Genomic DNA, 55246 nt, shown 5'->3' with positions numbered 1-55246 from the left:
GCAGATGGCGGTCGTAACGGCCCGATTCGATCAGCCGGGCCAGGGCCAGCTGATCGAGGGTGGGTGTGCCCCGGTCCGCGCTGCGCTTCGCCTCGGTGAGCGACGCGGTGAGCGCCGGAGGGCTCAGCAGCCAGCCGATGCGCAGGGCAGGGGCCAGGGACTTGCTGACGGTGCCGATCGAGACCACCCGGTCGGCAGCGAGGCCCTGGAGGGAGCCGACCGGCTCGCGGTCGTAGCGGAACTCGGCGTCGTAATCGTCCTCGATGACATACGCGTCGCGGCGCCGCGCCCAGGCGAGCAGGGCGTGACGGCGTTCCGGGGCGAGGACGACACCGGTGGGCCACTGGTGCGCAGGGGTGACGATCACCGCGCGAGCGCCGCTCGCCTCCAGAGCCGCCACGTCGACGCCGCGCGCGTCGACCGGGACGGGGACCGGGGTGAGGCCCGCCGCACGGACGGCCGCGCTCGTCGATGCGGGACTGCCGGGATCCTCATGTGCGACGGCTCGGACGCCGTCGCGGGCCAGCACCTGGAGGGCGAGGGCCAGCCCCTGGGCGTAGCCGGAGCAGATGAGAGTGCGGTCCGGTTCGGCGGCGGCCGCGCGGATCCGGCGCAGGTAGGCGGCGACGACCCCGCGCAGGTCCAGACTGCCGCGCGGATCTCCGTAGTCGAGGTCGGAGGTCGGCATCCGGCGGGCCGCCTCCCTGACCGCCCACAGCCAGTCGGCACGCGGGAACGAGGCCAGGTCGGGCACGCCGTGCCGGAAGTCGGCTATCAGGCGCGGGGGTTGCGCGGTGCGCTCGGCCGACGGCTCGACGGGGGCGGCGAGGGGTGCGCAGGCGGCGACACGGGTGGCCGAGCCGACCCGGGTGACCAGGTAGCCCTCGGCCTGCAGTTGCGCGTAGCAGTCCTGGACCAGACCGCGGGACAGGCCCAGCGAACGGGCCAGTTCACGAGAGGAGGGGAGGCGTTCGTTCGCGGCGAGGCGGCCACCGCGGATCGCGTCCCGGAGCTGCCGTTCCACCTGGACGCGCAGCTGCTCCCCACTGCTCCGGTCGAGGCCCAGCAGCAGCTCGGGCGACAAACCGGCCCACTGCACAGTCATGGAATTGGAGCTTACCGGCGATCCGGTCACTCCCTAGTGTCGGAGGCATGACTCCTGCCGCCGACCCGACCCCCGTCCCGGAATCCACCGCCGCGACGGCTCCCGCACCGGCGCGACCACCCCTGCTCAGCCGCGCCGTATTGCTGCGGCTCGTGAGCGTGGTGGCCGTGATGGTGAGCTTCTTCCTGCTGTTGTCGGCGGTGCCCACGCACGCCGGCCGCGGTGCGGCGGGCCTCGCGACGAGCGCCCTCATGCTGTCCACGGTGCTCGGCGAGCTGGCCGGTCCCCGCATCCTCGGCCGGTACGGCCCTCGGTGGCCGCTGGCGGCCGGGTTGTTCCTGCTGGGCGCCCCCGCCCTCGCACTGCCCCTCGACGACGGCACGGCGTGGACCGCGTCGATGTGTCTGGTACGCGGCCTGGGATTCGGCCTCACGATGGTGGCCGGCGGCGCCCTGACCGCGGCCCTGATCCCCGCCGAGCGCCGGGGCGAAGGGCTGGCCCTCGTCGGCGTGGTGGGCGGTGTGCCGTCGCTCGTCAGCCTGCCCTTGGGGGTCTGGATGTCCGAACACCTCGGCTACGTCCCGCTCACCACGACCGGGGGCCTGGCGGCCCTGGCGGCGATCCCGACCGTGGCGGCGCTTCGGGAGGTCCAGCCGCCGAGCACGCCCGAGCCCCGAGCCGTGAGCGCCGAGACGCGAGCGCTCGGCATGGTGGCCGCCGTGCGCGCGGTCGGGCTGCGGCGTCCCACGGCGGTCTTCTTCGCCACCGCACTCGCCGCCGGCATCCTGGTGACGTTCCTGCCACTGGCCGTCCCGCGCGCGTCGGCGGGCATCGCCACCACGGCCCTGTTGGTGCAGAGCACCGCGTCCACCGCGGCCCGCTACGCGGCGGGCTGGTACGGCGACCGCCGGGGCGCCACGCGGCTCGTCACCCCCGGTCTGCTCGCGTCGGCGGCAGGGCTGTCGATGCTGGCGGCGGCCACGGCCAATCCGGTCGCCGTACTGACAGGCACGGCCGTCTTCGGCACCGGCTTCGGCGTCGTCCAGAACGCCACCCTCACCCTCATGTACAGCCGCGTCTCCCACCCGTCGTACGGCACCGTCTCCGCACTGTGGAACCTCGCCTACGACGGCGGGATGGGCATCGGAGCCGCGGGCTTCGGCCTGCTCACGGCGCACACGGGGTACGCCTGGGGGTTCGCGCTGACGGCGCTGCTGATGACGACCGCACTGGGCCCGGCGCTGCGTGATCGGCGGGCGGCAGCGTGAACGGCCCGGCTTACGAGGCGCACCCCGCCCACCTCCGGGTGGGGGCCGGGGTCGCGGTCGGACGAGTGCAACAGCCACATCGCGGTCCCCACCCAGGCGGTAGAGGAGTTCCGGTGAGCCGGCACCCGGCCTTCGCGGAGGACGCCATCGACTACGTCGTCGGCTCCGGTGCCCGCCTCCTACGCACCGCGTCGCGCCTCTCCGACACGGCGGTGCGTGAACCGTCGGCGTTGCCGGGGTGGACGCGCGGCCACGTCCTGGCGCATGTCGCACACGCCGTCGACGCGTACGTGTGGCTGCTGGGACTCGCGCACACCGGCTGTGAACCGGGGCCGCGCACGGACGCGGCGGCGCTCGCGTCGGCGGTCGAGCGGGACGCCCTGCTGTCCGCCGACGGCATCGCGACCCGGTTGCGGCACGACCTGGACCGGTTCTCCGTCCGGGCCCGCGCGATGCCCGCCCCCGCCTGGAAGCGGCTGGTGCCGGCGCTGGCCGGCTGGCGGCACCCCGCCTGGTACGTCCTGCTGCGCTGTCTGCGTGAGTTGGAGACCCATCACCTCGACCTGGGCACGGGCCACGGCACCGAGCAGTGGCCCGACGCCTACGTCGCCTGGGCACTGGACGACACCCTCGCGACCCTGCGCGCCCAGGGCTTCCCGCTCGCCTCGGTGGAGGCCGTGGACCTCGGCCGGAGCTGGTCCCTGGCGCCGGAAGGGGCCTCGGTCGCCGGGGCCGGGCACCAGGTGCTCGGCTGGCTCACCGGGCGGACTCCGGCCGGCGCGCTGACGGCCGACCGCCCGGCGCGTCTCCTGTCGCGCCCGCCGGCGTGGCCCCAGCCGCCGCTGCCCGGCTGGGGCCATGCGGGCGACGAGCCGTGAGTTCGGGCGCCGATCTTGCGATCACTCGGTGCGCAGCGGTGTGGCTCCCGACTTCTCCACCGCCCTCGAGCGGGCCGCGTGAAACGCCTCAGCCGGGTCGCCGGCCGGCCGTCCTCGACGCCCCCTGGCTCGGCAGCGAGAGGAGACCACGGCCGCGCAGCGACCTCGTCGGGAGCATGGGCGCTGACCTCGTCCGCGTACAAGGTCATCATTGTCTTGACGTTGCGGGCACTGGCGTGTTCAGGACGCCCCGCTCGACCGCCTCCGAGAGCCCGAACTCGGCCCGGCCTCAGGGATCGCAGGCCCCTGCTCGACCGGTCCGGGGCACCGACGACGCTGCCGCGGCTGCCGGCCCGCTTCGCGGCCGGCAGCCGCGGTACCAGCGCGAGCATGATGGCGATGACCGGCGGGTTGATCAGGGCGGTGAGCCGCTCGCGGCGTGCCGAGGCGTGGCGTCATTCTTCGGGTGGTCTGCCATGGGCGAATCCCCTGTGCTGGCGGTGTTCCTTACTGGTTCGTCGGCGTCAACCACGCCCGTCGGAACTTCGATGGCGGTCCGGCGGCAGCGCGCACAGATACACTGCATCTGTCTGGCAGATGGAATTGTCCAGATATGCTGCAATTCAGGCCTAGGGCGGTGGCCGATGGAACTCAGACAGCTACGTCACTTCCTGGCGTTGGTCGAGGAACGCAGCGTCACTCGCGCCGCCAAGCGCGAACTCATTGTGCAGTCAGGCCTGTCGAACTCGCTCCAGGCCCTCGAACGCGAACTCGGTACGGCCCTCTACGTCCGCGGGACCAGGCCCGTCCGGCTCACTGCGGCCGGCGAGGCTCTGGTGGGCCCGGCCCGCCGGACCGTGACCAGCGCCGCGCAGGCGGAAGAGGCCGTACATCACACCCGTGACGTGCTCATCGGCACACTGTGCCTCGGCGTCTCGCTCTCCGCTCAGCATCTGGTGCCGTTCGCCTCCTATCTCGGCGAGTTCACTCGCGATCATCCCGGCATCGACCTGCGCCTGCACTACGCGCCCGCGCTGACGATGATCTCGATGCTCGAGGCCGGAGAACTGGATTGCGTGATCGGACCCGCGGTCGGCCAGGTCCCGGGCGTCCGGATGACCCGCCTGGCGCGAGAGCCGCTGTACCTCGTCTGCCGCGCCGATCATCGCCTGGCGGAGCGCACCGAGGTCAGCATCGGACAACTGGCCGACGAGCGGTTCGTCGAGGTACCCCCGGGGTGGACGGCACGCCTGTTGAGTGACGCCGCGTTCACCGGCGAGGGAATACAGCGCCGCGTCGTCTGTGAGGTCGGCGACTGGGAACTGTTCCTCGAACTGGTCAGCGCAGGCGTCGGTATCGGCTTCGCTCCAGTCGGCCTGCAGTACCCGGTGCTGACCGCACCGGACAGCGTTCTGCGGCTGATCGCGATCGAGGGCGTGCATCTGGAAAGGCACATCTACCTGATGCTGCCCTCGGCGGGCGAGACCAGCCCGGCAGCCCGGCAGTTCGCCGATCAGCTGCTGCGTATTCACCCCGCGGGCAGCTGACCCGGCGCCTGTTGGCCGACGCAGCCCTGTCGACCCAGAAGTGGCGCGGCCGCCGGTGCGCCCATGCCGCGACCATCTGATCGTCAGATGGGCTCCATCTGAGACAGGTGCGACGCAGGCGACATCAGCGGCGACGAAGGCGCGGTTGTACCGGGTGAAACTTCCACACCGACCGTGGACGCCGGGCCAACGGCAGAACAGAGATACCGCCCCGGAAGATCCACCGCTCGGTCGGCGCCCGCACGGCCGAAGACAAGAAGGAAGTCGCCGACATGAACCTCACTGACCACGCCGGAGTCCGGCTCACACACGGAAAGCCCAAGGTCAACGGTGTGGAGATCCACTACGCGATCGGCGGCGCCGGCGAGCCGGTGTTCCTGGTGCACGGCGTACCGAAGACCATGTCGTACTGGCGCCACGTCGTGCCCCTGCTGACCCCGCACTACACCGTCATCGCGGTCGACAACCGAGGCGCCGGCGGCTCCCAGCGTCCCCTGACCGGCTACGACACCGCCACCATGGCCGGCGACGTCGCCGAACTGGCCACCCACCTGGGCTTCGACCAGTTCCGCGTCGTCGGCGAGGACTGGGGGGCGGCCATCGCCTACGCCGTCGCCGCCTTCCACCGGTCCCGGGTGCAGCAACTGGTCTTCCAGGAAACGCTCCTGCCGGGATTGCCGGCCGGCCCTGGACTGCCGGGCGGCGAGCAAGACCCCTCACTCGCCGCCGACGACGGCCGCACCGGCTGGCACTTCAGCTTCTTCAGCCTGCCGCACGTGCCCGAACTGCTGCTGGCCGGACGGGAACGGCCTTTCTGGACGTACTACGCCAGACGTCAGATGTGGGACCCCAGCGCGCTGACCGAGGAGGACATCGACGACATCGTGCACTCGGCCGAGCAGCCGGGCGGCACCAAGGCCATCCTGGAGATGTACCGAGCCCGCCAGACCGACGCCGAACAGAACCGCCCGCATTACGCCGACCCGATCAGCTGCCCGGTCCTGGCCGTCGGCGCTCAGAACTATCTCGGCGACGAGGTATCCAGACAGCTTGCGCAAGTGGCCCGCGACGTCCGCGGCGTCGTCATCCCCGCATCCGGACACAACATCGCGCTCGAGAACCCGACCACCCTGGCCCAGGCCTACCTCGACTTCTTCGCAGGCGACTGAGGTTCGGCAAGGCCTCGTGCGGCAACCCCGGGCGCGGGCAGGCCCAGGATGACCAGCACCGGTCGATGAGGCCCTGTTCACTGCGCACGTCCAGACCGGTACGCGGACTGCCGCAAGCGGGCAGGAGGCGTGTACGGCAACCGCCAACGCACCCTGAACGAGCGGTCGTCGGATCCTCGCCGGGGCATTGAAGGAGGTACGGAAGGCGCTGGAGAGCGGCCGTCCCGGGATCAGGTGCAGGCCTTCGGGCCTGCAGAACTCCAACCACGATCCTGGCGTCACGGAATGGATGCTGTGGCGGGAAAGCTGATCCGACACCGTCCCTGCTCAGGGGCCGCAGCGGGGATGCGTTCAGGAAGAATGCCGCCGCTGACACGACATCAGGGTCGCCACCAACCCCCTGCACGGTGGACGGATGGCCCCATTCACCGTGGATTCGGGGCGCATACGTGTGGGTCGAATCGCGAACTGGGCCGAGGTACTGCGACTCGCTGCCCGGGCAGGCGATTGGGTGCTCCAACCTGTCGCCGGACGCCGCCCTCCGCGCCCTGCGGGCATGGCCGAGCTACTGTCCGGCATCTACGCCGTCGGCGAGCAGGGCGAAATCTGGATGAAGCGCTGCCTGAGGGGCGAGATGCCACCAGAAGCCGAACTGACAAGAGCCGAGCACTTTATGACCGGGCCAGGATCCATTGAGGATCTTGAGCTCTTCTTCTACGACTGACGCCACTCGTCAACGACGTTTCCCTATGAGGATGGCGGCAAGGTGGAGGGCGGCCTCATAGGCCATGGCAAGCTTGTCTGTGCGCTTGGCGAGGCCCCGCCACTGCTTGAGTCGGGCGATGCACCGGCCGACATCACGAAGAGTTCCTGGAGCTCACGGAGCCGGGCGCGCTGGACGCGGGCCCGGTCCTGACGGCGTCGCGCGCCCGCTGGAGGGCAAGGCGGCCGGAGCCGGTGGCGGTCGACGGGCCTGGTCAGCGTCCCGGAATCGCGGTTGTCGACCAGATCACTCCGTTACGGTCAGGCACTCGGCGAGCAGGTTGACGACGTCGTGCCAGGCTCGCTGCGCGTGCTGTGGGTGGTAGCCGACGCCGGGGACCACGGGGTGGTCGACCGGCGGGTGGTGGAAGGCGTGCAAGGCGCCGCCATAGACCGTGAGGCGCCAGTCGACGCCCGCGGCCTGCATCTCGGCGGTGAACGCGTTTCGTTGCGCGGGCGGCATGATCGGGTCTTCCGATCCGACCCCGGCCCACACCGGGCAGCGGATGCGCGCCGTCTCGCCCGGCCGGCCCGTGGTGGTTGCGTTGACCGTCCCGATCGCGCGCAGGTCGACGCCGTCGCGCCCGAGTTCCAGCGCGATGGCGCCCCCGGTGCCGTAGCCGATGGCGGCGATCTGGTCGGGGTCGGTCCGCGGCTCGGCGCGGAGCACGTCGAGCGCCGCATGACCGATGCCCCGCATCCGGTCGGGATCAGCGAGCAGTGGCATGCAGCGGGCCAGCATCTCCTCGGGGTCACCCAAATAGCGCCCGCCGTGAAGGTCGAAGGCCAGCGCTACGTATCCCAGCTCGGCGAGAGCATCGGCCCGACGGCGCTCGACGTCGCTGAGCCCCATGCCCTCGGGCCCGAGCAGCACCGCGGGCCGGCGATCGACTCCGGCCGGGAGTGCGAGGTGCCCGATCATCGTCAGACCGTCGGCCGGGTACTCGACCGTGCGCGTTGTGATCGTCGTCATGCGACTGGACTGTAGTGATCGTCGAGTCCGGTCGGGCCGCTGTTCTGTCGCTGGCAGAACAGCGGTGCTGCACGCTGGACGAGGCGACGTTGTCGTAGCAGTAGCTGCCGAGGCCCCAGCCCTCGTGTGCGGTGACGTTGTCGCCGACCCTGTAGGCCGCGTAGCCCTTGCCGGAACCGTTCTGGACGGCGGCCCGGTTCGGGGCGTCGTACGGGCGTTGGTCCGCTTCACCTACAACAACTGTTATGTCAGGGTGGGAAGTTGTGTGCCACACGCAGTCACCTCCGGTCATTGCCGGCCGGTGTGTCCGCCTTCGCTCCGCGCTGCCACCCACAGGGCGATCTGCGTGCGCGAGCGGAGCCCCAGTTTGTCGCGGACCTTGTCCAGATGCGTGGCGACCGTATGGACCGACAGCCCGAGCCGGTCCGCGATCTCCCGGTTCGTCAGTCCTTCGCCGACGAGTTCGACCACCATGAACTCCCGTGCCGTGAGCCGGTACGGGCCGCCGGCGACCTGTGCGGAGTCCGCCGTGGGCCGTTGGCCGCCGGTGCCGCTCGTGCGCAGCGCGTACGCGACGAGCCGGTCCCCGCGCAGCCCGCGGGCACCGGCGACGACCGCGTCCCGTGCGGCGGCCGACAGCCGCGTCCTTGCCCGAGCCGCCACCTGCTCCATCTTGCGCCGCCACGGCCCCTCGGGCTCGGTGTCCAGCCGCCGCCGCGCCTGCATGCTCGCCTCGTACAGCCGCAGGGCGCGCCGCATGTCACCGCTCTCGGCGGCCACGAGGGCCAGGCCCTCCACGGGATACAGGGCGTGGAAACTCGCGCCCGGCGCGATTCGCAGCACCTCGGCGAACAACGCCTCGGCGCTTTCCAGCTGTCCCAGTGCCAGCCGTACGGCGCCCGCGGTGTGCAGCGCGGCCGCGCTCCGGGGCCAGGGGGCGTGCTCTCTGAGCACGGGGAGGCACCGGGACATGAGCGCGTCTGCTTCGAGCTCCCCGCCCGCCTGGAGCAGCGCCCAGGCCAGGTGGTGGGTGCACCACGCCGTGTCCTGAGGTGTGCCCGGCGAGGCGACCACCTCCAGGCACTCGCGCAGATCCGCCACGGCCTCGGTAAATTCGCCCCGGCACAGCCGCGCCGCCGCCCGGGCGTCGAGGGCGTTGGCGAGCCCGGCCGGGTCGTGGCGCGTGCGCTCGAGTGCCACGGCCTGTTCGCCGAGGCGTAGCGCCTCTTCCAGGTCGGCCCGCTGGCAGGCGACCCGTGCGCCGAGCGCCGGCACCTCCCCGCCGAGCGCCCGGGCGCCCGTGGTGCGTAAGAGCCCGTTCAGCAGCGCACGGGCTGCCGACGGTTGTTCCTGCTGGTAGTGCACACGGGCCAGTTCCAAGGTCAGCCGCGGCAGTTGCGCGGCGTCGTCATGGCCCGTGGCGCAGGCCAGGACCGAGGCGAGATTGTCCCGTTCCGCCGCAAGCGGGCTGCTGGCCTGGTCGGCGAACACGTCCCCGTGGCCCCGCTCGGCCAACTCGGTCAGCCAGGCGAGCGCCCGTCGCAGGGTGGCACGCAACTCGCCCGACCCGGCCAGACGCTCCATGGCGAAGACGCGGATGGCGTTCAACTGCCTGAAGCGTGCCGGTGCCGCCTCCCCCGGCAGCCGTACGATCAGTGACTTCGCCTCCAGGGCGCACAGGATGCGGAAGACCTGCCCCGGCCCGATGCCGCCGCCGACGCAGACCGTCCGCGCCGCGGACAGATCGAATCCGCCGACGAGGACCGCGAGGCGCCGGAACACCGCCTGTTCCGCCGGATCCAGCAGACGATGGCTCCAGTCGACGGCGGCGGCCAGCCCGCTGTGGCGGCGGGGCCCGGTCCTGCTTCCGCCGGTGAGGACGTCCAGCTGGGACAACCGGTCGTCCAGCCCCGCCAGGATGTCGCCCGGGGCGAGGGCACCGGCGTGGCGGGCCGCGAGTTCGATCGCGAGGCTCAGACCGTCCAGCCGACGGCAGATGTCGGCAACCACCCGCCCGTTGCCGCGATCCAGCGTGAATCCCGGTGAGCGGCTCGAGGCCCGGTCGACGAACAACCGCACGGCATCCGCCCGCAGGAGGGCGGCCACGTCGTCCTCGGCATCGGCGGGTGGCAAGGACAGCTCGCCGACCCGGAACACCGTTTCTCCGGGTACTCGCAGGGCCTCCCGGCCGGTGGCAAGGATCCGCAGCCTCGGGCAGCCGCCCAGCAGGGTCCCGACCAGCCGGGCGCACGGCTCGGCCAGGTGTTCGCAGTTGTCCAGGATCAGCACGCGGGAGGCGTCGCCGATCGCGCGGACCAGAACGTCGACACCGGTCCGGCCCGCTCGTTCGCCCACGCCAAGCGCGGCGGCCACGGACTGGGTGAGCAGAGTGCCGTCCTGGAGCGAATCGAGTTCCACCAGGTCCACTCGTCCGTATCGGCTGGGCAGCGCCCTGGCGAACTCCAGCACCAGCCGCGTCTTGCCCGCACCGCCCGCACCGGTCAGTGTGAGCAGGCGCGAAGTCCTCAGCAGGGTGCGCAGGAGCGACAGTTCTCGCTGCCGGCCGACGAAGGAGTCGAGGGCCAGGGGCAGCGAGGCACCGGTGGCCGTGGCGGACGGGGGAGCGGGCGAGCCCGCCGACGCCCTCTGCTGCCGGTTCCGGGAGGCATCCCGGTCCGCCGTGCGTTGCCGGAGCGCACGTTGCCGGCAGGCGTTGGAACAGTATCGAGCCGGGCGGCCGCCGTGCGGTCTCACGGTCAGCGCAGCGCCGCACACCTCGCACGCTCGACTCCGGCTCATCCCCGATTCCTGGCCGCACATCCCTGGGACGAAACCATCGCCTCTCGCCACTTGTCCAGGGAGGCGCACGACAGCCCGGAGCCCGGGCGCCGGCCGCGGTCGAGCGGCAGCCGGACCCGACGCAGGGGGCCGGGCTGCCGCTGGTGGACGTGCGTCAGGGTGTGGCGGCGGGGTCGATGCCCAGCACGACGGTGCCGGTCACTCCCTTGCCGAGGTCGCTGCCCGCCTGGGTGACGGTCAGCAGGCTCGCCGACCCGCCGTTGCGGTAGATGCCGTCCCTGGAGTTGAGCGTGCGGGCGGCCGTGTTGTTCCGGTACGGAGACAGGGCGGCGACCTTGCTGTTGTACGTCTCCGGGAAGTAGAGCTGGCCCGTGTGGGACACATGGCCTCCGTGGTAGGTCCCGTTGGACACGGTGCCGCCCGCGTGGGTCTTGACGTGGATGTGGAGGGCCCGGCCGACGTACCAGCCCGGGTAGATGGTGGTGAACTCCGCGACGCCGGTGGAGTCGGTCAGCTGCACTCCGCGCAGGAAGGTCGTGTCCGGGGTGGAACCGCCCGCAACGTAACCGGAGTAGACCCCGAGCGCGTCACAGTGCCATATGTCGACCGCCGCGTTGGGCAGCGGGACGCAGCTCGTGGCGTTCACCACGGTCACGCGCAGGGTCAGGGGAACGCCGGCCCTGCCCTCGGTGATGTTCTTCCGGACCGTCTCCAGGTCCAGGTAGTAGGGCCCCTCGGTCTGCTCGGGCGTGAGGACGCAGGCGGTGGCCTGCCGGGCAGCGGTCCGTGGCACGGCGTCGGCCTCTGCGGTGGCGGTCGCCCGCGTGGCGGCGAAACCGAGGGCGGCCACGCCGAGGGTGGCGCCGCCCAGCGAGGCGATGACGTGTCGCCGGGTGGCGCCGGCCGGAGCGCCGGACGCCTCGGGGCCGCGCTGTGGGTCCGCAGCGTTGTGGTGGGGGGTGTCAGTCATGCCGCGACTCTGGCGCCTGCGAGGGTCCCTGGGATCGGTCGGATGGGCGATGAGCCGGAGGCGTTACGAAACCCATGGCTCCGCCGGGCGACCACGAGGCCGCTCGCGCAGTCCGAGAGCGGACCCTGTTCGGCACCTTCCGGGTGACCGTGCACGGGGGGGAAGGTGGTGCGCGCGGCGGGGCTGGACGAGGAGAGCCGGAGCGTGGTTCGGCGCTCGCCCGGGGTCGTACCGACCATCGGCCAACTGTTGAAGGAGTTGGCGCAGGCCCGGCGCGAGGGCGCGGACAAGGCGGCGGCGGACTACTCGGCCGTCGGGCATCCCACGCGGATCACCGTGGACTGGGCGGCGGCGAACGCCGTTGACGACGACGCCGAGTACGTGATCAGCGACTACACGCACGACGGCGGGCCGCGCTGACGGCGGCGTCGCGCGAGCGGCAGGCCGGCCGCGCGACGCCGGCCGCTGGGCGGAGAGGGCAGGATTCGAACCTGCGTGGGCCCCTGGGGGCCCGACCTCGAGGCGTGCTCGCTGGTCCCCGATCAACCACTCCGGGCACCTCTCCCTGTTCCCGGCTCCGGTTCCCCGTGCCGTTCACATGCATCAGAGTGGCAGGGAACGCTGACGCGCCCCTGACACGGCTGAGGGTATGCCTGAGATGTCGCCAGGTCCTGCGCCGATACCTCACTCGAAGTGGACGAGGATGCGCCCGGTGTTGCCGGAGTCGACCTCTCGGCGGACGTAGAGCTTCCTGATGTGCTTCTGGTCGAGGAAGGCGAGGACGCGGGCTCTGAGCCGTCCCGAGCCCTTGCCCGGAATGATCTCCGCTACCGGATCGCCGGAGTGGTTGGCCCGGAAGAGGAACTGACGCAGCGCGAGTTCGATGTCGCGGTTGTTGCGGAAGATCGGATGGAGATCGAGCGACATCATCCGGAACCCCTTCGTGGTGTGCTGCGGGTGTGCGTCGTGCCGCGGCCGGCGGGCGTGCCCGTCGGTGCGCGGCCGCGGGCCGGGCCTGCTTCTTGCGGGCCCGGTAGGCGGCCGCCTTGATCTTGTTGCCGCAGGATTCCATGCCGCACCACTGGTGCCCGGTCTTCGGCCCGGACCAGTCCCACTTCAACGCCGAATACGCGATGCCGACCGAGTTCGACAAGCCGGTGCTCATCGCCACGATGCAGTTCGACGGCGATCCGGCTCTGCTCCTGATCACCGGCGTCCACCGTATGTACGTGGCGATGGTCGAAGGCCGGTCGACGCTGCCCGCATACATGCTGACCGTCGCCGAGACCACAAGAGTTCGTAACCGTTGACGCCGTCCCGTCTGGCGGTGTCCTGACCACCGCCACCCCGGCCCCGTTCCGCGCCTGCCCGCGGGGCGGGGCCTTCCCATGCCCGGGCCGTATCCGGGGATCGTGGCCGTGTTCGTGCAGACGCCGATCTCCACGCCGCCTCATCTGTTGACCCGTCCGCGCTGTGGCAGCACCGGCCGCACGCCACCGTCTGTCGCACCCGTACCGGACGCCGCCGCAAGAAGAGCGCCGCCTGACATCCACCCCCAATCCGCATGGCACGCCCATGACCTGAAATTGCCCGAGTCGACGCTCACTATGCGGCCGTCAACAGCCCTGCCGCAGCGGTGGGCGACCGAGCCGCTGCACGCGGATAACGCCTCACGACTTCGACTACCTGCGCGGATGGCTACGGCGCCAGCAGATCGTTGCCGCGTATCGCCCGGCGAGGCATCGAGCCACCGCGACGGGCGATCGCAGAGACGATCCACCTCCGACATGGCCGCCGACCGCGCCCGTGCATGGACGGACGCCGTGACCCTCGAGCACCGCACCTAGCTCCAGGGTGCATGACGGCGGGGCAAGGAAGAGGTTTCCTGACGCGGCGCTACCGTCATGAGGGTGACAGGAATCAATGCCGATCAGCAATGGTCCGAATCCATGCCGGCGGCCTATGAGCAGTACCTAGTGCCGGTGGTCTTCCGGCCGTTCGCCGAGGACCTGACCGCCCGGGCGGCGGCACTCCACCCTCGGCGAGTCCTCGAACTCGCTGCAGGAACTGGCGTGTTGACAGCGGACCTACTCGCAGCGGCACCCTCGGCCGAGGTGACGGCCACCGACCTGAACGAGGCCATGGTCGCCTTCGGGTCGACTCGGGCTCCGGGCGCGGTGTGGCGGCAGGCCGGCGCGCAGCAACTGCCCTTCCCGGACGGAGGCTTCGACCTGGTGGTCTGCCAGTTCGGTGTGATGTTCTTCCCCGACCGCATCGAGGCCTTCACCGAGATCCACCGGGTGCTGGCCCCGGGCGGCCGATTCCTGTTCAACACCTGGGGCCCGCTCGGGACGCACGCCTTCGAAGTCGCGCTGCAGGCTGGGCTGGAGCGGGCCTTTCCGGTCGACCCGCCACGGTTTTTCCAGACGGTTCCGCACGGCTATGCCGACCCCGCTGTCGTGGCCGCTGATCTGGCGGCCGCCGGGTTCGCCGTCGAGGACGAGCAGGAGCTGACGCTTCAGGGCCAGGCCGCGTCGACCGCCGACCTTGCCACCGGGTACCTCACGGGGACACCGGTGCGCGCGGCCGTTGAGGAGCGCGGCGACGGACCGGCTGTCCGGGCCACCGTCATCGAGGAGATGACGGCACGGCTGGGCCCGGGTCCGGTCACCGCCCCGATGACGGCGTACGTCTTCCGTGCCGCGGCCTGAACACAGGACGTGGCTGCGCAGAGGATGGGCGTGGGTAGGTCCGCGACGACGCCGTGGGCCGGGTGGAGTGGACCGTTTCCATCGACTCCACGATCAACCGGGCCCACCAGCACGCGGTCGGCGCCCGCAAAAAGGGGGCCGCAGACGGGGATGAACTGGAACGCTCGCAGGAGTGTCAGGCCCTCGGCTGGTCCCGGGGCGGGCTGACCACCAAGGTCCACCTAGCCGTCGACCGCCGCGGCCCCCCCCGCTGTCCATCGTTCTCACGCCCGGCAACGTCAACGATGCCACCGCCTTCGGCCAGGCCCTCGACAACATCCGCATTCCGCGCGCCGTTGCGGGCCGACCACGTACGACACCGGCGCGGGTACTGGGCGACCAAGCGTATTCCAGCTGGGCGACACGCCACCTGCTGGGGCGCCGGGGCATCGTTGCCACGATCCCCGAACGCCGCGACCAGATGGCCAAACGCCGGCGACGTGGAACCCACGGCGGTCGCCCACCGGCCTTCGACAAGGACATCTACCGCGCCCGCAATGTGGTCGAACGATGTTTCGCCCGTCTCAAGCAGCTCGCCGATCGCTGCCGGGCCGGAATCGTCGTGGCAGCTCTGATCCTGTGGCTCCGCGAACCCGCCGGTTGATCATTTGTCGGACGCGGGCCCTAGGCGATCGTGCGTCCTCGCGGAAGGAGCTGGACGTACACACCGCCGAAAGCGATCGACCATGGTTGACTTCGCTCCGCAGCCGCGCGCCCCTCATCGAGCATTCGAGCCGCTACGTGATGTGCCGCTTCTCTCAGCTTCTCCCAGGCCGAGGCATCGGTGCCAAACGCCCGACGCGACCGCTCCACGGAGGCGTCCAAGGCCCTGACGGCCGCCGTGACGTCGTCCACCATCTGGCCGGCGCTTCCTACGTCGTCCAGTGTCCACGACATCCACAGCCCCATGTGCCTACAGTGGCACGGCCAATGGGATCCTTCAGCAGCCGCAGCCTGGACGGCGGAGCGGCGCTTCCGCTTGTCACTCGGTCGGCCGACGGAACAGCAGCGGAGCCCTGTCGCAGCCGGGGGCGGCAGTGGCGTGGGTACGGTGGCTCGCAGGAAATGCCGACCATGCAAGATCTTGATCCGGCGCGATGCCGACCGTGGGGGATGAGAACGCCGCGGCCATAACCGGGGGTGAGTGGCGCATGCTCCATGCCAGCGCTACGTGGACAGCCAGTTGGTCCGGCCTACGCCGAACCCCAGCGCGGGGCCGTCCTCGTCGCCGATTTGGAACTGGTGGTACCGCACCGGCACGAGCCCGCGTCCGTACTCGGAATAGTACCATACGCTGTATGGAAACTCGGTAAAACCCCGGCCCCCAGGGCGGCCGCCGTGATCGACGCCCTTTCCGTACGATGTACGAAACTGGTATCGTACGAGGTGTGGAAAAGAAGGTGAGGCGTCCCCCGCGGGGGACCAGAAAGAGGGACGTGCCGCTCACCGAGGCAGGCATCTACGACGCTGCCCTGCGGCTCATCGACGAGGACGGGGTCGAGGCGCTCACCATGCGCAAGCTCGCCACCGTGCTCGACGCGAACCCGATGTCGCTGTACCACCATGTACCGAACAAGGAAGCGGTGCTGCGCGGCGTCGCGAGGATGGTCGGCGCCCAGTTCCGCACCGTGACCCTGGAAGACGCTCCGTGGCAAGAGCGCATCCGTCTGCTCGCCATGGACTTCCGGACGCTGGCGCACCGTCATTCCAACCTGATGGTCTACTCGTTCAGCCACCAGCCCGACTTCATCCAGCCCGACGACCCGTTCTGGACCGCGCTCACCGCGATCGTGGCCGCTGCGGGGGTGCCCAGGGCAGAGGTCTCGGAGGCCGCCGGTCTGATGGTCGCCGTCGTCGTCGGAGTCCTAACCGCCGAACTCAACGGCTCTCTTCATCAGTGGGCGAGCCTCATGGCGCCCGGTCTCGCTGAGGGGGAAGAGGGACCCACGGACGCGGTTCCGCCGGAGCCGGTCCGGGACCGCAGGTTCCGCCTGGTGATGGACACGCTCATCGCCGGCCTGGAAAGCCGGCTCGCCGCCGAACGCGACGGCCGGGGCACCGGCCAGTGAGTCCGCGGTGTCGAGGCGTCGCGGCCGTGGCCGACCGTGAGCGGGCGGGGCCAGTCTGCGAACGCACTCGGAGCAGTCCGTCACGTCCGGGAAGACCGTCCCTGGGCAGCCGCCGCCGGTGCACGGTGTGTGGTTGATCCGGCTGCGCGGGGGCGAAACAGCGGGGGAGGGCCACCTGCCTTCTCCGCACCGGAGGCGGGCCGCGCTCGCGCGGCCGACGCCTCCCCCTCGGCGCAGCTCCAGTCATGTCCGGCTGCCTCCTGGCGGCTGAAAGCCCTAAGCAGCCCCGCTCGCCGCCGATGAGGCTTCCCGGCTTGGGCGGCCGGCGCTGCTCACCCACCGAAGATGGTCCCCAAGGGCCACCGACACCCCGGTCAGCGGCCCTTGGGCGTCAGTGCGTTGGGTGGTCGACAGTTGAGCAGTGATGAGCTGGTCTGCGTGGGGCGGCGTCGAAGGAGGACGGGGCGAGACCGGCCTCGGTCAGGATGTCGGCGGCCGCGCCCCGGCCGAGCCGGACAAGGCCGACCAGCAGGTCGTCACAGTCGATGCGGTCGTGGCCGTCGTGCTCGGATCGCATCTCGGCGAGGGCGATGGCCTTGCGGGCGTAGGGCGTCCAGGCGATGCGCTCATCTGCTTGGGCAACACCCGTGCTCAGCCGGATGTCGACCAACCCGTGGACCGCTGTCGGTGAGACGCCGACGGCCTGCAGGAGCCGCGTGGCGCTGTTGTCCTCGGCCGTGAGACCCCAGAGCAGGTGCTCGGTGGCGATGTGGTCGTTGCGGCGCTGCACCGCCGCCTGTTTGGCGTGCGCAAGCGCCTGACAGAGATCGTCGGTCATCGACTCGGGGCCGTAGACCTTGGGCGGGCCGTTGAAGCGCTGCTGGGCCCCCTGCCGGGTCACGCCCAGTGCGGCACCGATGTCGGCCCACGAGGAGCCGTGTGTTCGGCAATGCTCGACGTGTTCCTCGATCAAGGCATCGGCCAGTGCCTGCAGTCGGCCGGCCAGGTCCGCAGCGACGGTCAGCAGGGCGATTCGGTCGGGTTGTTGCCGTGCCGCTGGACGGTGTGCCGTGTCCCATCTCCGGTGGACTTCCGCAATGAGGTCGTCCAGGTCCGGAAAGGCCGTGAGGACGCCTCCCCTTCGGGGCGCTTCATCCCCCGGAAGCCCACCCGTCATCGCAAGGGCGAGTCGGCGGTGGGCGTCAGCGCGGACTCGTCGAGGTCGACGATCTGGCTGATGTCGAAGCCTTCCATGTCCGCGCGGAATTCGGGACTCGACACATACGCCTCAAGGCGCTCCCGCACGTCGTCGGTGTCTGTGTAGGAGACGAGGGCGTACAGCCGGGGAGCCTCACCGGCTGGCACTGTCCACACGCCGTGTGTGGTGATCCGGTGCTTGGCCATACCGGGAATGTGCTTGGCCCAGATGTTCTCGTAGGCAGCGAGCGCCTCGGAGTTGCGCAAGGTGTAGACGCGAAGCTGGTATTGGGACATGACGTTTCGTTCCCTTCCTTTGGAGTGGGATGGAGGGCGGTCAGCCTTGTGAGAGGAGGAACGCCAGTTCCGCGTCCCAGTTGATGCGTCCGGACTCGGTGCCTCGTGGCACCAGTGCCTCCGTGTTCTCCAGGAAGGACGTGATGTCCCGCACGGGAACCTCCAGCAAGGCGGCGCCTTTGGGAGACCGGAGGACGATGTACATCGCCTCGTCGCCACAGTGGACGGCCGGCCAGATGCGGATGTCTCCGTCACCTACGGAATCCTTCAGGCCATCGCTCAGGAGGTCGCGGCCCAGGACCCATTCGACCGGCTCGTCACCGTGGACGAAGAAGGCGGCACGGACGACATAGGGATCGGCGGGTTTGTAGCACAGGCGCATGCACAGGGGCAGGCAGTAGTCCCGCGAGATGACGAGCTGCACGGCCACCTCCCGCACCACGGTCTTCAAAGACTCCATCGACTTCCACTCCAAGACGCCTCTGCCTCGCCCGCGCCCCGCCACCCGGACGGTGGCGAAGAAGGTTTGGAGGGGGAGGGGCGCTACGGAGCCGGGCGCGCTGCGCGCCGTAGCGGCAGTTGGGGGCATGTGAGCCTGCGAGACCCGATGAGTGTCCGCAGGCGGCGGCGAGGGCACGGCGACCCCGGGTCGGCCTCCAGGCCGCACGGCCAGGTGCTGGTGCCGCTGCGAGGAGTCGGCTTCACCTCACGGCGGGTGCCCGGCAGTGGTTTCGGCCCGCTGACCACAGCGTCCGGCTGCGTATCCTCTCCTCCTCGGCCCGCGGAGCGCGTCAGCCTCAGGCCTCTCGGAGTGGGGCCGGGACGAGTGTCGATCACGGGCGAAGTGGAGCCGGTCCAACCTGCCGCGAGCAGTCGTGCCGGTCCTACCTGCCGGACCAGCCACGCCCCTCGCCCTCCCAGCGGTAGAAGTGGCCGCCGCGGTAGAAGAGGCCGTCGCAGTCGTGCCGGGTCGCATCGGTGCCGTAGTCGTCCTCGTGCCAGCCGCGGGTCTCGTCGCAGGAGTAGCCCTGCTCGAGCAGGTAGCCCACTCCGTGGTCCCAGCGGTGGTCGGTGGCGTCGACGCTGACAAGCGAGCGGTCGGCGTGTCCGGGCGCGGGAGTGGCGGCTGAAGCGGTGCCTCCGGCACCTAGAACGGCGACTCCCACGACCGCCACGGACGATGCGGTCACAGCGATGCGCTTCGTGAGCTTCTTCATGATGTTCCCTTCCCGGCTGGCCGCACCGGCCGGTTGTGCGGCCAGGCGACGTGCAGCGCCTGGCGTGGTCCGAGCAAACTTTCCATACACCGTATGGAACCTTCTTCCCATTAATACCATACGTTGTATGGAAATGTGGAGTGGTGTGGGTCACCCAAATGCCTGCAGGTCGAGGGAGGCGGCAACTGGTACTCGGGACAGGGGAGTTGCCTGCTTCGCCCAGCGGGCCGGTGACGTCTGGTGCTCCGTGGTCGCGATGTGCAGGCCCGCGAATCCCGGCCCATGCTGGAAACGAGGTGGGTGAGACAGCGGAGGAAGTGGTGGAGATGTGCACCGTTGTCGACCTCACGAGCTGCCAGGGCTACGCCCAGTGCGTGTTCCTCGCCCCGGCGGTGTTCGAGCTGCACGGCGAGGAGGGGCTGCTCTATGCCACGTCCGTCCCCGCCGGCCAGGCCGAACGCGTGCGCCAGGCCGCGGCGGCCATCGAGGACAGCGTCCGCCTCAACGTGATCCCGCTCATCCAGGACCGCGTGAACGAGGACCCCAAGTACGCCGACCTGCGCGCCGTCTGCAACGCCCGCGTCGCCGCCGAGTACATCCGCCAGCAGGACGCGAAGTCCCCCAACGACTTCCACAAGATCATCAACTCGAACGACGTGTCCGCGTGGCCGTTGCGAGCCCCGAACCAGAACTGGACCCGCGAGCAGGGTCTGGAACCGGTACATGGACTCGATCAAGAAGGGCATCGAGTGGTTCGAGCTGAAGTGCGGCGGCAAGGTCTACCAGCAGGGCGTCGGTGGCGTCGACTTCTCCAAACAGCCCAAGCAGAACATCACCCGCACCCGCTTCAACGTCGAGAACCGCGACCTGGACAACACCACCCGCAACTCCACCAAGTCGGATGACACGTCCTACCGGGACACCGACACCCTCTACCTCGGCGGCGGCCCGGCCAAGGCCACCGGCAGTGACCCGGGCGGCGACCCCACCCCCACGCCGAAGCCGACCCACACCGGCGGCGGCAAGCCCACCGGCAAGCCGACCGACACCGTCGCCCCGCAGCCGACCCGGAGCGGCGGGGGACAGGCACCGGCCACCTCCGCGCCGAACACGCCCGATCCGGACGGCGACCTCGCCCACACCGGCAACACCGCCCCCATCGGCCTGATCACCGGCATTTCCGCCGCCCTCGTCGCAGCCGGAGGCACCCTGTGGTGGTGGATGCGCCGCCGCACCACCGGCTGAAACCCACCACCAGCGTCCCAGTGCGCCGACCACGCGGAGGGCTCCCTCCGGCTGCACGGGACGCTGCCCATGAATCCGCCCCGCTGGATCTCATCCAGCGGGGCGGATCGCCGTGTTGGGGGAGATGCGCGTTCGCTGCCGAGCGCGAGGCGGAGCAGGGCTCCGACGCAGGTGTGTCGCCCGGCACCTTGAGGACCATCCCTTCGCCGGTGTTGATCTGATGGCCGGGGCGATGAAGGAGACCGCAGGAGTGATCGTGTGCGGCTCCGCTGCGTTTTAAGGTGGCGCCCGCCGGACAGCGGATGATGCGCAAGGCCGGACCCGCGCCGATCCCCGAGTCGGCGCGGGCCTCGTTTCACGGTCTGCACGCCCCTTGCCCTGCCAGGCGTACGCATGCCGCACGGAGGATGGGCGCGATGCCTTTGCTCCGGGTGCGGCAGCAGCCCTCGCCCGCTCCTAGGCCCAAGGCCGTGCCCGCCGCGTCTCTCCGCCGCTCGCCGGTTTGCCCTGACTTCAGGTACGCGTGCTGGACCGGAGATTCGTTCGCGGACTTTCTCCCCCGCGCGGGGGAGAAAGTCCCCCCGCGCGCGGGATCTTGCTACCGCGCCGGAGGGCTGTACTGGAACGGTCAGCAGGGCGAGGAAAAGACCGCTGCGCCGGTCGGGAACCCGGTGCCGTCGCGGCGGCCGCCGCATAGGAGGAATCACATGCACACGTGGACGAGACGGCGTCTTCTGACCTCGGCGGCGGCGACCGCGGGCCTCACAGTGACGGCGGCCGCACCCGCGACTGCCGCGGGGAGGTCCCGCACCCGCCTCGGCGGCGACATCCTGACCGCCCTGCGGGCCCTGCCGGGGCTGAGGGTGATCGAGGAACGCCAAGGCGGCGAGCCGGGGTACCGCTTCTTCGTCCTCGGCCTGTGCCAGCCGGCCGACCACACAAACCCCGCTGCCGGAACCTTCGAGCAACGCTTGACCCTGCTCCACACCTCCGTCGACCGCACCACCGTCCTGTTCAGCACAGGCTATGAGGCATCGCTCACGCCCCGGCGGGCTGAACCGACCGTGCTGCTGGGCGGCAACCAGCTTCAGGTCGAGCACCGTTTCTTCGGGACCTCGCGCCCGGCGAACGCCGACCACTCGCTGCTGACCATCCGTCAGGCAGCCGACGACCACCACCGCGTCGTCCGCCTCTTCCGCCGGCTCTACCGCGGCGCGTGGATCTCGACCGGCAGCAGCAAAGGCGGCATGACCAGCGTCTACCACCGCCGCTTCCACCCCGGCGACGTGGACGGCACGGTGGCCTACTCGGCCCCGAACAACGTCGACGACCGTGACGACACAGCCTATGCGCGGTTCCTGGAGCGAGTGGGCAGCGCGGAGTGCCGCGAAGCCCTGCGGACCGTGCAGCAGCAGGCTCTGCTGCGCCGCTCCGACCTGGTCGCCCGCTATGAGTCCTGGGCCGCCGCGAACAACACCTCGTTCCGCGTCGTCGGCAGCGCCGACAAGGCCCTCGAAATCGCCGTCCTGCGAGCTCCGTTCATGTTCTGGCAGCGCAATACCGCCGCGGACCGCGCCGCCATACCCGGCTCGGACTGTAGTGCCGACGAGCTGTACAGGTGGCTGGACGACATCACGGGCCTGGCCCTCTACGCAGACACGGCGCTGCAGCGCTACATCCCCTACTTCTACCAACTCGGCACCCAGCTGGGGTATGTCAGCTTCCCCACCCGGCACTTGTCCGGGCTCCTGCGCTACCCGGACGCCGGCGAGCCCCGTACGTTCGTCCCGCGCGACATCCCGATGCGTTTCGATCGTGACGCCATGCCGGACATCGACCGCTGGGTCCACCGCCACGGCAGCCGGCTGCTGTTCGTCAACGGCGCCCAGGACCCCTCGGTCGCCGAGTCCTTCCGGCCCGGCGTCAGAGGCTCCCGCCTCCTGTGGGCGCCCGAGGCCAACCACAGCACCGCGATCGCGGAACTGTCCCCCGCCGACCGTGCGGAGGCCATCGGCATGCTGACCCGCTGGGCAGGGGGCACGTCAGCCTCGGCGTGAGAGAAGAAGGGCGCAGGGGTCGTCGACGTTCTCGCGACCGTCATCGCAACGCTTTCGGCTCCGTGACCGCCGACCGGCGCCGCGAGCTACGGCCACCCGCCGCAATGACGTCCTCCTCAACGACCGCGTCGCCGCAGGATGAGCTGGTGCACAGCACGCCCGGCCGCCATGAGCTGCTCGACGGTGGCGCGCGTGGAGCCGCCGGACGCGCTTACGCCGCGGTCGGGGCCTGTGGGGGGGGGTCTGGTGGCCCGTGGGGCGGGAACGCGGGCACGGTCACGGCATGGCGATGACGACCTTGCCGGCTTTCGCGCGGCCCGTCTCGGCGTACTCCATGGCCACGAGGGTCTGGTCGAAGGGGAAGACGCGGTCGACGACGGGGCGGATCTTCCCGGCGTCGACGAGCGCGGTGATTTCGCGTAGCTGGTCGCCGCTTGCCCGCATGAAGAGGAAGGAGTACGTCACGCCGTGGCGCTTGGCGCGGTGCCGGGTCTTGAGGCCAAGTGCGTTCATCGCCTGCCGGAGGACGGGGCCCGCGCCCAGTTCGCGGGCGAAGTCCGCGTCGGGCGGGCCCGCGATGCTGATGACCTTCCCGCCGGGCTTGAGTACCCCGAGGGACTTCTCCAGGGTCTCGCCGCCGAGGGTGTCCAGGACGACGTCGTAGCCCGCCAGGACCTCTGCGAAGTCCTGCGTCCGGTAGTCGATGACCTCGTCCGCGCCGAGTTCCTTGACCAGATCGGCGTTGGCCGCGCTCGCGGTGGTGGCCACGTGCGCGCCCAGGTGCCTGGCCAGCTGTACGGCGATGGTGCCCACCCCGCCGGAGCCCGCGTGGACCAGGACCTTCTGGCCCGGCTTGACCTGTCCCTTGACCGTCAGTGCCTGCCAGGAGGTCAGGGCGACCAGCGGGAGGGAGGCGGCCTCGGCCATGGTGAGCGTGGCGGGCTTCGGGGCGAGGTCGTCCTGGCGTACGGCGATGAGTTCGGCGAACGTGCCGATGCGGTCCTGGCCGGGCCGCGCGTAGACCTCGTCGCCGACCGCGAACCGGGTGACGGACGCCCCCACCCGGACCACCGTCCCAGCGAGGTCGTTGCCCAGGACGAGCGGGAGGCGGTACGGCAGGATCTGCCTGAAGCCGCCGCCGCGGATCTTGAAGTCCAGCGGGTTGACGCTCGCCGCGCCGATCCGGACCAGGACCTCGTCGGCACCCACCTCCGGGTCGGGCAGCTCGGCGGGTTTCACCGCGGACAGGTCGCCGTACTTCTCGATCAGGAAGGTCTTCATCGTCGTCTCTGTTACCTGCCCGCCAGGGGGCGGGCCCTTCGTCCGTCCCGGGTCTCTGCCGGGGCGGGCTGTCGGCGCGGCGTTCGGGTCTCGGCTGCTTGCCGTCACCCTGCCGGTGCGGCAGGGCTCTGCCTCATCCCAGGGGCGGTGCGTCGCCCAGGCTTCGCCTCACCTGCCGGGTGGTGTCGTCGGCGAGGATCTCGGGCAGCCCCGTCTCGATTCCGTGCAGCGCCTGGGCGGCGACGTCGGCCGGGTCGGTCTTCAACTCGGTGGGAGCGCCCGCGGCCATGTCGGTGTCCATGAACCCGACATACAGCCCCGAGACGGTGATACCGCGGGGTGCCAGCTCCTCGCGGGTCGCGTCCGTCAGGGCCCAGGCGGCGGCCTTGGCGGCGGCGTAGGAGCCGAGCTGGGAGGGGTGCAGCCAGGACAGGACGGACAGGACGTTGAGTACCGCGCCGCCGCCGTTGGAGTGGATGACCGGGGCGAAGGCCCGGGTCGCGGTGAGCGGGCCGTAGAAGTTGGTTTCCATCTCCAGGCGTACGGAGTCCAGGTCGCCGGTCATCAGCGATGCGCCGGTGGAGATGCCCGCGTTGTTGATCAGCAGTGATGTGTCCGACGCGATATCGACCGCGGCCCGTATCGACTCCGGGTCCGTCACGTCCAGACGCAGTGGGGTCACGCCCGGCAGGTCCACCGTCTCCGGGCGACGGGCCGCCGCGTACACCTTCGCCCCGCGCTCCACGAGCCGGCCGGCAAGGTGCCGCCCGAGCCCTCGGTTGGCACCGGTTACCACCGCGACCGCGTCCTTCAGCTCCATGCTGCTCTCCTGTTCAGTGGGGCCGTTGAACGGCCCATCCGAGTTAGATGATGCTAATAATCTAAACACGGGTCTACGATAGATGCCACTCGACATCCATAAAGGGAGGTGGCCGATGGGCCGCGTATCGCAGGCACAGGCGCAGGAGAACCGCCGACGGGTCGTGGAAACCGCCTCCCGGCTGTTGCGGGAACAGGGCACCCAGGTCAGCGTCGCCGACCTGATGAAGGCGGCCGGGATGACCCACGGCGGCTTCTACAAGCAGTTCGCCTCCAAGGAGGCCCTGGTCGACGAGGCCACCGCATTCGCCTTCGCCGAACTCGCCCGGCACCACCTCGACGGGCTCGCCCGGCACGCCGGACAGCGCGACGCCACCCGGAAGGCGGCGATCGACACCTATCTCTCCGCGGAACACCGTGACGACGCCGCCGGAGGATGCCCCGCCGCCGCCCTCGCCATCGACATCGCACGCAACCCCGGCAACCATGAGGCCCGCCGCACCTACACCCAGGGCGTGACCGACTTCGCCGAATTCCTCACCTCCGAGGACACAGGGGGTGCCGGAAACGCGGACGGCATCACCCGCCTGTGCACCATGGTCGGCGCCCTCGTCCTGGCCCGCGCCACCAAGGGCTCGCCGCTCTCCGAGGAGATCCTCACCACCGCGCACACAGCACTGACGGCAGCCGACCGAGACAGCGAATCCAACAAGGCGCCATGAGAAAGAGACGAGGCCGCCCTCCAACGGTCAGCGCTGACACCCTCGCCCGCGAGAGCGTGCGCACGCGGCTCGCCCGCTACATCGTCGGCGAGCAAACCGAGTTGGACGTCGCGCTCGCGGCATGCCGATCAAGGAGGCGACGTCGGCGCCCGACGTCGATACCAGGATGAACCGGTAGCCGGCGCCGAACAGATTGGACTCTCCGAACACCTCGACGGGCCCGGCGACGTCCACCAGCCCGACCCCGTCGTAGGCGAGGATCGCCCCCGATGCGTCGCGGAGCTCACAGGTTCATCCTGGGGTGACCGGATTCGAGTGGTTCAGGGCCGGACCGAGACGGCACGGGTGGCCTTGAGGTCGGCACCGTCGGGGACGGGCGCACGGTCTGCTCGTGGCAAGTCGCATCGAGGAGCAACGGACGACATGACCGACATCATTGCAGGGGTGAACATACCCGAGACCTCGACTGCTGCGGAGGCTACGGAATTCCTTCGGAGGAGCACGAACCCCCTGATCTTCCACCACTCTCGGCGTGTATTTCTTTTCGGCTCGCTCCACGCGCGTGAGCTGAACCTCCGGTTGGATCCCGAGTTGCTCTACATCTCGGCGATGTTTCATGACGTGGGTCTTTTCATCCCATTCTCGAACGAGCAGCAGCGTTTCGAGCTGGATGGCGCCGACCACGCGCGGAAGTTCCTGCTCCACCGCGGGTTCACCCAGCTTGCCGCCGAGGTGGTCTGGAGGGCGATCGCCCTGCACACGACACCGGGAATCCCCGGCCGGATGGACCCGGAGGTAGCTGCGACGAACTACGGCGTGCTGACCGACGCGGTCGGTTGGGGATTGGACAGGCTGGCAGGCGACCAGCTCGACGAGATCGTCGCCGCTCATCCGCGCGGCGATTTCAAGAAGGAATTCCTGCAGGAGTTCGTCGACGGCCTCAAGGGCCGCCCGGATACCACCTACGGGACCGTCAATGCGGATATTTTGGAATACTTCGTTCCCGGCTTTCGCCGTAGGTCCATGGTGGAGCGCATCCTGAATGCTCCCTGGTCGCGGTGACCTGCGCAGTACCAGATAGAACTGAGGAAGGAACGCTGGTGCAAGCCATCACTGTCCGGGACCGTCAGGCCGGCGTCACGGGCCCGACCCTCGAGGACCTTCCCCATCCGCACGCTGCCGAGAACGACGTCGTCATGCGCGTACACGCTGCGGGCTTCACCCGAGGAGAGCTCGACTGGCCGGCGACCTGGACCGACCGCGCCGGCCGGGACCGCACCCCGAGCGTGCCCGGCCACGAGGCCTCGGGGGTCGTGACGGAACTCGGATACGGAACGACCGGACTCACCATCGGCCAGCGGGTCTTCGGACTGACCGACTGGACCCGCAACGGCTCCCTGGCCGAGTACGTCGCCGTGGAAGCCCGCAACCTCGCCCCGCTCCCCGCCGATGTCGACCACACGATGGCAGCCGCCCTGCCGATCTCTGGACTGACCGCCTGGCAGGGCCTGTTCGACCACGCCCGTCTCACCACCGGCCAGACCGTCCTGATCCACGGCGCCGCCGGCGCCGTCGGCTCCATCGCCGTCCAGCTCGCTCGCGAGGCGGGAGCACGCGTGGTCGGCTCCGGGCGCTCCGCTGACCAGAGCACCGTTCTAGACCTGGGCGCGCACGCATTCCTGGACCTCGAGGCCGACCCGTGGGCGGACGCCGGCCAGGTCGACGTCGTGTTCGACGTGATCGGCGGCGACATCCTCGACCGCTCGGCCGCCCTGGTGCGCCCCGGCGGCACGCTCGTCACCATCGCCCACCCACCCACGGTGCGCCCCGACGACGGAGGGGCCGTCTTCTTCGTAGTGGAACCCGACCGCGCACGCCTCGCCGGTCTGGCCCAGCGTCTCTGGACGGCCGGCTCCGGGTGCGGGTCGGCGCGGTTCGGCCGCTGGCCGAGGCGGGTGCCGCCTTCGTTCCACGAGAGCGCATCCCCGGCCGCACGATCATTCGCGTCACCGGGGACTTCTTCCCGGTGATGACCGCGCCGGACACGCTCACCCAGGCGCCCGACGCCTTCCTTTCCGGCGAGGACCCGCAGGCCAAGCACATCGTCCGCGAGCTGCTCGTCAGCCTCGGCTGGCGCCCGGAGTGGATCACCGATCTCGGCGGGATCCAGACCGCCCGCGCCACGGAAGCCGCGATCCTGTTCGTACCGCACGTGATCCGGTCCAGCGGATTCGCGCCTTTCGCGCTCTCTATCGCCCGCTGATCCGCGCCGGATCTGCCCACAGGGCGCCGCCACCGGACAGCGCCGATGGCTGCAGGCCGGGAAACCGTCGCAAGCGGCTGCACGCCTACCGGGCAAGCCCTGAGCCGTCGCGGGCCCGGCCGACCCGCCCTGCAACCCGAGGGCCGCCCAGCGCGAGTCCGCCGCCACGGCGACCACCCGCCGGGGGCCGTCGGCCACCACTTACGCGGTGTTCGGCGGGAGCTACACCCTGTCCCAGCTCAGCCAGCACCCGGACTGTGTCGTCAGCTGCAAGACGCTCCTCGACCGCTTCGACGAAGGCTGGGACGTGGAGGAGTCCGCGACCACACCGGGCCTGCGCGGCCGGTCAGCGGTGAGGTAGCCGCCCCAACCGAGGGCGCGGTAACTGCCAGACCCTGTGCGCAGAGTTCAAGCACTGAGGCCCGGTCGCCACCTACGACCGGGCCTCGGTTGCGTTCGGGTGCGGCGAAGCCCTGCTCGGCCTTCGGCTCATTGCGTGCGTGCTACCCCGCCAAGCAACTCGGGGGCAAGACGCCCCCCAAGTCGACGCGGCCGGCTGGGAGTCAGGTAAGGGATACAACCGCACCCACCTGCCGGCCGCCGTGATCGGAGGCTCCAACAAGGACCGCCGCAACTTCGTGACCATGCACTGCTACGCCCCTTCACCCGTCATGCGCCAAGTCGCACTACAGGTGCGCAACGCCGTACGGAACGGCGAGATCATCCAGTACAGCGTCAGACCCCTCTACGCTGACGACAATGCGAAGATCCCACTCGGGGTGACCCGAGGCTCATGGCAACAACGGATTCCAAATGCACCCGCACGGCAGCAACGGCGAGGGAACCAACATCTTTACCATCCGGAACCGCAAGCGGTGACGAAAGGACCCCTCAAGTGACTCCCGACCTGACCCGACTCACGGAATTGCTCATCTCGTCGCCGGGCACCGCCCCTGTTCCGGACTGGGCCGCCGCGGAGACCGCTGTTCGCACCGTCCTGCCCGCGGACTACAAGGAGCTCATCGAGACGTACGGAGGTGGCCTCCTCGACGGCTACCTCCTGTTGCTGGAGCCGAACTGCCCCAACGACGTCTACGACCTCCTCAAGATCTCCGCTGAGCGCGAGGAAGCCAATGACCAGTTGTGGCAGTTCGAAGACAAGCCCGAAGAGATGGAGACCCCAGGCAGCCGCCTGGTCTGCTGGGCCACCACGGACAACGGTGAGTACCTGTACTGGCTCGTGCAGGCGGGCGACGACCCTGACTCCCGCACCATCCTGATCAACAGTGAGCCGGGGGAAGACTGGGAGCGCTACGACATGACGGTGACCCGCTTTCTGGTAGCCGTTCTCACCGGGGAGTTCCGCTCGGAGATCCTGTGGGACAAATTCCCGCTGCCACAGCACCAGTTCCGCCCAGCCCGCGAGATGTAAGCCTAGGTTCTGTCCGGCGGCTCATGGGCGGAGCCAAGCGTGCGTTGTCTTCTCCTTCTTCCGGGAGGGGAGTCAGGGCAGCACACGACGAACAGGGGCGGTTGTGGCCATGCCTGCGGGCGTGGCCGGTTGGCAGGGCCGTAGTGCATGTCCAAGGTGAGCAGGTGTGTCAGGAGGAGTCACGGACATCGTTGTGCGGTGCGGTCGACCCTTCGAGGGTCCTTCCCTTAAATTCCATTCCGCACCTACCTGCAAACTCAGGATCGTCCAAACGATCCCGAACCGGACGACCACCGAAAACACCGCCGCACCCGCGACCGACGAGGACGTCGGCCCCAGCCTTCGACGGTGACACCGACCTTCGCCGCACAACGGTCGAGCGCTGCTTCAACGGGCTCCAGGCCTTCCGCGGCACCGTCACCAGATACGAGAAGACCGCGGTTGCCTACGGAGCGCCGGCCAGTCTGGCTTCGTTCCTGTTCCAGGCAAGTCCGTTCGAAGACGGACGCTAGTGCCGTGACCGGAAAATGTTCGCCGGGTTGCTGCCTTCGGATTCTCATCGTGGGGGTGTGAGTGAGGCCAGTGCGGTGGGTTGTACTGCGCCGGCGGCGGCCGAGCCGATTAGTAGTTCGGTCAGGTTATGGGGCTGTGCCTGTTCGCCGGTTGGAGCCGCTGCTGAGATCCGGTCCAGCCGGAAGCCCCGGCCAGCCCGGCGTGTGCGGCACCAGGCGATGAGGTACCAGCGGCCGTCGGCGGTGAGCAGTCCGGCCGGTTCCACGACGCGGTTGCTTTCGTGTCCTGCCGCGTCGGTGTAGGACAGCCGCAGCACCATGTTGTTGGCGAGGGCGTGCTCCACCGCGGTACGGATCGCGGAGTCGCCGTGCGTCGGCAGGGTAACGATCCGTGCGGCGAGTTCTTGGGCCGCCGCCGAGGCGGGGCCGGCCATCGAGGCCACGATCTTCTGAGCCGCCGTGCGGGCCGCGCCGGCGTACGGGGTGGAGGCGTCGGCCGCGGCGAGCGCGGCGGTCAGTGCCGAGGCTTCATCGGCGGTGAGGTGGATCGGGGGCAGGGTCATCTCCGGGTCGATCGACCAGCCGCCGCCTCGCCCGGGTATGGAGCGCACCGGGACACCGGTCTGCATCAGTGTCTGAAGGTCGCGCTGTACCGTGCGTGTGCTGACCTCGAACCGCGTGGCGAGCGCCGCGACCGTCAGAGGCCGCGGCGCCGCCGCGCGCAACTCTTCCACCAGCGCATACAGCCGGGCAGTGCGGTTCATGTCGCCGACGCTACCGTCACGCGGAGGCCAGGAAGTCCCGCTCTCGTCGTAGTTCCCGCTCGGTGATGGTCATGGGGAACAGAGTGAAGCCGTGCATCGCGCCGGCGACGACGCCGAGCTGCACAGGCGCACCCGCCGCCTGCCACCGTGCGGCCAGGAACAGCGAGTCGTCCAGCAGAGGATCTTCGGTGCCGACGACGATCCGGGCGGGCGGCAGCCCGGCCAGGTCCGCGAACAGGGGCGAGACCTCCGGGCTACGGCGCTGCTCTTCCCCTATCCCCGGTGTGAACAGCTCATAGCCGCCCCGAAGCGTGTCGGTATTGCTCAGCAGCTTTCGGGGGCCAAACCTCCGCTGGCTTGGTGTCATCGACAGGTCGTAGGGGCCGAAGAGCAGGTGAGCTGCCCGGAACGCGCCGGTGATGCCGTGCCGGTCGCGAAGGCGCAGCAGCGTCACGACGCTGAGGTGAGCACCGGCCGATTCACCGCCGATCAGCAGCCGGTCGGTTCCGAACTCGGCCGCGGCGTGTTTCACCAGCCACCGGGCAGCCGCTTCGCAGTCGTCGGGCCCGGCGGGGAACGGGTGTTCCGGCGCGAGGCGGTAGTCCACGCTCACCACGGCCAGCCGTGCCTGCTCGGCGAGCCGCCAAAGCCGCTCGTCCTGTCCGTCCGCGGACCCGAACGCCCAGCCGCCTCCGTGGATGTGCAGGTACACGCCGTCGACGTGGTCCGGCACGAAGACCCGTACCTTCACTGCGCCCTCAACGACGCGGTCTTGGCCGTGCGGCAGTCTTACCGGTGGCGTGTCGCCGCCGAGCCGGTTGCGCCGCAGGAGCGCCAGCGTGGCGGCGCTCGGCGCCTGCCCGCGAGCTGGACGGCTCGCGGCGGCAGTCTCAAATTGCTCGTTGAACCCCAGGGTCTCGGAGAGGCAGTCCTCATCTGTGATCGTCATGCCGTCGACAGTCTCAGCGGCCCGCGACAACGCCCTGTCACCCGTTCTTTGTGAACTGCGTCATGCTCCTGCCGTGCTCCTGGTGTGACCAGGATCGGACCGGATTGGTGCAAGGTGGCCTCACGTCGGCCGTCTGCGGTGACATGTCCGATTAGCACGGGGAGATCTGATGGCAGGGCCGGTCAGGGTGCGCAGGCTGTCCGAACAGGAAGGGCAGACTCTGCAGCGGATCGTGCGGCGGGGCAATACCAGCACAGTGGGGTTCCGCAGGGCGATGATGCTGCTGGCATCGGCGGGCGGCAACAGCGTCCCGGTCATCGCGAGGCTCGTTCAGGCTGACCAGGGCACCGTCCGCGGCGTCATCCACCGCTTCAACCAGATCGGTCTGGCCTGTCTGGACCCCCGGTGGGCGGGTGGCCGTCCCCGCCAACTAAGTCCTGATGACGAGAACTCCGTCGCCCAGACGGCCAAGACCCGCCCAGGCAAGCTCGACCAGCCCTTCACTCGCTGGTCGATCCGCAAGCTCGCCGCCTACCTGCGCAAGGTGCACGGGCGGGGCATCCGCATCGGCCGGGACGCCCTGCGCTGTCTACTGGCCCGCCGCGGGATCACCTTCCAGCGCACCAAGACCTGGAAGGAATCCACCGATCCAGAGCGCGACGTCAAGCTCGACCGCATCGAGCACGTCCTCGCACGCTTCCCCAACCGGGTCTTCGAGTTCGACGAGTTCGGGCCACTTGGGATCCGCCCGACCGGCGGGTCCTGCTGGGCCGAGCGGGGTCGCCCGCACCGGGTGCCGGCGACCTATCACCGCACCCCCGGGGTCACCTACTTCCACGGCTGTTACGCGGTCGGCGACGACACCTTGTGGGGCGTCAACCGCCGCCACAAGGGCAGCAAGATCCGCCGGTGGGCCCGGAAGAACAAGGTCGAGTGGCGCAACACCAACGCCCGACACCCCGACGTCCTGGCCGCCCAACGCCGTGAACGTGCCCGCATCCGCAGCGAGAAAGGCATTCGTTGGGGTGGGCGCCCCCTCACCACGGCGGCCTGACCGCGCCAACCCTGCGAACCTTCCCGGTCACGGCACTAGTCGGCGCGCCCGGTGAGGGCCACCGCTGTGCCGAGCCCGATCATGGCTAGCCCACCGGTGCCACCGATTAGTGCCGTCCGACGTGGGGAACGGCCCAGCCAGACCCGTGCGGTGGAGGCAGCCATCCCCCAGATTCCGTCGGAAAGCAACTGCAACAAGGCGCCGGCCAGGCCCAGGAGAAGCATCTGGCCGCCGACGTGACCGGTCTCGCGGTCGACGAACTGTGGAAGCACTGCGGTGAGGAAGACCACGCTCTTCGGGTTCGTCACCCCGACCACGAACCCCGCCCGAACCGAACTCTTGGCCCTGCCGCCGGGCGACTCCAGGGCCGGGCGCGTCGGTGGTAGCGAAGCGGTGCCGGCCTTGCCGGGTGGCGAAGACCTGATGGTCACCATCAACTCACCATGGCCGCCCGATGTGGCTTGTTGGCGGGTTCTCGCCCGCCAGGCCGCACCCTAGACTGCGACCGCTCCGAAATCTGGCGATCTTTTGGAGGGTGTGCAGGATGAACCGAGCTCTCATAACCGCATTGGCGGCGGCAGCGTTGGTCGTGTCCGGGGGCAGCACCACCGCCTCCGCATCCGATGCTCCGCCACGAACCACGCACGGTCCTTGCCAGTACACCGAGACCCCGGACGAGCCGGCGGCGCGGCCGGTTCCCCTGCCGCCCGATCCGCGACGCACCCCCAGTCACGGCATGGTCGATGTGGCTGTCCGGACCAGCCAGGGCCCGCTCCCGCTACGTCTAGACCGGGCGAAGGCGCCGTGCACGGCCCAGAGCTTCGTGCATCTGGCGCAGCACCGGTTCTACGACCGTACGGTGTGCCATCGGCTGACGGCGTATCCGACGCTGAAGGTCCTGCAGTGTGGCGACCCGACCAGCACGGGCGAAGGTGGGCCGGGGTACAAGTACAAGGACGAGCTGCCGGTGGACCTGCCGCCGGCACCGAGCGATCCGACCGGTGTCCGTCGCCTCTACGGGCGCGGCTTGCTGGCGATGGCCAACGCCGGGCCGAACACAAACGGTTCGCAATTCTTTGTCGTCTACGGCGACTCCGCGCTGCGACCGAACTACACGGTGTTCGGCACGGTCGGTGCCGCCGGCCTGCAGACTCTCGACAAGATCGCTGCTGGCGGTATCGAAGCAACTGCTCAGGACCCGGCGCCTGTCGACGGTACGCCCGTGCTGCGGACCGAGCTGCTCAGCGCCCGGCCGTCCTGCCGGCTCGTCGGTAATCGCCACGACAAGCAGTAGTTGACCTGCACGGTATAGACGTCGAAGCGGTGCCGGACTCCCTGGAGTCCGGCACCGCTTCGACGTGTGGTCTCAGCTTGCGCGGATGATCTGCAGCAGGTGGTGGGTGGCCGTATCTGTTGAGTACAGGCGGGTGGTGTGGGTGCCGCGAATGAGGAGGACGCGGTGGGTGGTCGTGGGCCTGGCCGACAAACGCAGGAACGAAGTGGAGCGGACGATCAACGCGTTGAAGTACTTTCGGGCCGTGGCCACACGCTTCGACAAACGCGCCTGCGTCTTCCACGGACCGTCACCCTCGCCTCGATCCGGCTCTGGCTCCGCCCGTGATCAGCCGGGCAGGCCCTAGGTCTGCCCGGCGAGGGGATGCCTTCACGTCTCGGCGCGACGGAACTTACGGCTTGTGGGTTACCCAGAGCAGTTCCGCCGGCCAGCGGTGTGCCCAGTCGGCTGGGTCGGTGTCGTTGTAGCCGTTGAGTGTTCCGAGTTCGGGCCGCGGCTCGATGAGGTCGTCGATGATGAGACCCGCGCCGCGCAGGACCTTGACCCAGTCGCCGTAGGTGAGCTGATAGCTGGTCGCGCCGTCTCCTTCGGCGATGGTGTTCAGCCCAAAGTAGTCCTGTTGCAGCGTCGTGGTCACGCGGCTGGCGGCTTCGTCGTAGCAAGCTTCGAACCATGGGCTGGCGACGTTGAACACCAGGCGCCCACCTCGGCCCAAGACGCGTGCGGCCTGCGGAACGGCCAGGTGCGGGGGCGCCCAGCTGAGCCCACCGAAGTCGCAGAACACCAGGTCGAAGCTGTCGGCGGCGAAGGGGAGTTGTTCGGCGGCGCCTTGCACCAGCGGATAGCGGGCCGCTCCCATCGCGCGGGCCGCCGCGGCGAGTTGGGCTTCGGACAGGTCGAGCCCGACCACGGTGGCGCCCTCGGCGGCGAGGGCCCTGGACCACTGGCCGGCGCCGCAGCCGAGCTCGAGGACGCGTTTGCCGGTGACGTCGCCCAGGGCGTGCAGGTGTGCGTCGGGGATGGAGTACATGCCCCACAGCCGGGGTGCGGCGCCGATTTGCGGGTCGTGCTCGTGCTGATAGGCGCTGCTGATCTGGTTCCAGAGCCGCCGGTTGGCGGGGATGCTGTCCACGTGCCGACTCCAGCACTGCCCGCCGGGGGCGTCAACACGATTAGGGCACTGGCCGGCCCTCGCCTCGGTCCAGCCCTGGCTCGGCCCATGATCCGCCGGACGAGCCCTAGTCCTGCGGTGCCAAGGTGCGCAGGACGTCGAACTCGTTGCCCTCGGGGTCAGCCAGGACCACCCAGTTCCGGTCCGGTCCCTGGCCCACGTCCACCTTGACGGCGCCGAGACCGAGCAATCGGGTCACCTCGTCCTCAATGCTGCCGTCGATCGGGCTGACGTCGAGGTGAAGCCGGTTCTTGACGGTCTTGCCCTCAGGCACACGGATGAACACCAAGGTGGGTGGCATCTGGCGGGCCCGGACATCCTCGACGGTTGGCACCCAGGAGCCGATCTCGACCTTGCCCTCGCTCCGGTCGACGACCTTGAAGTCCAGGACCTCGCACCAGAAGGCCGCGAGCCTCTCCGGATCACGGCAGTCAACGATCAATTCGGTGAACCTGCTTGTCATGCTTCTCCCAGATAGTGCGGACGGGGCTCAGCGTAGGTCGCCCGCCCGACGGATCCGAGATCCTTTTGACCCAGGGACATCAAGCGGGCTTGATCCTGTGGAAGCCGCCTGGCCAGGCCCGCGAACCCACGGTCTGCCCTTACCGCTGTGCCATCAGGGGCCCTGCCGGCGCAGCGGCTTCTCATTGAGCCTCGGCCAACTTGAAGACGCAGGTCGAATGGCCGGTGTGACCGGTCTCCGGGGTGCTCGTGCTGGTCGTGGGCGGCTGTCCGAGGAGTGGATCGTTTGGCTGCTCTCTTCAGCCCTCCGGACCTGTATCCGACGGCGCCTGGCATTTCAGCGGCTGCTTTCCGGACTTCGACGGCGGTCGCGGGGAGGTCTCAGCGGCTTCGACCGGACAACCCGTCACCCGGCTGTCAACAGGCCGGAGGACAGCCCGGGTTCAGTCCGCCGGGGGAGCGACTGTGACGAGCAGGGTGTGTGTCACCTCCTCGTGCAGGGCGCCGTCCAGGCCGAGGGACACGGACCCGTCCGCCGTGATCGCGAACTCCAGTCGCACCGAGCCTTCTTGGAGGTGGAAGGGATCGTCCCCGGTCCGCGCCGACGCCGTCACGCGGCGGATCATCGCGATCGCGTCGACCAGGACGGCGTGCACCGCGCCGTACCGCAGCTCGTGCTGTTGCGTCAGGTCCGGAGGCACGAGGGTCATCTCGATGACATGGGTGTCCCGGCGGGACACCGTGCGCCCGATCCTGAGTTTCATGCCGATGAAGGGGAGCCGGAAGTTCAGGGAACCGCCGGCCGTCGCAGTGGCGAGGGCGTGCAGGGTGAGCCGCACCGAGGTGACACGCAGATCCCGCCCGGCCGCGGTGGCCGACATGTTCGACTCCGTGACCGCCCGCTTGACAGCGGCTACCAGGTCCTCGACGGGCACGCCGTCGTCGGTCACGTTCACGTTTCCTCGCATCGGACGGGGGTGGGGACGACTCGGGCGGGACTGACGACGGCAGGGGCAGGGGCAGGGGCGGGGACGGGGGTGGAGACGATCGCGGCGGGATCGCCGTAGACCGTGTAAGCCAGCCAGGTGGGGTCGGTCTCGTCGTGTCCGGCGCGGGAGCGGGCCCGGTGCACCGCCGTGCCCAGCGGCTCACCCGCCGAGAGGGAGGCGTAGAAGGCTTCCGCGAACCGCTGGGCGCTGTCGCTGCGCACCGCCCACAGCGTGCCCACGAAGGCACCGGCGCCCGCGCCCATGAACTGCTGCGCCCAGCCGAGCATCCGGGTGTACTGCGGAACGGCTCCGGCCGCCCGGCAGGCGTTGATGAAGATGAGCGGGCGGTCGTCCCGCAGGGCGCCGCGGGCGACGGCGCTGTTCAGCAGAGCGGGGACGAAGGGGCCGTCCGCGAGGAGGATCGACGAACCGCCGCCCGGCTCGAAGGTGTTGTGGCAGGTGAAGTGGAGCGGTCCCGTCGTGCCCGCGTCGATGACGGTGAGGACGCCGTCCAGTGTGTCGACGACGGTTCCGGTGCCGAGAATCCGGCGGATCGACTCGATCTCGCTGTCACCGTTGACCGGGGCCCGCGCGGAGACGACGTAGTGCGGTTCACCGATCGGCAGCGCGGACGAGCGGGGCCGGCCGAGGCTGTTGCGCAGGACCGGGAACTGCTGGACCAGGAACCCCTCGTCACGGCCTGGCGCGACGGGGTAGAGGAGTTCCCACGGGAGGACGTCGTGCTCGGACGCGACGCTGAACGCCGTGATGTGGTCGCGCAGTTGCCAGAACTGCTCCTTGATCGCGTCCGGCACCATCTCCGTCCACAGACCCACCCCCGTCTCCTTCATCCAGCGTCGCGCGTGGGCGCCGGAGTACTCCCCGCGGCCCGCCGCCAGTCTCTGCAGCATGGCGTACGCGCGCTCCGCGGCCGCTTCCGGGGCGGCGGTGAGGGCCTGCGCGAGGACGGCGCCGTAGATGCACTGGTCGGAGATGAGACGGAACGTGTACTGGTCGCCGACCCGGTCCACGAGCAGCGTGACCTCGCCGGGGTGGGCGCGCATCTCGCCCATGTCGGCGACGCTGGGCGGCTCCACCGCGTAGGGGCTGTCGCGCTCCACCGACACCTCCAGGCCGATCTCGGTGAGGAACGTCCCGCCGGCCCAGGCGCTGACCCGGACGCGGTGCAGGCCCGGTTCCCGGGTCAGGAACGCGAACCGCACCGGCGCGGGGGCACCGAAGGGCGGCACCAGCAGGGTGTGCTCCAGCGGGCCCTGGGGGTCCAGTCCGGCGGGCGCCCGCACGATGAGTGTCAACGGGGAGCCGTCGCGCGCCGGCCGGAACCCGGCCAGCGGGGCCGACACGGCGCCATCGTCGTGATCCGCCCCGAACGGAACCCGCACGACCAGGCTGACCGGTTCGGACAGCCCGGCGTGGGAGGGCATCTGGGCCGAAAGGTGGTGCGTGGCGGTCGCGGGAGCGGTGTCGGGTTCCCGTACGGTCCCGGCCGGGGTCTCCTCGGCCGCGGCGTCCGCGGGCGAGGCGTCGGCCGCCATGCCGTCCCCCGACGCGCTGACCGGACCGCCGTGAGTCGTCACCGCGTCCGAGGTGTGGCCAAGGGCGTACTGCGCGAGAGTACCGCCCCAGCGGCGCCGGCTGTCCGCGGCGTCGGCGCGCGTCCACAGTCGCACGGCCTCGACCGTCCTGCCGGTCCGCGCGAGACGACCGGCCAGCACCCGCGACGCCGTCACGTCGTCGGTGGCGGCCATCTCTCGCAACTGCCACTCCACACCGGCGTCCGAGGCCCCGGACGCCGGAGCCGGTCGGGCGGCCAGGCGCGCGGCGGGGGAGGAGAGGACACGGTCGTCGAGCGCGTCCGCCGCCGCCCACCAGCGGACGGCCTCCTCCTGCACACCGAGACGGGCGAGGACGGCCGCGACCCGGCGGATGTGGTCCACGGCGCGCGCCCGAGCGGGCCCGTCCAGCTCCCGTCGGGACACCTGCGCACGCATGTTCTCGGGGGCGCGCCGCACCAGCGCCGCCACCGCCTCGACGTCATGGCGGTCGGCCAGCCGCCGCAGCCGCGCCTCGGCCTCGTCCGCTCGCCCGGCGCGGTCGAGGACGGCGACGAGGTCCCACTCCCATGGCTCACCGGCTGCGACGCCCCGGGTCAGCCAGACGACCGCTTCGTCGAGCCGCTCGACGTCGTCGCCCTCGCGCAGCCGCCCGACGAGGTCGTGCATGGCATGGAGATCACCGACGGCGGCCATGTGCCGCAGCCGGTCCTCCGCCTCGGCCGACCGTCCGGCGCTGTCGAGGGCCGCGACGAGTTCTCGCTCCAGGGTGGCGCCCGCGTGCACGGCGAGCGTCAGCCAGTGGACGGCTTCGGCGAGCCGTTGGCCGCCGCTGTTGCGTACGAGGCGTTTCGCCAGGTTGCCCATGGCGGTCACGTCACCGCTCTCGGCCCGCCGGCGCAGCTGTCGTTCCACTTTCCTGGCGCCCACGTGGTCCGCGAGTTGGTGCAGCGCGGTCTCGTCCCCGGCCGCGACCGCCTTCTCCCACCAGGCGACGGCCTCTTCGTGACGCCCGTCCTCGGCCAGCGCGGTGGCCAGCACCCGCATGGCGAAGGCGTCGCCCGCCGCGGCCAGCCGCCAGCGCCAGTCCTGTCCCTCTTGACCGGCCTTGCCGCCCGACACCCACCCTCACCCCGCACCGCATCGTTCCAACGGTTGACGGGACATCACAGTAGGGCGATCCGGGGCGAAGCACCGCCGATTCCTCCGGAAGGGCGTCGATCACCGGTGCTTTGCCGTATCCGAGGGGGCGGCCTCGTCGATCTCGGGCGGCAGGTCGAAGAGGGAAGGCTGGGTCTTCGCGGTGGTCATGGGAAATGTCCTGACGGGAGTGGCGGGGCGAGTTGATCAGCGGCCGGTGAAGACTGCGGGGCGGCGTTCGACGAACGACCTCACGCCTTCGGCGCCGTCGGCGGTGGCGATGAGCCGAGCGATCTCGGGGCGCAGTTGGGCGATGGCAGCTGCGTCGCCCAGCTCGCGAGCCCGGTGGGCGGAAGCGAGCGCGGTGCGCACGCCCAGCGGCGCGGACCGCTCGCTGATGACGCGCGCGATCTCTTTGGCCCGCTCGAGCGCGCTCGAACCGTCGGGGAGGACTTCCTGGACGAGGCCGATGCGGTGGGCCTCGGCGGCGTCGAACTCCTCGCCTGTCAGGATCCAGCGCATGGCGTTGCTCCATCCCGCTTCGCGGGGGAAGCGGAACGTGGCACCGCCGAAGGGGTAGATCCCGCGGCAGATCTCGAACTGGCTGAAGCGGGCGTCCTGGGCGGCCACCCGGATGTCGGCGGCCAGCAGCAGCTCGATGCCGAGCGTCATCACCCAGCCCTGAGCGGCCGCGACGACGGGCTTGGACCAGGTTCCGTCCAGCCGCCACGGGTCGCGTCCGCCTTCCGGGGCGGCGAAGTCACCCGAGGCCAGCTCGGCGCCGACGTCGATCATGTCCAGCCCGCCGGTGAAGTGGTCACCGTGCGCGAAGAGCACTCCGCACCACAGGTCGTCGTCGGACTCCAGCAGGCCATAGGCCACCGCCAGCTCGCTGATCATCTGCCGGGTGAAGGCGTTGCGCTTGGCGGGCCGGTTCAGGCCCATCAGCAGCACATGCCCTTCCCGTTCAACGGTGACGGCGGGCGCGTTCGCAGCCGTAGAACCCATCGCTCCTCCTGAGTTGCATGATGAGACTCGATGGACGCTAGTGGGGTCCGACTCTCCCGTGCAAGTCAATCTCATAATGAAACTGATATGGTCTGGGTCATGCGACGGACCTCATTCGACGACTGGCCCTGCTCGATCGCACGCACCGTCGACATCCTGGGCGACGGCTGGACGCTGCTCGTGCTGCGCGAGATCTTCTATGGCGAATCACGTTTCGACGGCTTCATCGACTCGCTCGGCATCGCCCGTAACACCCTCACCGACCGGCTCCGCCGACTGGAAACCGCTGCCCTGCTGCAGCGACGCCCCTACCAGAGCGAACCCGTGCGCCACGAGTACCTGCTCACCGACAAAGGCCGCGACTTCTTCGGCGTACTCGCCGCCATCAACGCCTGGGGCGACCGCTGGCTGACCGGCGAACAGGGCGTCCCGATCGTCATGCACCACATGTCCTGCGGCCACGACACCCACGCCCAGGTGACCTGCTCCTCCTGCAAGCAACCCCTGCAGCACGTGGACGTGACCGTCCACGCCGGCCCCGGCTACCCGGCTCGGCTCCTCGAAGACCCCGACGTGCAAGCCCGCTTCGGTACCGCGCAGAGCACGAAAGGCGCTGTCGGCGGCTGACCGACTTTCTCTCCTGCCGAAGTGTCGAAGTGCCGAAGTGCTGAAGGGCTGGAGGGCACCGGCGGGCACCGACCCCGTGCTCTCGGCGTGGCGCTGTCTCTGCTTGCCGAACTAGCGCGTCTCCTATGCGGCGCGCTCGGTGAGGCAGGTGTTCTCCAGTGAGGACACAGCGGCCGCCGAGCACGCCCGGCCGGGTTCCCCCGCCCCGGCACGCTGCCGTCGTTGATGAGCTACGGACCCGCACCGGGTGAGCCGTGTCTCACCGCGGCAGCGTTGCTATGCAACGAGGTGCATAGGAAGATCGTGCGCATGGCGCTCGAGCACGCGATCCTTGTCTCCCTGCTGGAGAAGCCGGGCTCAGGCTATGAGCTGGCCCGGCGGTTCGAACGGTCCATCGGGTACTTCTGGACCGCCACCCACCAGCAGATCTACCGCGTGCTCAAGCGCATGGAGAGCGACGGCTGGGTCGACGTCCGCGACGTCCCGCAGTACGGGCGTCCGGACAAGAAGGAATACTCCGTCGCCGGGCCCGGACGGGACGCGCTCTCCGCGTGGCTCCACGAACCGACCGAACCCGAGAGCGTGCGGCACGACCTGGCGGTGAAGATCCGAGGTGCCGCCTTCGACGACCCGGCCGCCCTGATCGGCGAGGTCGAGCGGCACCGGCAGGCGCACACGGACCGCCTCGCCCACTACCTCGCGGGCGAGACCCGTGACTTCGGGGACCCCGCTGCGGACGGTCCGCTCGACCCCGAACGGGAACTCCAGCACATCGTGCTGCGCGGCGGCATCGCCTACGAACGCATGATGATCGCCTGGCTCGACGACGTCCTCGCCACACTCACCCGCTTCGACACCGATCACTGACCTGACGAGCGGGCCCTCACCTGGACCGTGACCGTGCCCGGACCCACCCTCATCCATTCCAGCCGAAAGGCGGCACTCGTGACCGACGCGCTGCTGTTCAACCCGCGCACCTACGACCCCGCGCACTTCGACCCGGAGACCCGCAGGCTGCTGCGCGCCACCGTCGACTGGTTCGAGGAGCGGGGCAAACGCCGGCTGATCGAGGACTACCGCAGCCGCGCCTGGCTCGGCGACTTCCTCGCCTTCGCCGCCAAGGAAGGCCTCTTCGCGACCTTCCTCACGCCGGCCTCCGCCGCCACTGAGGACTACAAGCGATGGGACACCGCCCGCATCGCCGCCCTCAACGAGATACTCGGCTTCTACGGCCTCGACTACTGGTACGCGTGGCAGGTCACCATCCTCGGCCTCGGCCCCGTCTGGCAGAGCGACAACCCCGCCGCCCGCGCCCGGGCGGCCGAACTCCTCTCCCAGGGCGAGGTGTTCGCCTTCGGCCTGTCCGAGAAGTCCCACGGCGCCGACATCTACTCCACCGACATGCTCCTGGAGCCCGACGGCAACGGCGGCTTCCGCGCCACCGGCTCCAAGTACTACATCGGCAACGGCAACGCCGCCGGGCTCGTCTCCGTCTTCGGCCGCCGCACCGACGTCGAAGGCCCTGACGGCTACGTCTTCTTCGCCGCCGACAGCCGCCACTCCTCGTATCGCCTGGTGAAGAACGTCGTCGACTCCTCGAAGTACGTCAGCGAGTTCCGCCTCGAGGACTACCCCGTAGCGCCGGAAGACGTGCTGCACACCGGCCGCGCCGCCTTCGACGCCGCCCTCAACACCGTCAACGTCGGCAAGTTCAACCTGTGCACCGCCTCGATCGGCATCTGCGAGCACGCGATGTACGAGGCCGTCACCCACGCGCAGAACCGCATCCTCTACGGCCGCCCGGTCACGGCCTTCCCGCACGTACGGCGCGAGCTGACCGACGCCTACGTCCGTCTCGTCGGCATGAAGCTGTTCAGCGACCGTGCCGTCGACTACTTCCGCGCCGCCGGGCCCGACGACCGCCGCTACCTCCTCTTCAACCCGATGACGAAGATGAAGGTGACCACCGAGGGCGAGAAGGTCATCGACCTGATGTGGGACGTCATCGCCGCCAAGGGCTTCGAGAAGGACAACTACTTCGCCCAGGCCGCCGTCGAGATCCGCAGCCTGCCGAAGCTGGAGGGCACCGTCCACGTCAACCTGGCGCTGATCCTCAAGTTCATGCGCAACCACCTCCTCGACCCCGTCGCCTACGAGCCCGTCCCGACCCGCCTCGACGGGGCCGACGACACTTTTCTCTTCCGCCAGGGGCCGGCCCGCGGCCTGGGCTCGGTGCGCTTCCACGACTGGCGGCCCGCCTTCGACGCGTACGCCCACCTGCCCAACGTCGTCCGATTCCGCGAACAGGCCGACGCACTCTGCGAGTTCGTCCGCACGGCGGCTCCCGACGAGACGCAGAGCCGGGACCTCGACCTTCTCCTCGCCGTCGGGCAGCTCTTCGCGCTCGTCGTCCACGGACAGCTGGTCCTGGAGCAGGCAGTTCTGGCCGGCGTCGAGGCGGACGTCCTCGACGAACTGTTCGCCGTCCTCGTACGTGACTTCTCCGCGCATGCCGTCGAGCTGCACGGCAAGGACTCCGCAACCGAGGAGCAGCAGCTGTGGGCACTCGGTGCCGTTCGGCGTCCGGCCGTTGACGAGGCGCGTTCGGAGCGCGTCTGGCGGCGCGTCGAAGCTCTGTCGGGGGCGTACGAGATGATGCCCTGAGGCCCCGACGAGGCCTCGGACCGCCTCGCGAGTACGGCGGCCGCCGCCGTACTCCGCGAGCTGTCCGCCGGTGAGTGTAGAGCGGTTGGCGGAAGGCCGACGATGACCTACCCGGCGTCCACGGGCACCGGTCGCACCGATTCCCGCCACCGTCGGATACCGCCCGGGTCGGCTCACGGTGTGGCCCCCGGGCCCGGGGGCCACACCCCCGGACGCCCGTGCCCCCGGGCCCGGGGGCACGGTGAAGTCGGTTGTGCACCGGGCCAGAGGCCGGGAAGGCAGTCGGCGCGGAGACGGGAGTTGAACCGAGCCCGCGACACACGCACGATGTCCTCCCACGACACGGCCTCACGCCTCGTGGCCGCGGCACCGAAACTCCGGTTCCAAAGTGCTCTGACCACATTGGTTCGCCGGGTTGGGTGGTCGGGGCGGTTGGATGTTGCGTGACGTCCGATCCGAGTGCTGGGGGTGTGGTGGCTGAGCCTCTCCGCGTGCGCAGGTTGACCGACCAGGAGGGGCAGAAACTGCAGCAGATCGCGCGTCGGGGCAGCACCAGTTCGGTCCGCTTCCGACGCGCAATGATGCTGCTGGCGTCGGCCGGCGGGAACCGGGCCCCGGTAATCGCCCAACTGGTGCAGGCCGACGAGGGCACCGTCCGGGACGTGATCCACCGGTTCAACGAGATCGGCCTGGCCTGTCTGGACCCTCGGCGGGCGGGCGGCCGTCCCCGCCTGCTCAGTCCTGACGACGAGGACTTCGTCATCCAGACGGCCACCACCCGCCCACCAAACTCGGCCAGCCCTTCACCCACTGGTCCCTGCGCAAGCTCGTCGCCTACCTGCGCAAAGCCCACGGCCACAAGATCCGGATCGGCCGCGAGGCGTTACGCCGCCTTCTCGCCCGCCGCGGCGTGACCTTCCAGCGCACCAAGACGTGGAAGGAATCCCCGGACCCCGACCGCGAGGCGAAGCTGGACAGGATCGAGGAGGTCCTCGACCGTTTCCCCGGCCGGGTCTTCGCCTGCGACGAGTTCGGCCCGCTCGGCATCCGCCCCACCGGCGGTGCGGGCTGGGCACCGGCCAGTCACCCCGCGCGGCACCCAGCGACCTACCACCGCACGCATGGCGTCAGGTACTTCCACGGCCGCAATTCGGTCGGCGACGACACCCCAGGTGGTGGTTGTGGGGGCGTTCGAGTACTGGGAGTCACGTGATCAGCTGACTAGTAGTCTGCGGCCATGTCTGATCCCGTCCCCTTCGCCATGCCCACCCGTTTCGACGGAGGCCGAGATCGTGTCGCGGTTGTCGTTCCAGGTGTCGGTTACTCGCCTGCCCGGCCGCTACTTCACTTCGCCCGGAGCGTCCTGCTCCAGCACGGCTGGACGGTCCAGGAGCTGTGGTGGCAGATCCCCGATGGGTTCGCGCAGTTCACGGTGGACGATCGGATCGCATGGGTGGAGCGGCAGGTCGCCGAGGCCATCGAAGCCGAGGCGGGGGCTTGTCGGCTCGTCGTCGGCAAGTCCCTGGGCTCCCTCGCCTGCGGCATCGCAGCTGACAGGAACATCCCGGCAGCCTGGCTCACCCCGGTCCTGACCATCGACCACGTTGCCGCGGCTCTCCGGCGAGCCATGGAGCCGACCCTCCTCATCGGCGGAAGCGCCGACAAGGTCTGGGATTCACGAATTGCTGCGTCCCTGCGACACGACGTCCTGGAAGTGCCCTCGGCGGACCATGGCCTGGAGCTTGCGGACGATGCCGCAGGATCGGTTGACGTCCTGCGGCAAGTCGTCTCTCGGCTGGACCGCTTCGTCGGCTCGCTCGGCCGCTGAGGGCATCTAAGAAGATCGGCTCGGGCGGGTTCCAATTAGCAGCTGGCGGAGGTGTCCGGCTTGCCGGCGGGGCCCTTTGGCCGCTTGCTGGGGCGGTAGCTGGGGCCGTTCATGATGACCTGATGGCTGGAGTTGATCAGCCGGTCCAGCAGGCACTCGGCGACGACCGGGTTGGGGAAGAGGGATACCAGTGGCTGGGCGCCCTGTCGCTGGTGATGATCAGGGACCGGCCCTGTCGTTCGGAGACGAGTTCGGAGAGGCCGTCGGCCTGGAGGCGGACAGCTGGCGCACGGCGAAGTCATCGAGGATGAGCAGGTCGAGGCGGATGAGTTCCCGCAGGCGCTTGTCCCAGGTGCGGTCCGCGTGGCCGCCGGCGAGCTCGGCGAGTATGCGGCTGGTCTTGGCGAAGCGGACGTTGGCGCCCTGGCGGACGGCCTGGTGGCCGAGTGCCTGGGCGACGTGCGTTTCCCGACGCCAACAGGCCGAACAGAATGACGGACTCACCGGAGGGGAGCCGGCGCAGGGCGGCCAGGTCGCGGATCTGGGCGGCTGGCAGCTTGGGGGAGGCGTTGAAATCGAAGCCCTCCAGGGTGGCTGGCTGCTCGAACTTGGCCTTGCGTAGGCGGCGTTCGAGCGCGACGCTCTCGCGTCGGGTGATCTCGTCGTGGCAGAGGACCTGCAGGAAGTCGAGGTGTCCGAGTTCGCCCTTCTGGGCTGGGTGAGGCGGGCGTCGAGGGTTTCGAGCATCCCGGACGGCCGCAAGGTCTTGAGGGAGTCGCGCAGGGCGGTTGTCATCACGCTCATCGAGCGGCCTCCTCGGCGTCATCCTGGCCATGGTCGTCGTGGACGCTGCCGGGGGTCTGGGTGGGGATGGTGGCCGCGAACAGGCCCTCGGGCCCGTGCAGAAAGGCCGAGGCTCCGGTGTCGCCCGTCCCGCGCGCCGCGGTGATGTGCTCGGCGATGTTCCGCGTGGTCACCCGGGCGGTGTCCGGGTCGGCCCACAGCTCGTGGACCTACCGGCGCAGACCCCGCTCCACCTCGGTGACCGGCTCGTCCGCGTCGGCGCTCAGCTCGCGCGCGGCCCGGGCCGCCAGGCTGTCCGGGGGTGGCCCGGGCAGCGGCGGGGTCAGGCGGCAGCGGGCAGGGCCCGCAGCGCCTCCCCGATGAGGGCGATGCCCTCCTCGATCTCGTGGGCGGCGCCCGCCGCGTAGCCGAGGACCAGGCCGGGCGGGCCGGGGGTGAGGCGGTGCCAGGACAGGGGGTGGGCCTTCACACCCCGGGCGAGCGCGGCCGCGGCGAGGTCGGTGTCGCGGACGCGGCTGCCGGGCTCGTCGGCGAAGGTGACCATGAGGTGCAGTCCGGCGGCCGCCCCGTGGACGCGGGCGCCGGGCAGGTGTGCCTCGACGGCCCGCAGCATCACGTCCCGGCGCCTGCGGTGGCGGCGCCGGACGTGGCGCAGGTGCCGTTCGAGCTCGCCCGAGTCCATGAGCCGGGCCAGGACCAATTGGGTGAGGATGCCGTTGCCGAGGTCGGCGTACCGCTTGGCGGTGACCAGGGCGTCGCGCAGGTGCGGCGGGACCAGGAGCCAACCGACCCGCAGTGCCGGGGCGAGCAGCTTGGAGACGCTGCCCGCGTAGCAGACCCCGTCGGGCAGCAGCGAGCGCAGTGCCGGTACGGGGGGCCGGTCGTAGCGGTGCTCGGCGTCGTAGTCGTCCTCGATCACGACGCCGCCCTCGGCCGCCCAGCGCAGCAGCTCGCGCCGGCGTTCCCCGTCGAGGACCACGCCGGTGGGGAACTGGTGCGCCGGGGTCATCAGCACGGCCCTGGCCCCGCAGACCCGCAGCGCGTCGACGTCCAGGCCGCCGGCGTCCACGGGGACGGGGACGGTCGTGTGGCCGCCGTACTCCAGCTGCTGGCGCGCGCCGAGCGAGCCGGGGTCCTCGACGGCGACGCGGTCGACGCCCTCGGCACGCAGCAGTTGCCCGAGCAGCCCCAGGGCCTGCGCCACACCGGCGACCACCACGACCTCGTCCGGGTCGGCGCGGATGCCGCGGTTGCGGGCCAGCCAGCCGACGACGGCCCGCCGCAGCGCGGGCGCGCCCTGGGGGCTGCCGTAGCCGAAGTCGGCCGGGGTGACGGCGCCGAGGACGGCGCGTTCGGCGCGCAGCCAGGCGGTCCGGGGAAAGGCGGCGAGGTCGGGCACGCCCGGGGAGAGGTCGATCCGGCAGGGCAGGCCGCGCAGGGCGTCGACGACGCCGTCGCGGTGGGGGAAGGCGAAGAAGGCGTCGGAAGCGGGGGTGGGGGTGCGAGGGTAGGAGGCCCGATGCTCGGCGGCGGGGGGTGACGAGAGTGAGGGGCGGCCGGATGCCGAGGAGGTTGCGGGCGGTGCTGAGGGAGACGCCGGGGGCGCCGGGGCGGCGACGACCACCGTGCCGCCTCTGCCCCGGCCGGCGATCTGGCCTGACTCGGACAGCCGACGGTAGGCCTCGGTGACCACGCCCCGGGTGACGCGGAGCTCCTCGGCGAGCACGCGGCTGGCGGGGAGCCGCGTCCCGACCGGCAGGCGGCCGTCGGCGATGGCCGACCGCAGCCGGTCGGCGAGCCAGGCGGTCCGCCCGCCCGGGGGCGCGTCGGCGATGTCGAGCTGGAGGAAGTCGGAGCCGAGGGACGCGCCGGGCCGAGACGGACGGCCGTCGGCCGCGCCGCCGGCCCCGGAAGCCGTACCGGCCGATCTCACCGGCGCGTCCGTTGCGACGGTTTTGGACCCCGCAACCGACGACTCTCTGGACCTGTCCATGGCGTCCATTGTGCGGCCAGGGTGGACCCATGGACACCCCTTCCGCATCCTTCGCGCCCCTGGTCCCCGGCATGGTCGGGATGGTGCTGGTCGGCAGCAGCGTCAGCGTGTCGCACGCGCTCGTCCACGCGCCGCTGTTCACAGCCCAGGCCGTGCGCTACGCGGCCGCGACCGCGATCCTGCTGCTCCTCGCCCGGCTCGCCGATACCCGCCCGGTCCGGCCGCGCGGCCGGGAGTGGCTGTGGCTGGCGGGGCTCGCGGTGACCGGGCTGGTGCTGTTCAACGTGGCTGTGGTGCGGGGGGTCGCGCACGCGGAGCCCGCGGTGATCGCGGTCGCGGTGGCGTCGGTGCCGGTGGTCCTCGGGGTCCTGGGCCCGCTGCTGGAACGGCGCGCTCCGAGCCGGCAGGTGCTGCTGGCGGCGCCCGTGGTGGTGGCGGGCGCGGTCCTGGTGGAGGGCACGGGCCGTACGGATGCGGCCGGGGTGGCCTGGGCAGCCCTGGCCCTGGGCTGCGAGGCGGCGTTCACGCTGCTGGCGGTACCGGTGCTCGGCCGGCACACGCCGTGGGGGGTGTCGGTGCACGCGTCGTGGCTGGGCGCGGTGCTGTTGGCCGTCCTCGGCGTGATACGCGAAGGCCCCACGGCGGCGGGGGAGTTGACGGGGGCGCAGTGGGCGGCCGTGGGCTACCTGGCACTGCTGGTCACGGCGGTCGCCTTCGTGCTCTGGTACTCGACCGTACGCACCGTCGGCACCGGCCGCGCCGGCCTCCTCACGGGCATCGCCCCGCTCGCGGCGGCGGCGGTCGGCACGGCGACGGGCGCGGGGGTGCCGGGATCCCCGGTGTGGCTGGGGATCGCGGTGGTGATCGGGGGGCTGATCGGGGGGCTGCGGGCGTCTCGGGCTCACGGCGCAGCCGCCTCAGTGGACGCCGCGCCCCGGACAGCACCCTCGCCCGCGTCGACGCGCTCGAGGTAGGCACAGGTCCGACGGCCGACCGGAACTCTCGTGCCACGGTTGCGCGCCGGCGTCCGGCCGTCGAGCAACGTGTCCGACGTCGGCGACGCCCCGGACAGGCGTCACCGATGGGTGTTGCACCTGTGGCCGGCCGAGCGCACGCTGGCGCGGCGCCGCGGCCTGGGCTTTTCATCGTCGCCGGCGGGTTGGATTCCCTCGATGTCCTGTGCCTGGACTGGTACGGCCCTACTCCGAAAGACGTACCGCGAACGCCGGTGCCTGACCTGGCCATGCTACGGCCGGTCGGCGGGGCGCGGGCGTGCCCGAGTCGAGGATGAAATGGTCACACCCGCTGAGCAACAGTGCCGGGGAGCCGTAACCGTACCGACGATCGCCTTGTTGGTTCCGCGGTCTCCGTGTGGGTACCGGGCCGGCGGGTAGCCGGTGAGCGTGACCGCATCCGCCATCGCCGTCCTCGACATCGACGGGACACTCATCGACTCCAACTACCACCACGCCCTCGCCTGGTACCGGGCACTGCGCTCGGTGGGCGAGATTTATCCGGTGTGGCGGCTGCACCGGCTCATCGGGATGGGCGGGGATCAGGTGGTCACCGCTGTCGGTGGCGAGGAACTGGAGCGCCGGGTAGGCGACCGGGCCAGGGAGCAGCAGGGCAAGGAGGTCGACGAGCTGCTGGAGGAGATGGCGCCGTTGCCCGGTGCTCGCGATCTCCTCGTGGCGGTCAAAGAGCGCGGTCACCGGCTGGTGCTGGCCAGCTCTGCTCAGCCGCGTCACGTGGAGGTCTTTTTGGACATGCTGGACGCCCGTGACATCGTCGACGACTGGACCACCAGCGCCGATGTGGAGTCCTCCAAGCCGGCGCCGGATCTGCTGCAGGTGGCGCTGAAGAAGTCGGGAGCGCCGCCTGACGCGTCGAGTGTGATGGTCGGCGACTCGGTGTGGGACGTTGAGGCGGCCAAGAGAGCGGGGATGCCGGCGATCGTCGTCCGTTCCGGCGGCTTCGGGGACGACGAGCTGCGGAAGGCCGGCGCCATCGCCCTCTATGACACCCCCGGCGACCTCGCGAAGGCACTGGACGACACCCCACTCGCCTGACGCCCCCACCGTCGCCGAGCCCGCCCGGTTGCGGTGCCCGATACCGGCCGCGCGGTGAAAAGCATCTACTGTCCCACCCCCGAGGGAGTACCGCCACCGATGACCGCCAATGAGGCAGACCCCGCCACCGAGGCGAAGAGCACCCGCCCCGAGGCTCCCGCCGAGGCCGCGAGCGGCGCACCCACCGGCAACCCCTTCCAGCCACACCCCACCCTCCCTGAGGGGATGGGCGATCTCGACCGCCGCGCGATCGACACCGTGCGCGTGCTGGCGATGGATGCCGTACAGAAGACCGGCAACGGCCACCCTGGCACCGCGATGAGCATGGCCCCCACCGCCTACCTGCTGTTCCAGAAGTGGCTGCGCCACGACCCGGGCGATCCGAACTGGGTCGGCCGTGACCGCTTCGTGCTGTCGATGGGGCACTCGAGCCTCACCTTGTACATCCAGCTCTTCCTCTCCGGCTACGGCCTGGACCTGGCCGACCTTCAGGCGCTGCGCACCTGGGGCTCTGCGACCCCGGGCCATCCCGAGGTCAACCACACACCGGGGGTGGAGACGACGACCGGCCCGCTCGGCCAGGGCGTCGGCAACGCCGTCGGCATGGCGATGGCCGCCCGCCGCGAGCGCGGTCTGCTGGACCCCGACGCCCCCGAGGGCGAGAGCGTCTTCGACCACACGATTTGGGCGTTCGCCTCCGACGGCGACCTGGAGGAGGGCGTCAGCGGCGAGGCGTCATCGCTGGCCGGCACTCAGGAGCTGGGCAATCTGGTCCTGGTCTACGACGCCAACCGGATCTCGATCGAGGACGACACCGACATCGCGTTCACCGAGGACGTCGGCAAGCGATACGAGGCTTACGGCTGGCACGTGCAGCACGTCGACGACGGCGAGGACCTGGCCGCGGTCGACCGCGCACTGGCCGCTGCCCGAGCCGAGACCGGCCGCCCGTCGCTGATCGTGCTGCACACGATCATCGGCTGGCCCGCGCCGAACAAGCAGAACACCGGCGCGGCCCATGGATCCGCGCTGGGCGAGGACGAGGTCCGGGCGACCAAGGAGATCCTCGGCTTCGACCCCGACAAGACTTTCGAGGTCGACCCGAAGGTGCTCGAGCACGCCCGCCGGGTCGCCGAGCGCGGCACGCAGGCGCACGCGACGTGGCAGCAGCGCTTCGACGCGTGGCGGGCCGGCAACCCCGACGGTGCCGCGCTGCTTGAGCGGCTGTCCACCCGTCGGCTGCCGCAGGGTTGGGCGGACGACCTGCCGGTCTGGGACGCCGATCCGAAGGGCGTGGCGACCCGGAAGGCTTCCGGCGAGGTCCTCGCCGCCCTGTACCCGGTCCTGCCGGAGCTGTGGGGTGGTTCGGCCGACCTGGCGGAGAGCAACAACACCGCGGTCAAGGGGGAGGCTTCGTACCTGCCCGAGAGCCGGCAGACCAAGATGTGGTCGGGCGGCCCGTACGGGCGCACGCTGCACTTCGGCGTCCGCGAGCACGCCATGGGCGCGATCATGAACGGCATCGCGCTGCACGGCGGGACCCGCGTGTACGGCGGCACGTTCCTCACCTTCTCCGACTACATGCGCGCTGCGGTGCGGCTGGCCGCGCTCATGCAGCTCCCGGTCACCTACGTGTGGACGCACGACTCCATCGGGCTGGGCGAGGACGGCCCCACCCACCAGCCCATCGAGCACTACGCGGCGCTGCGGGCCATCCCCGGCCTGGACTTCGTCCGCCCGGCCGACGCCAACGAGACCGCGGTGGCCTGGCGCACGATCCTCGAGCACAACGACCGCCCGGCCGGACTCGCCCTGTCCCGGCAGAACCTGCCCGTCTTCGACCGCACACAGTTCGCGTCGGCCGAGGGCGTCGCCCGGGGCGGCTACGTGCTGGCCGAAGCCTCCAGCGGCAGTCCTGAGGTCATTCTGATGGGCACCGGAAGCGAGGTGCAGATCGCCGTCGCCGCCCGGGAGACGCTGGAGGCCGACGGCATCCCGACGAGGGTCGTGTCACTGCCGTGCTGGGAGTGGTTCGCGGCCCAGGACCGGGCCTACCGCGAGCAGGTGCTGCCGCCTGCGGTGCGCGCCCGGGTGAGCGTCGAGGCTGGCGTGCCCATGGGCTGGCGGGAGTTCGTCGGCGACGCCGGCCGCATCGTCGGACTTAACCACTACGGTGCCAGCGCGGCCTACACCGTGCTGTACGAGCAGTTCGGGCTCACCGCGGACGCGGTCGTCGCCGCGGCCCGGGAAAGCCTTGCCGCCGCCGAGGCACCGCCGCTAGCCCCCGCCGGCCCGGACAGCGCCGGCGTCCTGCAGGCCCCCACCGGCGATCGCTGACCCGCCTGCCCCGCCCACGGCGGGGCGGGGCGGGCGCGGCGCACAGCGCCGACGGGTCGCCGCCGGCGTCGAGCGTGCGCCGCAGCCGGTCGGACCCCCGCAGCAGGTCGCTGAAGCCCCCGGAGCCTGCCCCGGCACCCTCCGTCCGGTGCCGTCCGGTGCGGTCGGCGGTCGCGGGCGTCGGGATGTTCGGCGAGGGCGCGACCCACGCCAGACCGGTGGGCCGGCGTCCATGGCCCGCCGCGACGCCGTGACGGCGGTGGCGTTGTCGGACCCGTCTGCAAGGGTGGTCGGTGTGCGGCAGGGTGCCGTCGGGCTGGGCGCGGGAGGCGACATGGGGACGGGACCGGGGGACGGCTGGGAGGGCGGTGTCGACTGGGAGGGCGGTGTACTCACACCCGGAGCTGCCCGAGGGAGCGGTGGACCGCGACGGGTACGTGGTGTGCGTGCTGGAGCAGCTGTTCCGCGCGCTATACCGGCGCGACGTGTTCGCCTCACCGTCGAACCGGTGGGCGGACCCGCGGGCGCGGCTGCTGGACGGCAAGCAGTGGGAAGCCGTCTGCGAGGACGTACTGCACTTCTCGCCCCGCTTCCGCGACCTGGCCGACCAGAGGTTCTGGCGGGCGGAGCTGCCCGGGGTGGAGACCGGTGGGTACGGGCCGTTGGAGCCGCTGGCCTGCAACAAGGTGAATCTGAACAAGGTGATCACGCACTGGCCGGACATGCTTGGAGTGGTCGGCTCCCTGGTCACCGGGCAGGTTTGCGCGTACGACCTGCTGCGGATGTTCGGCCGCGAGGGACGCCCCACCCCGCTGGGCACCGCGTTCGCCGAGCACGGGCGGATCGCCAAGACCCTGCACCTGCTACGGGTGGTCGACCCGGTCGACGACACCTACCGGCGGCAGATGAACCGGCAGCTCACCGTGCAGGAGTCCCGCCACAAGCTCGCCCGGGACATCTGACACGGCAAGCGCGGGCAGATCATGCAGGCGTACAAGACGGGCCAGGAGGACCAGCTCGGCGCGCTCGGTCTCGTGCTGAATGCCGCCGTACTGTGGACGACCCGCTATCTCGACGCCGCAATCGAGGAGTTGCGGGACCTGCCCGCCGAGGAGCGCGAGCACGATGTCCTGGACGAAGACGTCGCCCGCGTCTCCCCGCTCAAGCACGCCAACCTCAACGTGCTCGGCCGCTACAGCTTCCGCGCCTCCACCCCGGTCGACGGCAAGCTGCGCCCGCTGCGCGACCCAGGGTTCGGCGGCTTTGACGAGGACAACGACGGCGCAGAACAGTGATCGACCGAGCCAGACCGAGGGCGGACGCGATGCCCGTCCGGACGGTGTGCCGCGGTCGAAGTGTCGTCCTTGGCAACTCGGACCTGAGCGGCAGACCATGGTGACGTGCCCTCGATTCAAAGTCTGCCGAGGCGGTCCGGTGAGGTGCCCGGATCAGTACGCTTTACCGGCATAGGGACAGACATGGGGCGGGCAGCCTTGCCAGGGGGATGACCAGGCGTTGGTTGTTCTGGCTTCGGCGTTCGGGGCGGCGGTGGTTTCGGCGGCCGGCACCGAGGTGTCAGCCAGCGCGCGACTCTGTCGAGGGCCTGGGGTCGTTCGGGAAGGCGTGCGACCACCAGATCGCCGGTGCGTGTGAAGACGAACATCCGATGGTGGCGTTAGGTCACAGTGCAGGTAACCGCATAGATCCAGAACCACGCCTGGTGGACGTCTGGCTCTGAGCACGCAGCACCTAGCTGAGGACAGATGGGCACGGTGCTATGTCGACCTTGAGATCCTGTGACACCCGGTCCAGTAGTGCGTGACAGTCGCCTGCCGTTGGGCCCACGACGACCCAGTGCGCAAGACGGTCGTCCGTAGCTGCTTCGGATATCGAAACGACCTTGTGACCGATCCGTTGAGTGACGGCGGCGCGGTTCACCAGCGGATGATGCGCAGGGGAAGTCACGGTCAGCCGTTCGATGCGGCCGCTGGCAGCGGGGTATGCGAAGTGAACTGCGGCTGCTCGCTGGCTAGTCGGGGTCAGCTGTGGGGATCGCCTGAAAACTAGGTCCGCGGCCACCTGCGGGAGGCTGATGCCGGTGGCTCGCTTGATGAGCAGCGGGATGAGATCGCCCGGTAAGTGAGATGTGATGTCGGTAATCCGTGGGCCTCGTGCGGTCAGCTTCATCTCCAGATGAAGCAACCCAGAGGTGACGCCCAGAGCTATGACTGCTCCATCGACCGTCCGTCGCAAGAGGTGATTGTGCAGCAGGCTGTCGTGCGCGTACACGCTGTGGCGTACCGGCTGTCGCACAGGAGGCGGGCCCAAGATGGTTTGCGTGATCGCCACGATCTGCACGTCACCCCTGTCCGAGACGACAACCTCGGCCGCGATCTGTGGACCGTCGTGAAGTTGCTCGAGCAGCACGCCTTCCCATCGACGGTCAGGAACCGGTGCTGGCTCATTGTTCATACGAGCGTAGGTAGTGAGTACTTCAGCGCGACTCTCAGCCTGCATCGCGCAGATTTCTCTGGTCCTCGATTTGATGACTACGGGATATCCAAGCAAGTCAGCCTGAGCTGCTGCCTCTTCGGGGCTGCGCGCTTCTGCCCAGCGCGGGACAGGCACACCGTGCTTGCCAAGTGCCGTCCGGATCGCCACCCGGTCACAGCAGACGGCAACGGACTCCGCGGCAGGCCCGCACAACTCTAGATGGTTGGCGACCTCGGCGGCGGTGAGCAGATGTTCGCCCATGTAGGTGAGTACGCCTTTCAGTGAACCGCTCCGGGATCGGTGGAGGCCCTATGCGTTGACTCCAGCCGCCGGTTGGGGCTGGTGATGAGCGTAGTAGTTGGTTTCGTGCTCGTGGGGCGGGATGTCTCCAATCGCGGTGTGGAGCCGTTGGTTGTTGAACCAGTCGACCCATTCTGCGGTGGCGAGTTCGACGTCGGCGAGGCCGTGCCAGGGCCTGCGGGGCTTGATCAGTTCCGTTTTGTAGAGGCCGATCTGGGATTCCATGAGCGCGTTGTCCAGGGCGTCGCCGACGGTGCCGATCGAGGCGTCGATGCCGGCCTCGAGAAGGTGCGCGGTGAGCCCGCATCCGAATGGTGAACCAGTCCCGGTCCGGCGGGAGTTCCGGCGCGATCACGGCGCCACAAGGCCATGTCGAGGGCGTCGAGGACGAGCT

Annotated in this window: 47 protein-coding genes and 13 pseudogenes (1 of these 60 cut by a window edge); 32 read left to right on the top strand and 28 right to left on the bottom strand. The window is 70.2% G+C overall.

The genetic code is table 11. The annotated features are described in order from the left end of the window. Positions 1–1105, bottom strand: partial view of a MocR-like pyridoxine biosynthesis transcription factor PdxR gene (pdxR, locus tag ACZ6B1_RS30390; RefSeq protein WP_468783601.1) — the 5' portion only. 338 nt of this gene lie to the left of the window's left edge; the window shows 1105 of its 1443 coding nt (coding positions 1–1105); its start codon is at positions 1103–1105; its stop codon lies off the left edge, out of view. 47 nt (positions 1106–1152) lie between these two features. Here pdxR (ACZ6B1_RS30390) and ACZ6B1_RS30385 point away from each other — a divergent pair, with 47 nt between their 5' ends. From ACZ6B1_RS30385 to ACZ6B1_RS30365, 5 genes are all read left to right on the top strand, one after another. Continuing rightward, the gene (locus ACZ6B1_RS30385) at positions 1153–2373 is read left to right on the top strand and encodes an MFS transporter (protein WP_468783599.1); all 1221 of its coding nucleotides are present in this window, start codon (positions 1153–1155) and stop codon (positions 2371–2373) included. A 113-nt stretch (positions 2374–2486) separates the two neighbouring features. Continuing rightward, entirely contained in the window at positions 2487–3251 is a 765-nt protein-coding gene (locus ACZ6B1_RS30380) for a maleylpyruvate isomerase family mycothiol-dependent enzyme (RefSeq protein WP_468783597.1), read from the top strand. 644 nt (positions 3252–3895) lie between these two features. Next, positions 3896–4798: a LysR family transcriptional regulator gene (locus ACZ6B1_RS30375; protein ID WP_468783595.1), complete on the top strand. Its 903-nt coding sequence runs from the start codon at positions 3896–3898 to the stop codon at positions 4796–4798. Between the two features lie 272 nt (positions 4799–5070). After that, the gene (locus ACZ6B1_RS30370; RefSeq protein WP_468783593.1) at positions 5071–5967 is read left to right on the top strand and encodes an alpha/beta fold hydrolase; all 897 of its coding nucleotides are present in this window, start codon (positions 5071–5073) and stop codon (positions 5965–5967) included. 556 nt (positions 5968–6523) lie between these two features. Continuing rightward, positions 6524–6691: a hypothetical protein gene (locus ACZ6B1_RS30365; RefSeq protein WP_468783591.1), complete on the top strand. Its 168-nt coding sequence runs from the start codon at positions 6524–6526 to the stop codon at positions 6689–6691. Positions 6692–6700: 9 nt separating this feature from the next. Here the strand turns inward: ACZ6B1_RS30365 and ACZ6B1_RS30360 are convergent. The 4 genes and pseudogenes from ACZ6B1_RS30360 to ACZ6B1_RS30345 form a co-directional block, all read right to left on the bottom strand. Then, positions 6701–6823, bottom strand: a pseudogene (locus ACZ6B1_RS30360) (IS5/IS1182 family transposase); the annotation flags it as partial. A 153-nt stretch (positions 6824–6976) separates the two neighbouring features. Continuing rightward, positions 6977–7702, bottom strand: coding sequence for a dienelactone hydrolase family protein (locus ACZ6B1_RS30355; protein ID WP_468783589.1), 726 nt, complete (start codon positions 7700–7702; stop codon positions 6977–6979). Between the two features lie 288 nt (positions 7703–7990). Beyond that, entirely contained in the window at positions 7991–10501 is a 2511-nt protein-coding gene (locus ACZ6B1_RS30350) for an ATP-binding protein (RefSeq protein WP_468783587.1), read from the bottom strand. A gap of 154 nt (positions 10502–10655) precedes the next feature. Beyond that, complete coding sequence (locus ACZ6B1_RS30345; RefSeq protein ID WP_468783585.1) at positions 10656–11471, bottom strand: intradiol ring-cleavage dioxygenase; 816 nt, start codon at positions 11469–11471, stop codon at positions 10656–10658. Positions 11472–11636: 165 nt separating this feature from the next. On the opposite strand from ACZ6B1_RS30345, the gene ACZ6B1_RS30340 reads away from it, so the two are divergent. After that, the gene (locus tag ACZ6B1_RS30340; RefSeq protein ID WP_468783583.1) at positions 11637–11891 is read left to right on the top strand and encodes a DUF6174 domain-containing protein; all 255 of its coding nucleotides are present in this window, start codon (positions 11637–11639) and stop codon (positions 11889–11891) included. A 50-nt stretch (positions 11892–11941) separates the two neighbouring features. On the opposite strand, the pseudogene ACZ6B1_RS30335 reads toward ACZ6B1_RS30340, so the two are convergent. The 3 genes and pseudogenes from ACZ6B1_RS30335 to ACZ6B1_RS30325 all read right to left on the bottom strand — a co-directional run. Beyond that, positions 11942–12036, bottom strand: a pseudogene (locus ACZ6B1_RS30335). A gap of 119 nt (positions 12037–12155) precedes the next feature. Beyond that, positions 12156–12398, bottom strand: coding sequence for a Smr/MutS family protein (locus ACZ6B1_RS30330; protein WP_468783581.1), 243 nt, complete (start codon positions 12396–12398; stop codon positions 12156–12158). A 70-nt stretch (positions 12399–12468) separates the two neighbouring features. Continuing rightward, positions 12469–12555, bottom strand: a pseudogene (locus ACZ6B1_RS30325) (CGNR zinc finger domain-containing protein); the annotation flags it as partial. On the opposite strand from ACZ6B1_RS30325, the gene ACZ6B1_RS30320 reads away from it, so the two are divergent. From ACZ6B1_RS30320 to ACZ6B1_RS30305, 4 genes and pseudogenes are all read left to right on the top strand, one after another. Then, positions 12542–12781, top strand: a complete 240-nt coding sequence (locus ACZ6B1_RS30320) for a hypothetical protein (RefSeq protein ID WP_468783579.1) — start codon at positions 12542–12544, stop codon at positions 12779–12781. The pseudogene ACZ6B1_RS30325 and the gene ACZ6B1_RS30320 sit on opposite strands and share 14 nt — an antisense overlap. Before the next feature lie 639 nt (positions 12782–13420). Further along, complete coding sequence (locus ACZ6B1_RS30315) at positions 13421–14182, top strand: class I SAM-dependent methyltransferase (RefSeq protein WP_468783903.1); 762 nt, start codon at positions 13421–13423, stop codon at positions 14180–14182. Between the two features lie 38 nt (positions 14183–14220). After that, positions 14221–14825, top strand: a pseudogene (locus tag ACZ6B1_RS30310) (IS5 family transposase); the annotation flags it as partial. Between the two features lie 784 nt (positions 14826–15609). Continuing rightward, positions 15610–16290, top strand: coding sequence for a TetR/AcrR family transcriptional regulator (locus ACZ6B1_RS30305; protein ID WP_468783577.1), 681 nt, complete (start codon positions 15610–15612; stop codon positions 16288–16290). Between the two features lie 391 nt (positions 16291–16681). Here ACZ6B1_RS30305 and ACZ6B1_RS30300 read toward each other — a convergent pair whose 3' ends face one another. The 4 genes from ACZ6B1_RS30300 to ACZ6B1_RS30285 all read right to left on the bottom strand — a co-directional run bounded on the left by ACZ6B1_RS30300 (position 16682) and on the right by ACZ6B1_RS30285 (position 19001). Beyond that, positions 16682–17467 carry a Clp protease N-terminal domain-containing protein gene (locus ACZ6B1_RS30300; RefSeq protein ID WP_468783575.1) on the bottom strand — a complete coding sequence of 262 codons (786 nt, stop codon included), beginning with the start codon at positions 17465–17467 and terminating at the stop codon, positions 16682–16684. After that, positions 17464–17784, bottom strand: a complete 321-nt coding sequence (locus ACZ6B1_RS30295) for an NIPSNAP family protein (RefSeq protein ID WP_468783573.1) — start codon at positions 17782–17784, stop codon at positions 17464–17466. The genes ACZ6B1_RS30300 and ACZ6B1_RS30295 overlap by 4 nt, the downstream gene beginning before the upstream one ends. Positions 17785–17824: 40 nt before the next feature. Then, positions 17825–18244 carry an SsgA family sporulation/cell division regulator gene (locus ACZ6B1_RS30290; protein ID WP_468783571.1) on the bottom strand — a complete coding sequence of 140 codons (420 nt, stop codon included), beginning with the start codon at positions 18242–18244 and terminating at the stop codon, positions 17825–17827. A gap of 424 nt (positions 18245–18668) precedes the next feature. Continuing rightward, positions 18669–19001 (bottom strand): hypothetical protein, encoded by a 333-nt coding sequence (locus ACZ6B1_RS30285; protein ID WP_468783569.1) that lies wholly within the window; start codon positions 18999–19001, stop codon positions 18669–18671. Between the two features lie 326 nt (positions 19002–19327). On the opposite strand from ACZ6B1_RS30285, the pseudogene ACZ6B1_RS30280 reads away from it, so the two are divergent. The 3 genes and pseudogenes from ACZ6B1_RS30280 to ACZ6B1_RS30270 form a co-directional block, all read left to right on the top strand. Continuing rightward, a pseudogene (locus tag ACZ6B1_RS30280) lies at positions 19328–19483 on the top strand (ferredoxin); the annotation flags it as partial. A gap of 241 nt (positions 19484–19724) precedes the next feature. Then, entirely contained in the window at positions 19725–20246 is a 522-nt protein-coding gene (locus ACZ6B1_RS30275) for a hypothetical protein (RefSeq protein WP_468783567.1), read from the top strand. A gap of 707 nt (positions 20247–20953) precedes the next feature. Next, positions 20954–22303: a S28 family serine protease gene (locus ACZ6B1_RS30270; protein WP_468783565.1), complete on the top strand. Its 1350-nt coding sequence runs from the start codon at positions 20954–20956 to the stop codon at positions 22301–22303. Between the two features lie 276 nt (positions 22304–22579). Here the strand turns inward: ACZ6B1_RS30270 and ACZ6B1_RS30265 are convergent, their stop codons facing one another. Further along, positions 22580–23584: an NADP-dependent oxidoreductase gene (locus ACZ6B1_RS30265; protein ID WP_468783563.1), complete on the bottom strand. Its 1005-nt coding sequence runs from the start codon at positions 23582–23584 to the stop codon at positions 22580–22582. 133 nt (positions 23585–23717) lie between these two features. Further along, entirely contained in the window at positions 23718–24404 is a 687-nt protein-coding gene (locus tag ACZ6B1_RS30260) for an SDR family oxidoreductase (protein ID WP_468783561.1), read from the bottom strand. Positions 24405–24519: 115 nt separating this feature from the next. On the opposite strand from ACZ6B1_RS30260, the gene ACZ6B1_RS30255 reads away from it, so the two are divergent. The 7 genes and pseudogenes from ACZ6B1_RS30255 to ACZ6B1_RS30225 all read left to right on the top strand — a co-directional run bounded on the left by ACZ6B1_RS30255 (position 24520) and on the right by ACZ6B1_RS30225 (position 28820). After that, entirely contained in the window at positions 24520–25125 is a 606-nt protein-coding gene (locus ACZ6B1_RS30255) for a TetR/AcrR family transcriptional regulator (protein WP_468783559.1), read from the top strand. Between the two features lie 423 nt (positions 25126–25548). Next, complete coding sequence (locus ACZ6B1_RS30250; protein ID WP_468783557.1) at positions 25549–26187, top strand: HD domain-containing protein; 639 nt, start codon at positions 25549–25551, stop codon at positions 26185–26187. Between the two features lie 38 nt (positions 26188–26225). Next, positions 26226–27142 (top strand): annotated as a pseudogene (locus ACZ6B1_RS30245) (NADP-dependent oxidoreductase); the annotation flags it as partial. Continuing rightward, positions 27143–27388 (top strand): annotated as a pseudogene (locus ACZ6B1_RS30240) (NADPH-dependent F420 reductase); the annotation flags it as partial. It lies immediately after the preceding pseudogene. Positions 27389–27596: 208 nt separating this feature from the next. After that, a complete protein-coding gene (locus tag ACZ6B1_RS30235; RefSeq protein WP_468783555.1) occupies positions 27597–27749 on the top strand; it encodes a hypothetical protein in 153 nt (50 codons plus the stop codon). Between the two features lie 139 nt (positions 27750–27888). Beyond that, positions 27889–28287, top strand: a complete 399-nt coding sequence (locus tag ACZ6B1_RS30230; protein ID WP_468783553.1) for a DNA/RNA non-specific endonuclease — start codon at positions 27889–27891, stop codon at positions 28285–28287. Next, positions 28284–28820, top strand: coding sequence for an SMI1/KNR4 family protein (locus ACZ6B1_RS30225; protein WP_468783551.1), 537 nt, complete (start codon positions 28284–28286; stop codon positions 28818–28820). The genes ACZ6B1_RS30230 and ACZ6B1_RS30225 overlap by 4 nt, the downstream gene beginning before the upstream one ends. Before the next feature lie 556 nt (positions 28821–29376). On the opposite strand, the gene ACZ6B1_RS30220 is transcribed toward ACZ6B1_RS30225, so the two are convergent. Continuing rightward, complete coding sequence (locus ACZ6B1_RS30220; RefSeq protein ID WP_468783549.1) at positions 29377–30096, bottom strand: helix-turn-helix transcriptional regulator; 720 nt, start codon at positions 30094–30096, stop codon at positions 29377–29379. A gap of 16 nt (positions 30097–30112) precedes the next feature. Further along, positions 30113–31045: an alpha/beta hydrolase gene (locus ACZ6B1_RS30215; protein ID WP_468783547.1), complete on the bottom strand. Its 933-nt coding sequence runs from the start codon at positions 31043–31045 to the stop codon at positions 30113–30115. Positions 31046–31214: 169 nt separating this feature from the next. On the opposite strand from ACZ6B1_RS30215, the gene ACZ6B1_RS30210 reads away from it, so the two are divergent. Further along, positions 31215–32099, top strand: a complete 885-nt coding sequence (locus ACZ6B1_RS30210; protein ID WP_468783545.1) for a helix-turn-helix domain-containing protein — start codon at positions 31215–31217, stop codon at positions 32097–32099. 35 nt (positions 32100–32134) lie between these two features. Here the strand turns inward: ACZ6B1_RS30210 and ACZ6B1_RS30205 are convergent. Next, positions 32135–32440, bottom strand: a pseudogene (locus ACZ6B1_RS30205) (LysE family translocator); the annotation flags it as partial. Positions 32441–32835: 395 nt separating this feature from the next. On the opposite strand from ACZ6B1_RS30205, the gene ACZ6B1_RS30200 reads away from it, so the two are divergent. Continuing rightward, positions 32836–33393 (top strand): peptidylprolyl isomerase, encoded by a 558-nt coding sequence (locus tag ACZ6B1_RS30200; RefSeq protein WP_468783543.1) that lies wholly within the window; start codon positions 32836–32838, stop codon positions 33391–33393. A 72-nt stretch (positions 33394–33465) separates the two neighbouring features. Here ACZ6B1_RS30200 and ACZ6B1_RS30195 read toward each other — a convergent pair whose 3' ends face one another. Then, positions 33466–33645: a hypothetical protein gene (locus tag ACZ6B1_RS30195; protein ID WP_468783915.1), complete on the bottom strand. Its 180-nt coding sequence runs from the start codon at positions 33643–33645 to the stop codon at positions 33466–33468. Between ACZ6B1_RS30195 and ACZ6B1_RS30190 the strand changes: the two are divergent. Beyond that, a pseudogene (locus ACZ6B1_RS30190) lies at positions 33584–33720 on the top strand (IS5/IS1182 family transposase); the annotation flags it as partial. The gene ACZ6B1_RS30195 and the pseudogene ACZ6B1_RS30190 sit on opposite strands and share 62 nt — an antisense overlap. 64 nt (positions 33721–33784) lie before the next feature. On the opposite strand, the gene ACZ6B1_RS30185 reads toward ACZ6B1_RS30190, so the two are convergent. The 5 genes from ACZ6B1_RS30185 to ACZ6B1_RS30165 form a co-directional block, all read right to left on the bottom strand. Continuing rightward, complete coding sequence (locus ACZ6B1_RS30185; protein WP_468783541.1) at positions 33785–34525, bottom strand: class I SAM-dependent methyltransferase; 741 nt, start codon at positions 34523–34525, stop codon at positions 33785–33787. Positions 34526–34631: 106 nt separating this feature from the next. Beyond that, the gene (locus tag ACZ6B1_RS30180; RefSeq protein ID WP_468783539.1) at positions 34632–35027 is read right to left on the bottom strand and encodes a VOC family protein; all 396 of its coding nucleotides are present in this window, start codon (positions 35025–35027) and stop codon (positions 34632–34634) included. 442 nt (positions 35028–35469) lie between these two features. Continuing rightward, complete coding sequence (locus tag ACZ6B1_RS30175; RefSeq protein WP_468783538.1) at positions 35470–35976, bottom strand: trypco2 family protein; 507 nt, start codon at positions 35974–35976, stop codon at positions 35470–35472. A gap of 2 nt (positions 35977–35978) precedes the next feature. Then, positions 35979–38711: a CHAT domain-containing protein gene (locus tag ACZ6B1_RS30170; protein ID WP_468783536.1), complete on the bottom strand. Its 2733-nt coding sequence runs from the start codon at positions 38709–38711 to the stop codon at positions 35979–35981. A gap of 225 nt (positions 38712–38936) precedes the next feature. Next, on the bottom strand, positions 38937–39737 hold the full coding sequence (locus ACZ6B1_RS30165) for a crotonase/enoyl-CoA hydratase family protein (RefSeq protein WP_468783534.1): 801 nt from the start codon (positions 39735–39737) through the stop codon (positions 38937–38939). 99 nt (positions 39738–39836) lie between these two features. Between ACZ6B1_RS30165 and ACZ6B1_RS30160 the strand changes: the two genes are divergently transcribed. The 5 genes and pseudogenes from ACZ6B1_RS30160 to ACZ6B1_RS30140 all read left to right on the top strand — a co-directional run bounded on the left by ACZ6B1_RS30160 (position 39837) and on the right by ACZ6B1_RS30140 (position 44856). Then, the gene (locus ACZ6B1_RS30160; protein ID WP_468783532.1) at positions 39837–40364 is read left to right on the top strand and encodes a winged helix-turn-helix transcriptional regulator; all 528 of its coding nucleotides are present in this window, start codon (positions 39837–39839) and stop codon (positions 40362–40364) included. A gap of 309 nt (positions 40365–40673) precedes the next feature. Next, complete coding sequence (locus ACZ6B1_RS30155) at positions 40674–41231, top strand: PadR family transcriptional regulator (RefSeq protein WP_468783530.1); 558 nt, start codon at positions 40674–40676, stop codon at positions 41229–41231. A 78-nt stretch (positions 41232–41309) separates the two neighbouring features. Continuing rightward, the gene (locus tag ACZ6B1_RS30150) at positions 41310–43028 is read left to right on the top strand and encodes an acyl-CoA dehydrogenase family protein (protein WP_468783528.1); all 1719 of its coding nucleotides are present in this window, start codon (positions 41310–41312) and stop codon (positions 43026–43028) included. 473 nt (positions 43029–43501) lie between these two features. Beyond that, positions 43502–44205, top strand: a pseudogene (locus ACZ6B1_RS30145) (helix-turn-helix domain-containing protein); the annotation flags it as partial. Positions 44206–44265: 60 nt separating this feature from the next. Next, complete coding sequence (locus ACZ6B1_RS30140) at positions 44266–44856, top strand: alpha/beta hydrolase (RefSeq protein WP_468783526.1); 591 nt, start codon at positions 44266–44268, stop codon at positions 44854–44856. Positions 44857–44891: 35 nt separating this feature from the next. Here ACZ6B1_RS30140 and istB read toward each other — a convergent pair. The 3 genes and pseudogenes from istB to pdxR (ACZ6B1_RS30125) all read right to left on the bottom strand — a co-directional run bounded on the left by istB (position 44892) and on the right by pdxR (ACZ6B1_RS30125) (position 47662). Continuing rightward, positions 44892–45660, bottom strand: a pseudogene (gene istB, locus ACZ6B1_RS30135) (IS21-like element helper ATPase IstB). Beyond that, positions 45657–45833 carry a hypothetical protein gene (locus ACZ6B1_RS30130; protein WP_468783524.1) on the bottom strand — a complete coding sequence of 59 codons (177 nt, stop codon included), beginning with the start codon at positions 45831–45833 and terminating at the stop codon, positions 45657–45659. Before ACZ6B1_RS30130 ends, istB begins: the two are co-directional and overlap by 4 nt. A gap of 149 nt (positions 45834–45982) precedes the next feature. Continuing rightward, complete coding sequence (gene pdxR, locus ACZ6B1_RS30125; protein WP_468783522.1) at positions 45983–47662, bottom strand: MocR-like pyridoxine biosynthesis transcription factor PdxR; 1680 nt, start codon at positions 47660–47662, stop codon at positions 45983–45985. 20 nt (positions 47663–47682) lie between these two features. On the opposite strand from pdxR (ACZ6B1_RS30125), the gene ACZ6B1_RS30120 reads away from it, so the two are divergent. The 4 genes and pseudogenes from ACZ6B1_RS30120 to ACZ6B1_RS30105 all read left to right on the top strand — a co-directional run. Further along, positions 47683–48627 (top strand): EamA family transporter, encoded by a 945-nt coding sequence (locus ACZ6B1_RS30120; protein WP_468783520.1) that lies wholly within the window; start codon positions 47683–47685, stop codon positions 48625–48627. A 429-nt stretch (positions 48628–49056) separates the two neighbouring features. After that, on the top strand, positions 49057–49722 hold the full coding sequence (locus ACZ6B1_RS30115) for an HAD family hydrolase (protein ID WP_468783518.1): 666 nt from the start codon (positions 49057–49059) through the stop codon (positions 49720–49722). 99 nt (positions 49723–49821) lie between these two features. Continuing rightward, the gene (gene tkt / locus ACZ6B1_RS30110) at positions 49822–52059 is read left to right on the top strand and encodes a transketolase (protein ID WP_468783516.1); all 2238 of its coding nucleotides are present in this window, start codon (positions 49822–49824) and stop codon (positions 52057–52059) included. 578 nt (positions 52060–52637) lie between these two features. Then, a pseudogene (locus tag ACZ6B1_RS30105) lies at positions 52638–53354 on the top strand (Tn3 family transposase); the annotation flags it as partial. Between the two features lie 454 nt (positions 53355–53808). Here the strand turns inward: ACZ6B1_RS30105 and ACZ6B1_RS30100 are convergent. Further along, positions 53809–54813, bottom strand: a complete 1005-nt coding sequence (locus ACZ6B1_RS30100) for an acetate--CoA ligase family protein (RefSeq protein ID WP_468783514.1) — start codon at positions 54811–54813, stop codon at positions 53809–53811. 48 nt (positions 54814–54861) lie between these two features. Then, positions 54862–55246 (bottom strand): annotated as a pseudogene (locus ACZ6B1_RS30095) (integrase core domain-containing protein); the annotation flags it as partial.

Source organism: Streptomyces sp. NPDC041129, assembly GCF_055592265.1.
Note: the sequence above shows the minus strand (reverse complement) of the source record. Positions and strands in the feature narration are given on the sequence as shown.

What these genes read in the sequence shown, in the direction of transcription:
- ACZ6B1_RS30210 (WP_468783545.1), top strand. Translation starts at nt 31,215, where the DNA reads ATGGCAGGGCCGGTCAGGGTGCGCAGGCTGTCCGAACAGGAAGGGCAG.
- ACZ6B1_RS30160 (WP_468783532.1), top strand. Translation starts at nt 39,837, where the DNA reads ATGCGACGGACCTCATTCGACGACTGGCCCTGCTCGATCGCACGCACC.
- ACZ6B1_RS30350 (WP_468783587.1), bottom strand. Translation starts at nt 10,501, where the DNA reads ATGAGCCGGAGTCGAGCGTGCGAGGTGTGCGGCGCTGCGCTGACCGTG.
- ACZ6B1_RS30100 (WP_468783514.1), bottom strand. Translation starts at nt 54,813, where the DNA reads ATGGGCGAACATCTGCTCACCGCCGCCGAGGTCGCCAACCATCTAGAG.
- ACZ6B1_RS30275 (WP_468783567.1), top strand. Translation starts at nt 19,725, where the DNA reads ATGGACTCGATCAAGAAGGGCATCGAGTGGTTCGAGCTGAAGTGCGGC.
- ACZ6B1_RS30355 (WP_468783589.1), bottom strand. Translation starts at nt 7,702, where the DNA reads ATGACGACGATCACAACGCGCACGGTCGAGTACCCGGCCGACGGTCTG.
- ACZ6B1_RS30290 (WP_468783571.1), bottom strand. Translation starts at nt 18,244, where the DNA reads ATGGAGTCTTTGAAGACCGTGGTGCGGGAGGTGGCCGTGCAGCTCGTC.
- ACZ6B1_RS30255 (WP_468783559.1), top strand. Translation starts at nt 24,520, where the DNA reads ATGGGCCGCGTATCGCAGGCACAGGCGCAGGAGAACCGCCGACGGGTC.
- tkt (WP_468783516.1), top strand. Translation starts at nt 49,822, where the DNA reads ATGACCGCCAATGAGGCAGACCCCGCCACCGAGGCGAAGAGCACCCGC.
- ACZ6B1_RS30140 (WP_468783526.1), top strand. Translation starts at nt 44,266, where the DNA reads ATGTCTGATCCCGTCCCCTTCGCCATGCCCACCCGTTTCGACGGAGGC.
- ACZ6B1_RS30320 (WP_468783579.1), top strand. Translation starts at nt 12,542, where the DNA reads ATGCCGCACCACTGGTGCCCGGTCTTCGGCCCGGACCAGTCCCACTTC.
- ACZ6B1_RS30265 (WP_468783563.1), bottom strand. Translation starts at nt 23,584, where the DNA reads ATGAAGACCTTCCTGATCGAGAAGTACGGCGACCTGTCCGCGGTGAAA.
- ACZ6B1_RS30215 (WP_468783547.1), bottom strand. Translation starts at nt 31,045, where the DNA reads ATGACGATCACAGATGAGGACTGCCTCTCCGAGACCCTGGGGTTCAAC.
- ACZ6B1_RS30345 (WP_468783585.1), bottom strand. Translation starts at nt 11,471, where the DNA reads ATGACTGACACCCCCCACCACAACGCTGCGGACCCACAGCGCGGCCCC.
- ACZ6B1_RS30270 (WP_468783565.1), top strand. Translation starts at nt 20,954, where the DNA reads ATGCACACGTGGACGAGACGGCGTCTTCTGACCTCGGCGGCGGCGACC.
- ACZ6B1_RS30250 (WP_468783557.1), top strand. Translation starts at nt 25,549, where the DNA reads ATGACCGACATCATTGCAGGGGTGAACATACCCGAGACCTCGACTGCT.
- ACZ6B1_RS30295 (WP_468783573.1), bottom strand. Translation starts at nt 17,784, where the DNA reads ATGTCCCAATACCAGCTTCGCGTCTACACCTTGCGCAACTCCGAGGCG.
- ACZ6B1_RS30165 (WP_468783534.1), bottom strand. Translation starts at nt 39,737, where the DNA reads ATGGGTTCTACGGCTGCGAACGCGCCCGCCGTCACCGTTGAACGGGAA.
- ACZ6B1_RS30315 (WP_468783903.1), top strand. Translation starts at nt 13,421, where the DNA reads ATGCCGGCGGCCTATGAGCAGTACCTAGTGCCGGTGGTCTTCCGGCCG.
- ACZ6B1_RS30200 (WP_468783543.1), top strand. Translation starts at nt 32,836, where the DNA reads ATGGTCGATGTGGCTGTCCGGACCAGCCAGGGCCCGCTCCCGCTACGT.
- ACZ6B1_RS30300 (WP_468783575.1), bottom strand. Translation starts at nt 17,467, where the DNA reads ATGACGGGTGGGCTTCCGGGGGATGAAGCGCCCCGAAGGGGAGGCGTC.
- ACZ6B1_RS30330 (WP_468783581.1), bottom strand. Translation starts at nt 12,398, where the DNA reads ATGTCGCTCGATCTCCATCCGATCTTCCGCAACAACCGCGACATCGAA.
- ACZ6B1_RS30385 (WP_468783599.1), top strand. Translation starts at nt 1,153, where the DNA reads ATGACTCCTGCCGCCGACCCGACCCCCGTCCCGGAATCCACCGCCGCG.
- ACZ6B1_RS30155 (WP_468783530.1), top strand. Translation starts at nt 40,674, where the DNA reads ATGGCGCTCGAGCACGCGATCCTTGTCTCCCTGCTGGAGAAGCCGGGC.
- ACZ6B1_RS30120 (WP_468783520.1), top strand. Translation starts at nt 47,683, where the DNA reads ATGGACACCCCTTCCGCATCCTTCGCGCCCCTGGTCCCCGGCATGGTC.
- ACZ6B1_RS30370 (WP_468783593.1), top strand. Translation starts at nt 5,071, where the DNA reads ATGAACCTCACTGACCACGCCGGAGTCCGGCTCACACACGGAAAGCCC.
- ACZ6B1_RS30260 (WP_468783561.1), bottom strand. Translation starts at nt 24,404, where the DNA reads ATGGAGCTGAAGGACGCGGTCGCGGTGGTAACCGGTGCCAACCGAGGG.
- ACZ6B1_RS30365 (WP_468783591.1), top strand. Translation starts at nt 6,524, where the DNA reads ATGGCCGAGCTACTGTCCGGCATCTACGCCGTCGGCGAGCAGGGCGAA.
- ACZ6B1_RS30375 (WP_468783595.1), top strand. Translation starts at nt 3,896, where the DNA reads ATGGAACTCAGACAGCTACGTCACTTCCTGGCGTTGGTCGAGGAACGC.
- ACZ6B1_RS30180 (WP_468783539.1), bottom strand. Translation starts at nt 35,027, where the DNA reads ATGACAAGCAGGTTCACCGAATTGATCGTTGACTGCCGTGATCCGGAG.
- pdxR (WP_468783522.1), bottom strand. Translation starts at nt 47,662, where the DNA reads ATGGACGCCATGGACAGGTCCAGAGAGTCGTCGGTTGCGGGGTCCAAA.
- ACZ6B1_RS30285 (WP_468783569.1), bottom strand. Translation starts at nt 19,001, where the DNA reads ATGAAGAAGCTCACGAAGCGCATCGCTGTGACCGCATCGTCCGTGGCG.
- ACZ6B1_RS30220 (WP_468783549.1), bottom strand. Translation starts at nt 30,096, where the DNA reads ATGAACCGCACTGCCCGGCTGTATGCGCTGGTGGAAGAGTTGCGCGCG.